The 54,641-nt window shown below is 55.7% G+C and carries 62 protein-coding genes and 1 riboswitch (1 of these 63 running past the window's edge); of the genes, 22 read left to right on the top strand and 40 right to left on the bottom strand.

Features of this window, described 5'->3' with window-relative positions:
- Window positions 1-59: riboswitch (yybP-ykoY riboswitch) on the top strand (it extends 125 nt beyond the left edge of the window).
- 11 nt (window positions 60-70) lie between these two features.
- Window positions 71-640: a manganese efflux pump MntP gene (mntP, locus tag FCL49_RS00310; RefSeq protein ID WP_085117194.1), complete on the top strand. Its 570-nt coding sequence runs from the start codon at window positions 71-73 to the stop codon at window positions 638-640.
- A 60-nt stretch (window positions 641-700) separates the two neighbouring features.
- Here the strand turns inward: mntP and rlmA are convergent, their stop codons facing one another.
- Window positions 701-1,522 (bottom strand): 23S rRNA (guanine(745)-N(1))-methyltransferase, encoded by an 822-nt coding sequence (rlmA, locus tag FCL49_RS00305; RefSeq protein ID WP_174351964.1) that lies wholly within the window; start codon window positions 1,520-1,522, stop codon window positions 701-703.
- Between the two features lie 144 nt (window positions 1,523-1,666).
- Between rlmA and pgeF the strand changes: the two genes are divergently transcribed.
- A complete protein-coding gene (gene pgeF, locus FCL49_RS00300) occupies window positions 1,667-2,383 on the top strand; it encodes a peptidoglycan editing factor PgeF (protein ID WP_174351963.1) in 717 nt (238 codons plus the stop codon).
- A gap of 52 nt (window positions 2,384-2,435) precedes the next feature.
- Here the strand turns inward: pgeF and cspE are convergent, their stop codons facing one another.
- The 3 genes from cspE to FCL49_RS00285 all read right to left on the bottom strand — a co-directional run bounded on the left by cspE (window position 2,436) and on the right by FCL49_RS00285 (window position 4,679).
- Entirely contained in the window at window positions 2,436-2,645 is a 210-nt protein-coding gene (gene cspE, locus FCL49_RS00295) for a transcription antiterminator/RNA stability regulator CspE (RefSeq protein WP_002221949.1), read from the bottom strand.
- 41 nt (window positions 2,646-2,686) lie between these two features.
- Complete coding sequence (locus FCL49_RS00290; protein ID WP_071593021.1) at window positions 2,687-2,803, bottom strand: DUF2627 domain-containing protein; 117 nt, start codon at window positions 2,801-2,803, stop codon at window positions 2,687-2,689.
- Between the two features lie 877 nt (window positions 2,804-3,680).
- A complete protein-coding gene (locus tag FCL49_RS00285) occupies window positions 3,681-4,679 on the bottom strand; it encodes an MBL fold metallo-hydrolase (protein ID WP_174351962.1) in 999 nt (332 codons plus the stop codon).
- A 220-nt stretch (window positions 4,680-4,899) separates the two neighbouring features.
- Between FCL49_RS00285 and FCL49_RS00280 the strand changes: the two genes are divergently transcribed.
- Entirely contained in the window at window positions 4,900-5,190 is a 291-nt protein-coding gene (locus FCL49_RS00280; protein ID WP_174351961.1) for a hypothetical protein, read from the top strand.
- Between the two features lie 40 nt (window positions 5,191-5,230).
- Here the strand turns inward: FCL49_RS00280 and FCL49_RS00275 are convergent, their stop codons facing one another.
- From FCL49_RS00275 to mgrB, 5 genes are all read right to left on the bottom strand, one after another.
- On the bottom strand, window positions 5,231-6,598 hold the full coding sequence (locus tag FCL49_RS00275; protein WP_174351960.1) for an amino acid permease: 1,368 nt from the start codon (window positions 6,596-6,598) through the stop codon (window positions 5,231-5,233).
- Between the two features lie 176 nt (window positions 6,599-6,774).
- Window positions 6,775-7,011, bottom strand: coding sequence for a DUF4060 family protein (locus FCL49_RS00270; RefSeq protein WP_012145549.1), 237 nt, complete (start codon window positions 7,009-7,011; stop codon window positions 6,775-6,777).
- A gap of 67 nt (window positions 7,012-7,078) precedes the next feature.
- Window positions 7,079-7,393, bottom strand: coding sequence for a phage protein NinX family protein (locus tag FCL49_RS00265; RefSeq protein ID WP_174351959.1), 315 nt, complete (start codon window positions 7,391-7,393; stop codon window positions 7,079-7,081).
- Between the two features lie 145 nt (window positions 7,394-7,538).
- A complete protein-coding gene (locus FCL49_RS00260; protein WP_174351958.1) occupies window positions 7,539-7,811 on the bottom strand; it encodes a YebO family protein in 273 nt (90 codons plus the stop codon).
- Window positions 7,812-7,910: 99 nt separating this feature from the next.
- The gene (gene mgrB / locus FCL49_RS00255; RefSeq protein ID WP_071593022.1) at window positions 7,911-8,069 is read right to left on the bottom strand and encodes a PhoP/PhoQ regulator MgrB; all 159 of its coding nucleotides are present in this window, start codon (window positions 8,067-8,069) and stop codon (window positions 7,911-7,913) included.
- Window positions 8,070-8,231: 162 nt separating this feature from the next.
- Between mgrB and FCL49_RS00250 the strand changes: the two genes are divergently transcribed.
- The gene (locus FCL49_RS00250; RefSeq protein WP_012145553.1) at window positions 8,232-8,465 is read left to right on the top strand and encodes a YobH family protein; all 234 of its coding nucleotides are present in this window, start codon (window positions 8,232-8,234) and stop codon (window positions 8,463-8,465) included.
- Window positions 8,466-8,504: 39 nt separating this feature from the next.
- Here the strand turns inward: FCL49_RS00250 and FCL49_RS00245 are convergent, their stop codons facing one another.
- Window positions 8,505-8,744 (bottom strand): DUF2766 family protein, encoded by a 240-nt coding sequence (locus tag FCL49_RS00245; protein WP_012145554.1) that lies wholly within the window; start codon window positions 8,742-8,744, stop codon window positions 8,505-8,507.
- Between the two features lie 201 nt (window positions 8,745-8,945).
- Between FCL49_RS00245 and FCL49_RS00240 the strand changes: the two genes are divergently transcribed.
- Complete coding sequence (locus FCL49_RS00240) at window positions 8,946-9,158, top strand: YccJ family protein (protein ID WP_012145555.1); 213 nt, start codon at window positions 8,946-8,948, stop codon at window positions 9,156-9,158.
- Between the two features lie 457 nt (window positions 9,159-9,615).
- On the top strand, window positions 9,616-10,002 hold the full coding sequence (locus tag FCL49_RS00235) for a helix-turn-helix domain-containing protein (protein WP_012145556.1): 387 nt from the start codon (window positions 9,616-9,618) through the stop codon (window positions 10,000-10,002).
- Window positions 10,003-10,031: 29 nt separating this feature from the next.
- On the opposite strand, the gene FCL49_RS00230 is transcribed toward FCL49_RS00235, so the two are convergent.
- The 5 genes from FCL49_RS00230 to lysM all read right to left on the bottom strand — a co-directional run bounded on the left by FCL49_RS00230 (window position 10,032) and on the right by lysM (window position 13,062).
- Window positions 10,032-10,385, bottom strand: coding sequence for a DUF1304 domain-containing protein (locus tag FCL49_RS00230; RefSeq protein WP_135316925.1), 354 nt, complete (start codon window positions 10,383-10,385; stop codon window positions 10,032-10,034).
- Window positions 10,386-10,812: 427 nt separating this feature from the next.
- Window positions 10,813-11,754 (bottom strand): pirin family protein, encoded by a 942-nt coding sequence (locus FCL49_RS00225; protein WP_174351957.1) that lies wholly within the window; start codon window positions 11,752-11,754, stop codon window positions 10,813-10,815.
- Between the two features lie 97 nt (window positions 11,755-11,851).
- Complete coding sequence (locus tag FCL49_RS00220) at window positions 11,852-12,016, bottom strand: hypothetical protein (protein ID WP_017893125.1); 165 nt, start codon at window positions 12,014-12,016, stop codon at window positions 11,852-11,854.
- 23 nt (window positions 12,017-12,039) lie between these two features.
- Window positions 12,040-12,180 (bottom strand): hypothetical protein, encoded by a 141-nt coding sequence (locus FCL49_RS00215; RefSeq protein WP_165366775.1) that lies wholly within the window; start codon window positions 12,178-12,180, stop codon window positions 12,040-12,042.
- Between the two features lie 435 nt (window positions 12,181-12,615).
- Window positions 12,616-13,062: a peptidoglycan-binding protein LysM gene (lysM, locus tag FCL49_RS00210; RefSeq protein ID WP_135316927.1), complete on the bottom strand. Its 447-nt coding sequence runs from the start codon at window positions 13,060-13,062 to the stop codon at window positions 12,616-12,618.
- Between the two features lie 226 nt (window positions 13,063-13,288).
- Here lysM and FCL49_RS00205 point away from each other — a divergent pair, with 226 nt between their 5' ends.
- Window positions 13,289-13,480 (top strand): YebW family protein, encoded by a 192-nt coding sequence (locus FCL49_RS00205; RefSeq protein WP_012145560.1) that lies wholly within the window; start codon window positions 13,289-13,291, stop codon window positions 13,478-13,480.
- A gap of 130 nt (window positions 13,481-13,610) precedes the next feature.
- Window positions 13,611-13,835: a biofilm development regulator YmgB/AriR family protein gene (locus FCL49_RS00200; RefSeq protein WP_174351956.1), complete on the top strand. Its 225-nt coding sequence runs from the start codon at window positions 13,611-13,613 to the stop codon at window positions 13,833-13,835.
- An 88-nt stretch (window positions 13,836-13,923) separates the two neighbouring features.
- On the opposite strand, the gene ompC is transcribed toward FCL49_RS00200, so the two are convergent.
- The 6 genes from ompC to FCL49_RS00170 form a co-directional block, all read right to left on the bottom strand.
- Complete coding sequence (ompC, locus tag FCL49_RS00195) at window positions 13,924-15,006, bottom strand: porin OmpC (RefSeq protein WP_302479850.1); 1,083 nt, start codon at window positions 15,004-15,006, stop codon at window positions 13,924-13,926.
- 634 nt (window positions 15,007-15,640) lie between these two features.
- Complete coding sequence (gene astE / locus FCL49_RS00190) at window positions 15,641-16,639, bottom strand: succinylglutamate desuccinylase (protein ID WP_174351955.1); 999 nt, start codon at window positions 16,637-16,639, stop codon at window positions 15,641-15,643.
- An 11-nt stretch (window positions 16,640-16,650) separates the two neighbouring features.
- Complete coding sequence (gene astB / locus FCL49_RS00185; RefSeq protein WP_174351954.1) at window positions 16,651-17,991, bottom strand: N-succinylarginine dihydrolase; 1,341 nt, start codon at window positions 17,989-17,991, stop codon at window positions 16,651-16,653.
- Window positions 17,992-18,074: 83 nt separating this feature from the next.
- Window positions 18,075-19,547 carry a succinylglutamate-semialdehyde dehydrogenase gene (astD, locus tag FCL49_RS00180; protein WP_174351953.1) on the bottom strand — a complete coding sequence of 491 codons (1,473 nt, stop codon included), beginning with the start codon at window positions 19,545-19,547 and terminating at the stop codon, window positions 18,075-18,077.
- Window positions 19,547-20,581: an arginine N-succinyltransferase gene (astA, locus tag FCL49_RS00175; protein WP_174351952.1), complete on the bottom strand. Its 1,035-nt coding sequence runs from the start codon at window positions 20,579-20,581 to the stop codon at window positions 19,547-19,549. The genes astD and astA overlap by 1 nt, the downstream gene beginning before the upstream one ends.
- A gap of 52 nt (window positions 20,582-20,633) precedes the next feature.
- Window positions 20,634-21,848 carry an aspartate aminotransferase family protein gene (locus tag FCL49_RS00170; RefSeq protein ID WP_129938242.1) on the bottom strand — a complete coding sequence of 405 codons (1,215 nt, stop codon included), beginning with the start codon at window positions 21,846-21,848 and terminating at the stop codon, window positions 20,634-20,636.
- Between the two features lie 692 nt (window positions 21,849-22,540).
- On the opposite strand from FCL49_RS00170, the gene FCL49_RS00165 reads away from it, so the two are divergent.
- From FCL49_RS00165 to FCL49_RS00140, 6 genes are all read left to right on the top strand, one after another.
- Window positions 22,541-23,863, top strand: a complete 1,323-nt coding sequence (locus FCL49_RS00165; protein WP_217434303.1) for an ABC transporter substrate-binding protein — start codon at window positions 22,541-22,543, stop codon at window positions 23,861-23,863.
- Window positions 23,864-23,996: 133 nt separating this feature from the next.
- Window positions 23,997-24,938 carry a carbohydrate ABC transporter permease gene (locus FCL49_RS00160; RefSeq protein ID WP_174351951.1) on the top strand — a complete coding sequence of 314 codons (942 nt, stop codon included), beginning with the start codon at window positions 23,997-23,999 and terminating at the stop codon, window positions 24,936-24,938.
- Window positions 24,928-25,761: a carbohydrate ABC transporter permease gene (locus tag FCL49_RS00155; protein WP_174351950.1), complete on the top strand. Its 834-nt coding sequence runs from the start codon at window positions 24,928-24,930 to the stop codon at window positions 25,759-25,761. Before FCL49_RS00160 ends, FCL49_RS00155 begins: the two co-directional genes overlap by 11 nt.
- A 3-nt stretch (window positions 25,762-25,764) precedes the next feature.
- Window positions 25,765-27,174 (top strand): leucyl aminopeptidase family protein, encoded by a 1,410-nt coding sequence (locus tag FCL49_RS00150; RefSeq protein WP_174351949.1) that lies wholly within the window; start codon window positions 25,765-25,767, stop codon window positions 27,172-27,174.
- Window positions 27,174-28,307 (top strand): ABC transporter ATP-binding protein, encoded by a 1,134-nt coding sequence (locus FCL49_RS00145; RefSeq protein WP_174351948.1) that lies wholly within the window; start codon window positions 27,174-27,176, stop codon window positions 28,305-28,307. Before FCL49_RS00150 ends, FCL49_RS00145 begins: the two co-directional genes overlap by 1 nt.
- Before the next feature lie 61 nt (window positions 28,308-28,368).
- Window positions 28,369-29,361, top strand: a complete 993-nt coding sequence (locus FCL49_RS00140; RefSeq protein WP_254611034.1) for a LacI family DNA-binding transcriptional regulator — start codon at window positions 28,369-28,371, stop codon at window positions 29,359-29,361.
- Window positions 29,362-29,370: 9 nt separating this feature from the next.
- Here the strand turns inward: FCL49_RS00140 and FCL49_RS00135 are convergent, their stop codons facing one another.
- Window positions 29,371-30,297: a N(4)-(beta-N-acetylglucosaminyl)-L-asparaginase gene (locus tag FCL49_RS00135; protein ID WP_174351947.1), complete on the bottom strand. Its 927-nt coding sequence runs from the start codon at window positions 30,295-30,297 to the stop codon at window positions 29,371-29,373.
- 242 nt (window positions 30,298-30,539) lie between these two features.
- On the opposite strand from FCL49_RS00135, the gene FCL49_RS00130 reads away from it, so the two are divergent.
- Window positions 30,540-31,514 carry an alpha/beta hydrolase gene (locus tag FCL49_RS00130; RefSeq protein ID WP_174351946.1) on the top strand — a complete coding sequence of 325 codons (975 nt, stop codon included), beginning with the start codon at window positions 30,540-30,542 and terminating at the stop codon, window positions 31,512-31,514.
- Window position 31,515: 1 nt separating this feature from the next.
- Here FCL49_RS00130 and FCL49_RS00125 read toward each other — a convergent pair whose 3' ends face one another.
- The 6 genes from FCL49_RS00125 to FCL49_RS00100 form a co-directional block, all read right to left on the bottom strand.
- Window positions 31,516-32,484, bottom strand: coding sequence for an ABC transporter ATP-binding protein (locus FCL49_RS00125; protein WP_174351945.1), 969 nt, complete (start codon window positions 32,482-32,484; stop codon window positions 31,516-31,518).
- Window positions 32,474-33,460, bottom strand: coding sequence for an ABC transporter ATP-binding protein (locus FCL49_RS00120; RefSeq protein WP_174351944.1), 987 nt, complete (start codon window positions 33,458-33,460; stop codon window positions 32,474-32,476). Before FCL49_RS00120 ends, FCL49_RS00125 begins: the two co-directional genes overlap by 11 nt.
- Window positions 33,457-34,407 carry an oligopeptide ABC transporter permease gene (gene opp4C / locus FCL49_RS00115; protein WP_174351943.1) on the bottom strand — a complete coding sequence of 317 codons (951 nt, stop codon included), beginning with the start codon at window positions 34,405-34,407 and terminating at the stop codon, window positions 33,457-33,459. The genes FCL49_RS00120 and opp4C overlap by 4 nt, the downstream gene beginning before the upstream one ends.
- Before the next feature lie 2 nt (window positions 34,408-34,409).
- Window positions 34,410-35,366 carry an ABC transporter permease gene (locus FCL49_RS00110; RefSeq protein WP_174351942.1) on the bottom strand — a complete coding sequence of 319 codons (957 nt, stop codon included), beginning with the start codon at window positions 35,364-35,366 and terminating at the stop codon, window positions 34,410-34,412.
- Window positions 35,367-35,414: 48 nt separating this feature from the next.
- Window positions 35,415-37,103, bottom strand: coding sequence for an ABC transporter substrate-binding protein (locus FCL49_RS00105; RefSeq protein ID WP_174351941.1), 1,689 nt, complete (start codon window positions 37,101-37,103; stop codon window positions 35,415-35,417).
- A gap of 153 nt (window positions 37,104-37,256) precedes the next feature.
- Window positions 37,257-38,675 carry a PLP-dependent aminotransferase family protein gene (locus FCL49_RS00100; RefSeq protein ID WP_174351940.1) on the bottom strand — a complete coding sequence of 473 codons (1,419 nt, stop codon included), beginning with the start codon at window positions 38,673-38,675 and terminating at the stop codon, window positions 37,257-37,259.
- A 144-nt stretch (window positions 38,676-38,819) separates the two neighbouring features.
- On the opposite strand from FCL49_RS00100, the gene FCL49_RS00095 reads away from it, so the two are divergent.
- Genes FCL49_RS00095 through FCL49_RS00085 form a run of 3 tightly spaced genes read left to right on the top strand, consistent with a single transcriptional unit; the run spans window position 38,820 to window position 41,394 of the window.
- Complete coding sequence (locus FCL49_RS00095) at window positions 38,820-40,220, top strand: cytochrome ubiquinol oxidase subunit I (RefSeq protein WP_174351939.1); 1,401 nt, start codon at window positions 38,820-38,822, stop codon at window positions 40,218-40,220.
- A 2-nt stretch (window positions 40,221-40,222) separates the two neighbouring features.
- Window positions 40,223-41,230 carry a cytochrome d ubiquinol oxidase subunit II gene (gene cydB, locus FCL49_RS00090; RefSeq protein ID WP_174351938.1) on the top strand — a complete coding sequence of 336 codons (1,008 nt, stop codon included), beginning with the start codon at window positions 40,223-40,225 and terminating at the stop codon, window positions 41,228-41,230.
- Window positions 41,231-41,244: 14 nt separating this feature from the next.
- On the top strand, window positions 41,245-41,394 hold the full coding sequence (locus FCL49_RS00085; protein ID WP_135316945.1) for a DUF2474 domain-containing protein: 150 nt from the start codon (window positions 41,245-41,247) through the stop codon (window positions 41,392-41,394).
- A 63-nt stretch (window positions 41,395-41,457) separates the two neighbouring features.
- Here the strand turns inward: FCL49_RS00085 and FCL49_RS00080 are convergent, their stop codons facing one another.
- The 12 genes from FCL49_RS00080 to FCL49_RS00025 form a co-directional block, all read right to left on the bottom strand.
- Window positions 41,458-42,030 carry a type II toxin-antitoxin system death-on-curing family toxin gene (locus FCL49_RS00080; RefSeq protein ID WP_174351937.1) on the bottom strand — a complete coding sequence of 191 codons (573 nt, stop codon included), beginning with the start codon at window positions 42,028-42,030 and terminating at the stop codon, window positions 41,458-41,460.
- Window positions 42,030-42,461, bottom strand: a complete 432-nt coding sequence (locus tag FCL49_RS00075; RefSeq protein ID WP_174351936.1) for a type II toxin-antitoxin system Phd/YefM family antitoxin — start codon at window positions 42,459-42,461, stop codon at window positions 42,030-42,032. The genes FCL49_RS00080 and FCL49_RS00075 overlap by 1 nt, the downstream gene beginning before the upstream one ends.
- Window positions 42,462-42,721: 260 nt before the next feature.
- On the bottom strand, window positions 42,722-43,807 hold the full coding sequence (locus tag FCL49_RS00070; RefSeq protein WP_174351935.1) for a fatty acid desaturase family protein: 1,086 nt from the start codon (window positions 43,805-43,807) through the stop codon (window positions 42,722-42,724).
- Window positions 43,804-44,886, bottom strand: a complete 1,083-nt coding sequence (locus FCL49_RS00065) for a fatty acid desaturase family protein (protein WP_174351934.1) — start codon at window positions 44,884-44,886, stop codon at window positions 43,804-43,806. The genes FCL49_RS00070 and FCL49_RS00065 overlap by 4 nt, the downstream gene beginning before the upstream one ends.
- Window positions 44,879-46,012, bottom strand: a complete 1,134-nt coding sequence (locus FCL49_RS00060; protein WP_174351933.1) for a sterol desaturase family protein — start codon at window positions 46,010-46,012, stop codon at window positions 44,879-44,881. The genes FCL49_RS00065 and FCL49_RS00060 overlap by 8 nt, the downstream gene beginning before the upstream one ends.
- Window positions 46,009-46,626 (bottom strand): phosphatase PAP2 family protein, encoded by a 618-nt coding sequence (locus FCL49_RS00055; RefSeq protein WP_217434392.1) that lies wholly within the window; start codon window positions 46,624-46,626, stop codon window positions 46,009-46,011. Before FCL49_RS00055 ends, FCL49_RS00060 begins: the two co-directional genes overlap by 4 nt.
- Window positions 46,626-47,909, bottom strand: coding sequence for a F390 synthetase-related protein (locus FCL49_RS00050; RefSeq protein WP_174351931.1), 1,284 nt, complete (start codon window positions 47,907-47,909; stop codon window positions 46,626-46,628). Before FCL49_RS00050 ends, FCL49_RS00055 begins: the two co-directional genes overlap by 1 nt.
- A complete protein-coding gene (locus FCL49_RS00045) occupies window positions 47,906-48,712 on the bottom strand; it encodes an MBL fold metallo-hydrolase (protein WP_174351930.1) in 807 nt (268 codons plus the stop codon). Before FCL49_RS00045 ends, FCL49_RS00050 begins: the two co-directional genes overlap by 4 nt.
- A complete protein-coding gene (locus FCL49_RS00040; RefSeq protein WP_174351929.1) occupies window positions 48,705-49,721 on the bottom strand; it encodes an NAD-dependent epimerase/dehydratase family protein in 1,017 nt (338 codons plus the stop codon). The genes FCL49_RS00045 and FCL49_RS00040 overlap by 8 nt, the downstream gene beginning before the upstream one ends.
- Window positions 49,718-50,725 (bottom strand): 3-oxoacyl-[acyl-carrier-protein] synthase III C-terminal domain-containing protein, encoded by a 1,008-nt coding sequence (locus tag FCL49_RS00035; RefSeq protein WP_174351928.1) that lies wholly within the window; start codon window positions 50,723-50,725, stop codon window positions 49,718-49,720. Before FCL49_RS00035 ends, FCL49_RS00040 begins: the two co-directional genes overlap by 4 nt.
- A 222-nt stretch (window positions 50,726-50,947) precedes the next feature.
- Window positions 50,948-51,214, bottom strand: a complete 267-nt coding sequence (locus tag FCL49_RS00030) for a hypothetical protein (RefSeq protein WP_174351927.1) — start codon at window positions 51,212-51,214, stop codon at window positions 50,948-50,950.
- The gene (locus FCL49_RS00025; protein WP_174351926.1) at window positions 51,211-51,435 is read right to left on the bottom strand and encodes a hypothetical protein; all 225 of its coding nucleotides are present in this window, start codon (window positions 51,433-51,435) and stop codon (window positions 51,211-51,213) included. Before FCL49_RS00025 ends, FCL49_RS00030 begins: the two co-directional genes overlap by 4 nt.
- A 308-nt stretch (window positions 51,436-51,743) precedes the next feature.
- Between FCL49_RS00025 and FCL49_RS00020 the strand changes: the two genes are divergently transcribed.
- The 4 genes from FCL49_RS00020 to FCL49_RS00005 all read left to right on the top strand — a co-directional run.
- Window positions 51,744-52,340: a tyrosine-type DNA invertase gene (locus tag FCL49_RS00020; RefSeq protein WP_174351925.1), complete on the top strand. Its 597-nt coding sequence runs from the start codon at window positions 51,744-51,746 to the stop codon at window positions 52,338-52,340.
- 421 nt (window positions 52,341-52,761) lie between these two features.
- On the top strand, window positions 52,762-53,310 hold the full coding sequence (locus FCL49_RS00015) for a fimbrial protein (protein ID WP_174351924.1): 549 nt from the start codon (window positions 52,762-52,764) through the stop codon (window positions 53,308-53,310).
- A gap of 46 nt (window positions 53,311-53,356) precedes the next feature.
- Entirely contained in the window at window positions 53,357-54,031 is a 675-nt protein-coding gene (locus FCL49_RS00010; RefSeq protein WP_174351923.1) for a fimbria/pilus periplasmic chaperone, read from the top strand.
- 61 nt (window positions 54,032-54,092) lie between these two features.
- On the top strand, window positions 54,093-54,641 hold a 549-nt coding region (locus FCL49_RS00005; RefSeq protein ID WP_217434304.1), incomplete at its 3' end, for a FimD/PapC N-terminal domain-containing protein.

Genomic DNA, 54,641 nt, shown 5'->3' with positions numbered 1-54,641 from the left:
CACGTAACTCCGTCGTATGGTTGGGGGTGGGTTACGTGTATATGGAGCCGCCCGGCCGAGGTTATTCAACATGAACTTGTCAGCTACACTCATTCTCGCTTTTGGCATGTCTATGGATGCGTTCGCCGCATCAATTGGCAAAGGTGCCAGCCTGCATCAGCCCCGTTTTCGTGAAGCGCTACGCACCGGACTTATCTTCGGCGTGGTAGAAGCCATTACGCCAATTATCGGTTGGGGCATCGGCTTGTTCGCCAGCCAATACATTATGGAATGGGATCACTGGGTCGCCTTCTCGCTGCTGTTTATCCTCGGTATGCGCATGATCGTCGAAGGCGTCAGGAACCGGCCTGACGAAGTGGAAAAAGTGAAGCGTCACGGTTTCTGGTTACTGGTCGCCACCGCCATCGCTACCAGCCTCGACGCCATGGCTATTGGTGTCGGCCTGGCCTTCCTGCAGGTGAATATCGTCCACACCGCCATGGCCATTGGCTGCGCTACCATGATTATGGCCACCCTGGGCATGATGATAGGCCGCTTTATCGGGCCATTGCTCGGCAAGCGCGCGGAGATCCTCGGCGGCGTGGTGTTGATCGGTATCGGCTTCAATATTCTGCTGGAGCATTTGGGCTATCTGGCCTGATAGCGCTCAACCCAAAGAAAAACCTGCCAATGGCAGGTTTTTTCGTTTCTGGACGGTCAATCAATCAGGCTGACGGCGGTACAGCGCTATAACAAAATCGGTTTCGCAGGCAAAGGCTTCACAACCACTCAAATGCTGCTGAACCTCAGGCGAGGCACGCCAGGCAAAAGGCGTCATCTGCAGCAGGTTGGCCGCCTGCTCACCCGGCAGCGTCATCGGGTACGCTAATGACTCAACTCGTTCGCAATCAAAACCGGCAAACTGCTCATCCTGTTCGACATGCAGTTGCACCTGCTGATACACCTGCTCTTTCAATTGGTACAGGTGACGTGGGCCAGGCGATACCGTTACCACCACACCACCGGGTTTCACTACCCGAGCCAGTTCTTCAGCTTTGCAAGGGGCGTAAATACGCAGTATGGCGTCCAGAGAAGCGTCGGCAAACGGCAGACGATGGCTCGACGCCACGCAGAATGAGACTGCCGGGTAACGCTTGGCCGCATAGCGGATCGCCACCTTGGCAACGTCCAGGCCATAAACGGTGATATTACGCTGCTGCGTCAACCGGGCGGCCACTTCCGCCGTGTAATAGCCTTCGCCACAGCCGATGTCCAGTAACGCCTGCGCATCGCTCGCCAACGCCTGATCCAACAGCTCAGCGACACGCTGCTGCAAGGGTTGATAGAAACCCGCATCCAGGAACGCACGCCGCGCCTGCATCATTTCCGCGCTGTCTCCGGGCTGCTTTGAGCGCTTGTGCTGTACCGGCAGCAGGTTGACATAGCCTTCTTTGGCGCAGTCAAACTGATGGTTAGCGTCGCAACGCCATTGCAGATGAGAAAAATGAAGCGGCTGATGACACAGAGGGCACTGATAAGACATGGCTTGGATTCCAGAGAGATACGGCGCGGCTAGTCTAAAGAAGCCTTCTGTACGATGCAAGGCAGATGCCGCAAGCCCCTAGCCAGCGAGGAAAAAAACTGGCTACACTGACGTTAACTTTTCTGACGCAGGTAAAGACGTGATATGACCGATTTTTCCCCACTGCTCAACGCCATCCCGGCCATTCAGCACGGTTTCGGCAACAAAAGTGCGCTGCTGCCAGGCCATCTGTTGGCCTATCGTTCTACCCTGCCGGAAAAAAAACAGGTGCATGGCACTCGCATTGTCGACGTGACACAGGCGACGCAACAGTGCGGCGAAGCCGATGGCTTCTATACCACTGAGCCCGGCATTCTGCTGAGTGTGTTAACGGCAGACTGCCTGCCGGTGATTTTCAGCCGCAACGACGGCTCAGCGATTGCTGCCGTCCATGCCGGTTGGCGTGGCCTGCTGGATGGCATACTGGAGCAATTGGCAGCGCGTATCCGCCGTGATGACTCAACGGCCAACTGGGTGGCTTCCATCGGCCCTGCCGCCGGCCCCTGCTGTTACGAGGTCAACGAGGAACTGGTCGCAAGGTTCAAGCAACAGTTACCCCTGCCCGCGGCCTTGATCAGCCCCCGCTATCGCCACCTGGATCTGGCCGCCATTGCCGAATCCAAACTGCGTGAACTGGGTTTTTCCGCCGTTGACCATGCCGGGAGCTGTACTATCTGTACCCCCAATACGGACCCGCAGCAGCCACAGCGATTTAAATACACCAGCTATCGTCGCAACAGCCACCGACGCGAGCAAGATCCTGCCCATCCGGGCATTACCGGGCGAAATCAGTACGCAGGGATTATCATTACCGGCGGATAGCAGAAACGAAAAAACCCGCACGAAGGCGGGTTTTTTGTACAGCTGACGCTGATTAGATTGCAGTAACGTTTACTGCAGATGGGCCTTTCTGGCCATCTTGGATTTCGAACTCAACGTTCTGGCCTTCAGCCAGGGTTTTGAAGCCGTTACCCTGAATTGCAGAGAAGTGTACGAACACGTCTTTGCTGCCGTCAGCTGGAGTGATGAAACCGAAACCTTTAGATTCGTTGAACCACTTAACTTGACCTTTGATCTTTGCCATCTTGAGTATTTCCTTTGGATTGTTTAAACCGCCCGGAGGCGTTACATAGACAAACTAGAGTCGTTACTGCTTGAGGCACTAAGATAAGGATCGGCAGAGAAGCGGTATTCAACGCTAACGTTTTTACTCAGAACTTCTTTACTGAAAATGCCACACATATACAGAACTGTACCTCGTTTTACCCAGATGCGTTATCACATACTCTGTATTCGATGGCAAGCCATTTTTAATCACTGGTGGAGCTGTCGCACATATTTGAAACGGTCGAGAGCAACATAAGCTTAAATAGACTAAAAGATGTTGAAGCCTTAGCTATTTTCTGCTTAACAGTGTCGCCCCGCTACACTCCGCACCCAGACTGAATTTTAACAATTCTTTCATCCGATTGACCAATGTATGTTGCAACATATAACGCCGGACAGGCGCTTAGAACGTTAAAAATTTTGAATCTTTATGGAATTTCTTATAAAACTTTTGAATATCGATGAACGGGTACATTTGATATCGGATGATCCGACCATTGGGTCGCCATCCGGACGGCCCAACGCTGGTAGCGCCTCACGTCTGCGACCTCACCCGCCGGTGACAACGAAATAATACCGAAGATCATTATTGCCCTCAGCGCGGGTGAGCACAATTTATGCAACAGCGATCTGGCGACAAAAATCAAATAGCGTGCCACTTTTGGGTGCATAAGCATGCAAAATCAGAATTTACGCACTATTGCCGTGCAGTGGCAGAGAAATACATTACTGACTACGGGGGTTAAATATCGGCAATAATCTTGAGAACTGTGGGAATCCATAGCTGAATTAAATCTTGAAATCCACATAGGTATTTACTCGGTCAATAACAATGCCCGGTGAACATATTTATTTTATCTTTTCCCGCGCCTTGTCCCTATTCATGCCAACAGGTTAGGTCAGGTACCGGATAAACTGGGCCCTGCACCAGCGAATGGCTACAACCCGCATTGGGACTGGCCTGCAGGCGGTGACGATAACCGTCCCCGCCACACAGGGCCAGGAATAACGCTTAAGAGTTAGCTTCAAGCGCAATGCGCTCGCCAATTTTGATGGGCCGGAACTGATGCTGCTCAATTCCCGCCGCACTCAGAGCCAGATTTAATTGCTGCGGCGGTTCATCCAATGACTCATCGGCCAATTCAAAAACGCCCCAATGGATCGGGATGACCCGCGGTGCATTTAATTGTTGATACAGCGTCACCGATTGCTGCGGATCCATATGCTGTTCCTGCATGAACCAACGTGGTGCATAGGCGCCAATCGGTAATGCCGCCACGTCAAACGGCCCTAAACGGGTTCCAATATCGGACAGGCGATCCGAATAGCCGCTGTCTCCGGAAAAATAGAAACGCAGCGCCGGGTGATGGATCACCCAGCCGCACCAGAGTGAACGATTGCGGTCCCACAGGGTGCGCATGCTCCAGTGACGTGCCGGCGTGCAATGGAAAGTCAAATCGCCCAATTTCAGGCTATCCCACCAGTCCAGCTCTTCTACCCGCTGCAGTCGGTAACGTCGGAACCAGTTTTTCAGCCCCAGGGGCACAATAAAGGTCGCGTGCGGAAAACGCCGTGCCAACTGCCGCACGGTGCGCCGATCGAGATGGTCATAGTGATTGTGTGAAATTAAAACCACGTCCACCGTCGGCAGCTGTTGCACCGTCAACGGCGGCGGCGTCTTGCGCTTCGGGCCATAGAAACTCAGTGGCGATGCACGTTCAGACAATACCGGATCGATCAGGATGTATCGACCATCCAGGCGCAGCAGCATTGAAGCGTGCCCCAGCCACCAAATGCTGTTATCGCTGCCGCCAAGGTCGGCGCGTTGCCACCAGCGCTGGGTAAACTGCTGATAGCCCATCTGTGGTGGTTTGGGCAATCCCTGCTGTTTACGCTCGTTCTGCCAGCGTTTCAAATCCCCATCCTGACGCTGCGAAGGCTCCGGGTTACGAAACCCCTGCGGGGTATGGTGCGTTTTGCCGGCATCATAGTAACGATTGGTTATCTTCAAATTGCTCTCCCGACCACTGCGGACACCCTACACGGGCAGGTGGATAAGATAACAAGATACTCGATCAGCGTGCTTTGTGAACCGTGCTCACCTTAGAGTGACCTTTTCGGGTTTTGTGTTGTCACAGTCCCTGTGAGAATGCCAGGGCCGACTAGAGCCTGTTAAGCATCTCTTAAGATCCTTGTGATTTACTTATAGGACATTCAGAAAAGGAGAAGTTATGAGCCGTTCTACATCACGCAAGTCACGTGTTCGACTGGGCCGTATCCGCAGCGCGATGCTGGCACAGATGCAGTATTGGAAAATGTATGCCGCGATGAAACTGCGCCGGGTACGCGTACCGGCACCGCTGGTGCTATTGTTTGGTGCGCTGGTGAGTTTCTTCATGCTGGGCGTGCTGATGCTAAGCGTGGTGGCTATCGATGTCATCACCACCCTGTTCCTGCTGTGCAGGAAGCTGTTGGGATTGGGCCGCGCCACCCCAGGCAATGCCTTTATGCCACGCAGCTAATGAATGCAACGGAGGCGCCAGATAGCGCCTCCGTTAAAAATTACCGCCGTACTTTAGCGCCTTTGCGGCGCGTCAGTAGAAAACCAACCCACAACAGCAAGATCCACACCGGCATCAGTAATACCGAGATACGGATCCCCTCGCTGAAATACATAATCACCAGAATCAGGCTCAGGAACACCAGGCACAGATAATTGCCGAAGGGGTACCAAAAGGCCTTGAAGACCGGGATCACGCCCTGGCGGTTTTTCGCCGCACGGAATCGCAGGTGTGCCAGACAAATCATCACCCAGTTAATCACCAGGGTGGACACCACCAACGCCATCAGCAACTCAAACGCCTTACCGGGCATGACGTAGTTGATCAGCACGCCGACCGAGGTCACCAGCGCCGACAGCGCGATCGACAACACCGGGACACCACGCTTGTTCACCCGGGTCAATGTCTTGGGAGCATTCCCCTGTGTCGCCAGGCCAAACAACATACGGCTATTGGCATAGACCCCGCTGTTGTACACCGACAGCGCCGCAGTCAGCACCACCACGTTCAGCAGGGTCGCCACCAGGTTGCTGTTCAGCGCATGGAAAATCATCACGAACGGGCTGCCGCCTTCCACCACTTTGTGCCAGGGATAGAGCGAAAGCAGCACCGTCAGCGAGCCGATATAAAAAATCAGGATGCGGTATACCACCTGATTGGTCGCCTTGGGAATACTGCGGCGCGGATCGGCCGCTTCGGCGGCGGTAATGCCCACCATCTCCAGCCCACCGAATGAGAACATGATGACCGCCATCGCCATCACCAGCCCTTCAATGCCGTGTGGCATAAAGCCGCCCTGCTCCCACAGGTTGTTGATACTGGCTTGCGGCCCCCCGTTGCCGCTGGCCAATAGCCAGGCACCGAAAACAATCATGCCGACAATCGCTACCACCTTGATAATGGCAAACCAGAACTCGGTTTCCCCGTACAGCCGCACATTAACCAGGTTGATCAGATTGATCAGGACAAAGAATACTGCGGCGGAAACCCAGGTCGGGATGTCCGGCCACCAATATTGAATATAGATCCCAACCGCGGTCAGTTCGGCCATGCCGACCAAAATGAACATCGCCCAGTAGTTCCAGCCGGAAAGAAAACCGGCGAAATCACCCCAGTATTTATAGGCGAAATGACTGAACGACCCGGCAACCGGCTCTTCAACCACCATTTCCCCCAACTGACGCATGATCAGAAAAGCGATAAAACCGCCGATGGCATAGCCCAGCAGCACCGAAGGGCCCGCCATTTTAATGGTCTGTGCAATGCCGAGAAACAGGCCGGTACCAATGGCGCCGCCCAGGGCGATAAGTTGTATATGTCTGTTTTTTAAGCCGCGTTTTAGCGGGGTATCCTGCTGCTGACCGCCCATCTTATCCTCATATGGCGTGGGATCCTGTCGCTTTTGCGCAAGATTTCGCCAATCAATAAATGTATCTGCGGGCGGCTTTTTAACACTTAACCCCGTGAGCATCAAGGAGTAGCGCCCCGGCAAGGATGGCCAGGGCGCTATTTTATACTGGGAATAAACCTAAAGAGAGGCGATTTTTAGCCGGACAGGCCGCACAACTTGGTCAGATTGCGCGCGCCTATCATCAGCGTTGCGACGTAGGACTGACGGCGCGTGACCACTTCGACCGCCACGCGATCGTTTTGATATTTTATCAGGTAGGTTGAAGGCCAGCCCTGTCGGCGCTGACCAAAGCTTTCGGCATGACGATCGATTGCCGCATGGGCAACCACCAGATGAGACAAGTTTTTATCACCTTTAATAATGCGCTTCATAAACAGGCTCCGCCAGAGACAAGTTCTGTTGTCATAAAAAGGGAAAGTCATCAGTAATTCTGGTGTTTCAACGTACCATTTCGTTAGTTTGCTGGCTCAGCAGGAAACAGATCATTGCCGCGCGCAGTGGGCTGCTGCAATCCGCCTGCCACTCGCCACGCTGGGTGCTCATGCGTGCCTGCCACTGCGAGCTATCGCTTTGGCTGTCGGCATTCAGACTGATTTTATTGGCGCAGATAATCGGCCAGGCATCGGAGGGGTTCTTGCAATAATCTTTACCTTTCACGCCGCCGTAAGGATACCACTTGTCCGGATTTTCTCCGGTGATCAGCGCAATGCTGCGGTTCACTTCGGCGTCGCTTTCTTCATACCATTTAATCATCGGCTTTATCCATCTTTCGTAGAGTTGGCGCTACATTACGACGTCAATACGACAGATTTATGACAATGGGATGGCTTTTCATATTATCTATACTTATGTTTTTCGGAGCAACGCGGGTGGCAACACCACCCGGCAGGAAATTTGATTAACGCTCGGGGATAAAACCTTTGAAATCCAGCGCCGGGCTGAGATCGTCATCGTCCGTCACGCTATCGCCGCGCGCGCTTTGCGCCAGGCTTTTCAATAATGCGGTTTGTTGACGCTGTTGCTCGGCAATTTCCTGCAGCAGGCGGATCTGCTCATTGGCTCGCACACTGGCGCGATTCACCAGGAACCAGATCCATAATCCCACCAGGACTGCCAACAAGGCGACAACCAGTGACACCAGACTATTTGGACCAAAACCTAAATCGTACATGGACAACCCTATCTACTGCTAAAAACAGGCGGACATCTTAGCACTCCGGGCACCGACACGAACATCTTGATAGAAAATTGTTACGCGCCGCTACGCAACTCACCAGGGAACGAAACGGGTAACGGAGCAAACTCCCAACGCAAATGTGCCCCCCGCATCGCAATAGCTATCCAGCGCCAACAGATAAAAGAACAGGCAGGCAGCAAGGAAGGCTATTATCACGAGGATTTTTTTCCGCAACAAATTTAGCAGCCTCATTGTTATCTTGATAATTTGTTCCGAATGTATCACAGCCAACTTAAACGAACTTTAACCTGTCGTTTAGAAACCAGCGCCAGAACCACTTTTCAGATTGTTACCATTGCGACCGGTTCTTCCGCATGGCTATATCGCAACGACGATAAATAACAAGGAGTCACAATGGGTAAGCTGATTAAATGGGCGGTTCTGCTGGCGGTAGTTTATGGCGCGTTTTTGTTCTCGGGATATGGCGTATTGGTCGGCAGCAATAAAAACGTCGGTGGGTTGGGATTGCAGTGTAAGTACATGACGGCACGCAACCTGGTGATAGCCCAGTATCTGCATGGTGACAACGGCCTGATTGGCGTTGCCGACTGCCCGCTGTTCAAGAAAGTCGAAACGGTGGTGGATTAATCACCACCGCTCAAACCGCCGCTCAGCGGCGGTTCCCCATCAGTTGCGGGTAAACTTCATTTCAATCAGCGCGATCGCTTTTTCAATCGCCCGCCGGGTCACGGGATCGGCACCGGCTGGGTGAGTGGTAAAATCGATGCTTTTCAACTGGCTGGCCATCTTGTCCCGCACCTCGGTAGGCGCGATGACATCGATAACATCCAGGATCTGTTTGATCACCAATTGGCAGGCAACCAGGTCGGAAGCCAATTCCTGATCGTTGTTCAGCATGTCGGACATAATACCTTTCCTTCTTGATTCAGACGCCGCACACAATAGCATGCCAACTGGCGCTTTGCTGCCCCCTGGCCGTTTGCCGCTGAATTTTCAGCGTTATTGCGCATTGGCCGTCAAAACACCCGGCTGAATTGACCTATACTTGAGGCTTGAGCGGCGCGCATTTCGGCGTATCCCTCAGCCACACCCCAACAGGAGAAAGTTATGGCAAACCACAATGTGAAATCCTGGGCTACCGTGCGTGAGACCTCGGTTGAGATCGCCGAGGCTATTTTTGAACTGGCGAAAAATGACGAGGTTTTGGCTCAAAAAATCTGGGAAGAAGGCAGTGACGAAGCGTTGCAAATGGCGTTTGCCAAAACCAGCGCCGACCAGCTGTACTGGGGCGAAGAAACCGTGGAGCGGAAAAACGTCTGATCGGCAAACGCTCACCAATAAAAAGCCCGGGTCACTGATTGCCCAGGCTTTTTCGGTAGTCTGTCAAACCCCTTTTGGGGTCATGTTCTGCCCTGATTTCACGGCTCTTCACCTCCCACACCTTCCGCATTATTCATTCTCATCACCGGTGTCACCATAAAAGCGGCTACACCTACAATTACAACCAGAGTAATAATCACTGTCATTAACATGCGATCACCCCATCAACGCTGAATTGTCACGGCTGACTCTGCTTAGGCTGTTATTTGTTGCGACCTGGCCCACTTCGGTATCAGCGGCAGCGGGCAATCCCAGATTAGCCGTTTTTCGTTTCGAATGACAAGCCACCTGACGATGGTTTTTCCGAATAATTTCACCCTGATGTCGGCGGCTTTTTTGTCCGGGGCGGCAAGTTGTGTATACTTCAACGCTATGTAGATCTCACACAGACGCACTGATGATACAAGAACACCACCTCTCATTAGTCTGCGCCCTCAGTAAATGGGTCGAAACTCACCTTGGAAGAGTGATCCATCTCGAAGAGTTGGCCGAGTACTCCGGTTACTCTCTGTGGCACATGCAGAAGTTATTCAAAGAAGCGACCGGGATTTCGCTGGGCAAGTACATCCGCGAACGCAGGCTGGCCGGCGCGGTTTACCAGTTGCGTAGCAGTGATGCCTCTATTTTCGACATCGCCCTCGATTTTGGTTTCGGCTCACAGTCACACTTCACTTATATGTTCAGAAAGCGCTTCGATATCACGCCTTATGATTTTCGTCAGGATTTAAGCGTGGATCTGCATATCGCCCCACCGCTGCACGTCATTCATCAAAAAACTGCCTGACCGATTTTCCCGCCATCGTTAACGGCGGGTTAATGCACCCACAGCACCACCACCAGGCCAATCAACGCGGGCAATGCCTGTACCCTGAGAATTTTACGGCTGGCCGTCAGCCCGCCAAACACGCCCGCCACCAGCACACAGCCGAGGAAAAACAGCTGCACTGCAGGTTCGTCTCGCCAGACGCCCCATGCCAGTCCTGCTGCCAGAAAGCCGTTATACAGCCCCTGATTGGCCGCCAACACCCGCGTTGCCGCAGCAAACTCGGCGGTAGTGGCGAACACTCGTCTGCCGGTGGGTTTCTGCCAAAGGAACATTTCAAGGATCAGGATGTACAGATGAATCGCGGCAATTAGCAGCACTATTATATTAGAAATAATTATCATTTTATTTTACAGGGTTAATCAGGTATCAGGTTTAACAAGTATAACCACACTCTGAATATTGCGAATATAAAGACATAAAAAAACCCGCCAGGGCGGGTTTATTGCATAATCATTCAGAGTTAGTTAAGCACAACAACCAGCATCGCTGCGATCGAGATCCAAAAAGCCGCCGTTGCAATAACAACATGGGATAATCTTGCACGATAGAGTACTTGGCTCATAATGACCTCACAGGCTTCTGACTAGCGGTGGACAACATCACTTCTTGAGATTTATCTTAATCCACTGCTCCGACCTTTTATTTGCGCCAGATCACTATTTACCAGATAAACTATATTTACGCCAAAACATGGAATTTCGATCACATTAATTTAACGTTAATAGAGCGAAATGAATAAAACCCTCCCGTTGTTATAGCCTGATGATATCAAACGTCGCTCCAGGGCAGGTGGGGCGCGGCCATGCGCGGGCCACAATAGCCCACAACATCGGGAAAACGTCTATTCCCCTGCTCCCAGTCATGCTGCGCACGGGCAATCTCAGCCTTGTTGTGCCCAACAAAATTCCACCAAATGAGAGTCTCTTCGCTTAATGGGACTCCGCCGATTAATAATCCCCGGCTTCCTTTGTTGGCATGTAACCCGATACGGTTAAGATTCTTACCTAAATAGGCAAACTCATCGGGTGAAAATTTTTCATCATTAAGCTCAAATGCACCAACAAGGGGCAAGAAACCTATTTCAAAATCCTCTCGCAAGGGTAACTGCAAATAGCCGTCGGCCTGCCATTCCAGATCAATGGCGATTAATGGTGAAAGAGTAAACACCGGAGATTGATATTGTTCAAACTCCCCTACCAACAAAGTTTGTTTTACCCCGTCACGAACCCAGCATGGCAAGTCAGGATAATGATCAAAACGCGGCGCCATATCGGCATGTCCGGCAGGCAACGCGATCCATAATTGCGCAGCATGCAAACGTCGCTGTTCACCCGTTGACTGCTCGGTATGCGTGATACCCTGCCCTGCGGTCATTAGATTGACCTGTCCGGGTCGTATAATCTGCTCACTGCCCAGGCTGTCACGGTGCAGTACTTCCCCTTCAATCATCCAGGTAAAGGTCTGCAGACCAATATGCGGGTGCGGGCCAACATCCATCCCCTGCGAAGAACCGCTGAAGACCGACGGACCGGCATGGTCGAGAAAACACCAGGCTCCCACCGTGCGCCGTTCACGGGTAGGCAGGGCACGATTAATCTCGATACCGCCAACTTCGGCGTTACGTACGGCAATACGTTGGATCTGACGGATACCGTCAACCACGGGACAATCACGGGAAGATGAAGAATGAGTTGGGCGGGAATTGCTCATGATAAAACGCCTCCAGAACGTCACACAGGTGAGTGAACAGCTGGATGCCAGCTTAGCATGAGCCGGCATCCAGAATGCAACCTGTGAGGCCCTGGCGCTAAGACGACTTGATATAGCAGCCCTTTATATCGACTTCATCGCGAGCATGCTTCAGATCGGAGAAGTAAGTCACACCAAAGAGTATTGATACCACTAACAACACGGAAACCAGCAAGCCGATAACGGCCAACAGCTTGGTTTCATCGTGGAGATTGTGCTCCATTTTATCCCCTGTATTGAAAGACGTCATGTCAGCCACAGCGTGACCGACAGCGTAAAGATGATCAGGGAGCAAGACGCTATCGCCAGCACAATGACAGCAAATTGCGCATCTCCCAAAGTTTCACGGTAGTTTTTATCTTGTGAGGTATTACGTTGTTGTTTCACAGAATCTATCTTAACTCATCACGCGTTAACGTTTTTGTGAGGGGTGATTGATAAAAAGCCCGCTATTGCGGGTTTATCAGATTCCGCGCTCAATGCCGCCCAGACCTCAAAAGTGGCACGACGCTATCAATTTTCCTGTCGAGGGTCAACATTGGCCCCGGACTGAGATAGCGAAGAACCTATCGCATTCCAAAATCTTATTACAACAAGAAAATAATTAGCCCAACTTATACAAAATAAAATAAAAAAGCCCGACCAAAGATCGGGCTCAGATTGCAGACAAAGTTCTTTGCCTTTAAAGCCCTATATGGAGGCTAATGAAAACAAAGAATTATGTCTTCTGGTTTATCCCAAACATCCGAAAACCACGTTTTTCGGGTGTTTGTCACCCGAATAAGCCCGACCAAAGATCGGGCTGGGAATCAATCTATGGCGTTACTGTGGAATACGCAGTACCTGCCCTGGATAGATTTTGTCCGGGCTGGACAACATTGGCTTGTTCGCTTCGAAAATCTTGTTGTACAGATTGGCGTTGCCATACACTTCTTTCGAAACCGCGCTCAGGGTGTCGCCCTTTTTCACGGTATAGAAGCGGCTCTCTGCCGCAGCCTGTTCAACCGATACCTTGTCTTCCACACCGCTGATGCCGGCCACATTACCCACGGCCACCAGGATCTTCTCTTTCAGTTCCTGACTGACTGCGTCACCGGTCACCACGGCTTTACCGTCAACCACCTGCACATCAACCTTATCGATACCCGGCAAACCGGTTTTATTGAGGTGATCCTTCAGCTTGGCGCTTTGGTCTTCGGCAGTGGCATTGCCGGTCACTGTGTCCCACAGTTTTTCGCCCGCTTCTTTGACGAAGTTAAACAAACCCATATTCACTCCTTTCGATGGTTACAATGTTGCATTGACTTAAGGCTTGTTAAGCTTAGCACTGCAAGAGGGATATTCAATTGGCCCTGAGGTATTAAGCGGTTAGAGTAATCCGAAAGTGCCCTCTTTGGCTGTCAATCTGTCCAGTTGCACAGACCCCAAGGTGAAACAATTGCCGACTTTACCTACAATAGGGTTATGGAAGGATAGGTAAAGGACGTGAGACGCGATGTACGCCTTGGTGATGTTTGTCTGTTATCTGGATGGTGGCTGCGCCGATATCGTGGTTGACGTACTGCGCGATGAACGCCAGTGCCTGATCAGCATGAAAGAACAGAATCTGCGCCATGCCGGCTGTTTTCCGTTTGAAGATTTTATCGACGGCTTCTGGTTGCCTGCCAACGAATATGCGCCGATGTAAAACTTTGGCCGTCTTTTCCGCTATTTTCATCTGAGGAATTTCTGAATTCGCCGGAAAAGCGCCACGCCGACAATGCTTTATGCCGCCAGTTTGCTAAATTGCTTCACCCGAACGATATGGAGATGGCGTGATGCCTGGATCTACCTCCTCAAACGAACATTATGAAGCCCTGTTACGCGACGTCAGCCTGGTAGTGGGCGGCGCGGTGATCCAACTGATCAATCTCAATAAAAAAATTTCCGGCAATAATATTTTGGCCCATTTGGTCAACGAGATTGAGCATGAGACCAATCAGCAGCGCTTTGCCACATTACGCTCGGCAATTGAAGTGATGGGGCAAGCCCCGAAAGGATAACCGCCCAGTAATAGAAAAGGCAGAGCTTGTGCTCTGCCTGTTTACCTTTTAGATCCCGACACAGGAAAGAAGGTAATAGTCTTGAAACTTAGAAGCGATAGGTCAGGTTCACTGCCACAATATCGTCGGTGCTCAGTTTCAACTTGTTATCGTCGTTCAACTGGTTGATTTTGTAGTCAACGTAGGTGTACATGTTTTTGTTGAAGTAGTAAGTCGCACCCACTTCCACGTATTTCACCAGATCGACATCACCAATCCCTTCGATATCCTTGCCTTTGGACTGCACGTAGGCCAGAGATGGACGCAGACCGTTCTCAAACTGGTACTGAGCCACCATTTCGAAGTTCTGCGTTTTGTTGGCGAAGCCAGACACGCCATTGCCGCTGATTGGCGTCATGTTACGTGTATCGGCATACATGGCTGCCAGGTAAACCTGGTTGGCGTCATACTTGATTGCCGTGGTCCAGGCTGTTGCGCTGTCGCCTTTGCCGTAAGCCAGTTCTTTTTGTGCACTGGTACGGTTGGAGTCAGAAAACGCCGCCGCTACGCCAATACCAGAACCACCGATGTCCTGGTAATCCAGGGACATACCGTAACCGTCACCGTTTTGTTTGGTCACGCCACGGCCATCACCGTCGTTTTTACCCTGGTACTGCAACGCAACACTCAGACCTTCAACCAGGCCGAAGAAATCACGGTTACGGTAAGTTGCCAGGCCGTTGGAACGTGCGGTCATGTAGTTGTCGGTGTAGCTATAGGAGTCACCGCCGAATTCAGGCAGCATGTCGGTATAGGATTCTGGGTCGTACACCACGCCGTAGTTACGGCCGTAATCGAATGAACCGTAGTCGGCGAATTTCAGCCCGGCAAAGCCAAGACGGGTTTTGGTGCCCGCAGTACCCTGCGCTTCGTCGTGGTTGGCCTGAACGTTGTATTCCCACTGGCCGTAACCGGTCAGTTGGTCATTGATTTGCGTTTCGCCTTTAAAACCGAAACGGACATAAGTCTTGTCGCCATCTTCGGATTTATCATCGCTGAAAACATGTTTGGCCGATACGCGACCATAAAGGTCGAGTTTATTGCCATCTTTATTATAGATTTCAGCCGCGTTGGCAAAGGAGGTGATTGCCCCGAGGGCAATAGCTAAGGCTAATACACTGCGTTTCATCATTTATTTTCCTAGATATTATAATTTTAATTCCTGCCCATCACGCCCAATTTATGATTTGGGCTGTGATCTTTATCATTTAGCGTTTTATGAGCGCCCCTAATAAAGGAGCCATGTGACATTAGCATCATGAATCCCAACTTCAAATAAAAAAGTTCATAAAACACCGTGGATAAAGCATGTTTATTTGTAAGTAAATATTATATTCACAGCGACAATCAACTCATTGATTATCATTGAAATTTGCCACATAAGTTATAACCAAATTGGTGCAGCGCACTAATTTGGTGCAATTTAGTTTCTTTTTGTATGCTTTCCATCCGATTCATAAATACCATGAAACTTAGCATGGTTATGAATAACGTTACTTATTTCACATTTTTATCTGAGTAAAGTCATTGAGCTGATTTAGGGTTGTCTCTCGGGTTTTAAGGCAAGCTTTTACCGATTCGAATAATTAATTCGATTCAAACGACCAAAAATCAAAATGGGAGAGAGGTAAAGATAAAAAAGAAAAAATAAATCGCAGAATATAAATCAGAGGGAATAAGAGAAATGAACAGCATGATATACCGCATTTATTTAAAGCTGCAGCCAACATCGCTGCAACCTTAAATACCACAAGAATAAAACCGCTTTATAGAACACCCGAACAATACAGCGTGCTACGTGGTGCCTCCACCAGCACCATACCGGCACGCAACCCAAGCGCAACCCCAGGATTAGGGAACAATATCCATTCGCTGGCATGCCCAACCCGGTACTCTTCTCCCGGTTGCTCACACAGCAGCATTCCCTGCTTCAACTCGGTAAAGTTGGCAGTATCATCACTGAGATGCAGCCTGAAGTCTTCACTACGCTTGATCAGCGAACGCTCAACGCGGAATAGCCGCAAAGCATCCCCCGCTCGTTGCGGCAAAGGCTCATCACTCACCGCCGTCTGCAAAGCACGGTTAATGGCGGCAAACTGCTGCAGGTCGTTACTGCCAAACGGCCGCGCCTTGCCCAGTTCCAGCGTGCAACTGGCGGCGCCGGCATGTTCGCTGGTGAAATGGCTGAAGGTACCGCCAGGCGCACTGTGGATCACCAATGCATCCAGATCGGCGGCGTCCAGCAAGGCCAGCATATCTGCACTGTAAGGTCGCGTCTGGAACGGCAGAATGCCAAAGCGTGGCAGGCGCGAATCGCGGATCGCCGTATGCAGATCATAATGGAAACGTGCAGCGCCCTCATCGGCGAAAAACTCCGCGACCACCTGCTCCAGCTGCTGTGCCCGCGCGGTTTCACCGCTATGGTCAAAATCGCGATAGCGGCCGCCAAACATCCGGTTCATATCACTGTGCAGATAACGCTTTCCGGCTCGCATCGCCGCCGGGTTACCCAGCACCACCAGCAGTCGAACCGCCAAGCGGCGATCGCCGTTGAGCAAGTCTTTGACCAACTGATTCAACAGCTCAATGGGGGCAGTTTCATTACCGTGGATACCCGCAGAAAGCACCACCGCCTGGCGGTAGCCTTGCTTGGGGGTGATTTCCAGCAGGCCTTCCGTCAACCAACGCCAGTGCAAATTCGCATTTTCGCCCTGTTGCTCAGCGGGAGCCTGCCCCGCCAGCGTCAGGGCCAACAAATCAAACATGGTGGCTCCGTCTATTGTTGGAAAGGATAAACCGAACCCAACCCGAGGATGGTTGTCAGGGAATCCAGCGCCTCACGCCCTTCACGCAGCAGTTGCGGATCGGCCAGGTCATTTTGCGTCAGGCGATCGCGGTAATAACGATCGACCCATTCATTGAGCGTGACGAACAGGCTATCGTTCATCATTACGCGCGGATTAACCGCCCGCAGCTCCTGCTCATTGAGCGCCACACGCAGCCGCAAACAGGCCGGTCCGCCGCCGTTACGCATACTCTCACGCAGATCGAACACCTTGATTTCATCAATAGGTCCGCCGCTGACCACCATCTCGCTCAGGTAACTCCAGACGCCGCTGTGCTGGCGCGACTCTTCGGGTACCACGATCATCATCTTGCCGTTTGGCTTGGTCAGGATCTGGCTGTTGAACAGATAGGTTGCCACCGCATCCGCCACGGAAACCCGCGTCGTCGGCACCTCAATCGCCACCAGTTCGCTGTCCAGCGTCGCCATCTTGCGGCGCACTTCATCCAGCGCCTGTTGCTGCCGATAAAAAGCCTGCTGATGATGGAACAGCACGTTCTGGTTGCTGACGGCAATCACGTCGTTATGGAACACGCCCTGATCGATCACCTCCGGATTCTGCTGCACAAACACCGTGTGCTGCTCGTCCAACTGGTGCAGACGGGCAATCGCCTCCCCGGCTTCACGCGTCTGGCGCGCCGGATAACGCGTTGGGGCAATTTCGCCGCCAAACTCCTGACGACCGTAAACAAACATCTGCACGCTGCGTTTAGCGTAGTCGCCGCCCAGCCGGTTGTGGTTAGCCGCACCTTCGTCGCCAAACAGCGCCACCTGCGGCAAGGCCTCATGGTGGGCGAAATGGCGGGGGTCGTTAAACATCGCTCGCAGTACACCAGAGGTGGTTTCAGCCTCAATCGCACGATGGAATTTATTGTTCAGATTGGCGGCAGTGAAATGCACCTTGCCATCAGCGCTATCCGCGGATGGTGACACCGTGGCCGCATTGGCGGTCCACATGCAAGAAGCCGAACTGAGCGCGGACAGCAAACGTGGGGATTGCTGCATCGCCTGCGCCAACACGCTTTCATCGCTGCCGCTGAAACCCAGTTTACGTAACATCGGCACATGCGGGCGTTCCTGCGGCGGTAAAACCCCCTGCTGGAAACCGAGATCGGCCAACGCCTTCATCTTCAGCAGGCCTTGCTTGGCCGCCAGCTTCGGGTTCGACACGCTATTTTGGTGTTGGGTCGAAGCCTCATTACCAAATGACAATCCGGCGTAGTGATGCGTCAGGCCCACCAGACCATCGAAATTGACTTCATATCCTGACATGCTGTTCTCCTGATATTGCAGGGGCGCTGCATGCTGCGCCCCTACAGTAACAACGCTGCGGCTTGAAAAGCGGCGGGTAAAACTTAATTAAATGACAGCCCCGGCGACAGACTGGTCGGTAACGTCAAACTTTCGCTTTCCAGCGACGCCATTGGCCAGGCGCAATAATCTGCCGCGTAGTAGGCGCTTGGTCGATGGTTGCCAGAGGCCCCCACGCCGCCGAACGGTGCCGCACTGGAGGCGCCAGTCAGCGGTTTGTTCCAGTTGACGATACCGGCGCGCGCTTCCAGCAACAGGTGATCAAAGCGCTCACGCTGCGGCGATACCAGGCCGACAGACAGGCCATAGCGCGTCTGGTTGGCGATACGCACCGCTTCATCAAAGTCGTTATAGCGAATGATGGTCGTCAGTGGGCCAAAGTACTCTTCGTCCGGCACGTCACGCACGCCGGTCACGTCAATAATGCCGGGGCTGAGCAACGCGCTGCCGCTTTCCAGGCGCTGCATGGTCAGCAAGGCTTTGCCGCCCAGTGACAGCAGGTGATGCTGTGCCGCCAGCATTTTTTCCGCCGCCGCTGAAGAGATCACCCCGCCCATAAACGGCTGAGGTTCAGCGTCCCAGCGCCCAATACGCAACGCACTCGCCACCTGCACCAAACGCTCAATAAAGGCATCGCCCTCACTGCCACGTTTCACCAGAATGCGGCGTGAACAGGTGCAGCGTTGACCGGCGGAAATAAACGCCGACTGGATCGCCAGGTTGACCGCCGCATCGCAGTCTTCAATCTGGTCAACAATCAGCGCGTTGTTGCCGCCCATTTCCAATGCCAGAATTTTTTCAGGCTGCCCCGCCAACTGACGATGCAGGTGATAACCGGTGCCGGCGCTGCCGGTAAACAGCAGACCGTCGATATCGGTACTGGCGGCCAGCGCCTCGCCGGTTTCACGTCCGCCCTGCACCATATTGATCACCCCGGCAGGTAAACCGGCCAGTTGCCACAGCTTCAGGGTTTCCTCGGCAGTCTGCGGCGTCAGTTCGCTCGGTTTGAATACCACCGTGTTACCCGCCAGCAGGGCCGGTACGATGTGGCCATTAGGTAAATGGCCGGGGAAGTTATAAGGCCCAAACACCGCCAGCACGCCGTGTGGCCGGTGGCGCAGCACCGAAGCGCCATCCGCCATCGCGGTCTGGCTAACGCCGGTACGTGCCTGATAAGCCTGCAGGGAAATCGCCACTTTGCCGATCATCGCCTGGACTTCGGTCAGCGTTTCCCAGCGCGGCTTGCTGGTTTCACGGCTGATGGTGGCCGCCAAATGCGACTTGTGCTCTTCCAACAGCGCGGCAAAACGTTTCACCAGTTGTTCGCGTTGTTCAAACGGAGTGCGCGCCCAGGCAGGAAACGCAGCACGAGCCGCTTCGCAAGCGGCGGCCACATCGCTGCCGTCGGCGGCGTTAGCCTGCCACAGCGGCTGATTGTCGACCGGATCGGTTTTGCTGAACTCAGCGCCACGGCCCGGCTGCCAGGCGCCATTAATAAACAGTGCAGGATGTGACATTACGCTTTCTCCTGTGCAATAAGGGGGATAACCCGCACCGGGCTGCCTTGCTCAACGCCCAGCGCCGCAGCGGTGGCCGCATTGAGGTGCAGACGGTCGTCATACAATTCGGCATTGACCAGCAGTGCGCGGTAATTCTGATAATGATCGTTGGCCACCAGATGAACCGGCGCATCGACGCGCATCGGCGTTTCATCCAGCACCACTTTCACCAGGCGGCTTTGCTTGACCGCGCGGATATGGTCGATTTCCGCTTCCAGCGTCGGGCCACCGTCGAAGATATCGACATAGCCTTGGTAACGCAGGCCTTCCGACTCCAGTACCCGGCGTGCCGGTACCGTCTGCGGGTGCACTTCACCAATCACTTTTTGCGCGTCTTCGGCCAGGAAATCGACATACAGCGGGTGCTTTGGCATCAGCTCGGCGATAAACGCCTTCTGACCGGTGCCGCTCAGGTAGTCCGCCTTGGCGAACTCGATGGAAAAGAAATGATTGCCCACGCTCTCCCAGAATGGGGAACGGCCCTCTTCATCGGAGAAGCCACGCATTTCGGCAATCAGGCGCTCAGAGAAATGCTCACGGAAAGCGGCGATAAACAGGAAACGCACCTTCGACAGCAGCTTGCCGTTTTCGCCGTGACGGTAGTCCGGATCGAGGAACAGCGTGCACAGTTCGGAATGGCCGGTGTGATCGTTGCTGAGGAACAGCGTCGGCACCGATTTATACACATTCAACTGCTTGGAGGCATGCACCTGAGTGCCAACGCGGAAGCTATACCAGGGTTCGGTCAGGCCAACGGCCACTTCAATGGCGCAAACCCCGACCGCCTGTTGGCGATCCGTGTCTTCCAGCACAAACAGATAACACTGCTCACCACGCGGAAGTTCGCCTTGCCAGGTTTTTAACGCCCGCTCAATGCGTGCCAGCAAGGTATCTTCGTCTTGCGGCAGGGAAGTGAGACCGATACCGGACTTACCGGCGAGCGTCAGTAAATCAGCCAAATCGCGACGCTCTATAGGGCGAATAATCATCATAATGCGAACCTCTTCTTAAACAGGCTGCGCCGGTGAAGGCGCAGCCCCGGTATTAGCTGCAAATTCGCGCCACGGCTCGCGCGAATCGCGCCAGCCCCTCTTTCACATCCTGCTCAGGAATAATCAGCGAAGGAGTGAAACGCACCACATCCGGGCCGGCGATCAAGGCAATCACGCCTTCTTCGTTGGCCAGTTGGGTGATCTGTTTCGCTTTGCCGGCATAATCCTGGGTCAACTGGCAGCCAATCAACAGGCCGCCACCGCGGATTTCAGAGAAAATCGGGTATTGCTGGTTAATCTTGTTCAGGCCATCAAGGAACCACTGGTGGCGTTGTTTAACCCCTTCCAGCACTTCCGGCGTGTTGATGATTGAGAACACCGCCCCCGCTACCGCCGTCGCCAGCGGGTTGCCGCCGTAGGTGGTGCCGTGGGTACCGACGCCCAGGGTTTTAGCCAGTTCGTCCGTGGTCAGCATCGCGCCGATAGGGAAACCGCAGCCCAGCGCTTTCGCCGTAGTCAGCACGTCAGGCACCACGCCGTATTGCGTATAGGCGTACAACTCGCCGGTACGGCCCATGCCGGTTTGCACTTCATCGAAAATCAGCACCGCATCGTGACGATCGCACAGCTCGCGCAGCCCCTGCAGGAAGGCTGGATCGGCCGGCAACACACCGCCTTCGCCCTGAATCGGCTCGACGATCACCGCGCAGGTGTGGTCGTTAATCACTTCGGCGGCGGCCGCCAGATCGTTAAACGGCGTGTGGGTGATGCCGCCCGGCAATGGAGCAAAGTCTTTGGAGTATTTCGGCTGGCCACCGGCAGAGACGGTAAACAGCGTGCGGCCGTGGAAGGCGTTGTTAAATGCCACAATCTGATTCTTGCTGCTGTTGCCCTGGTCCAGCGCACGTTTACGCGCCAGCTTCAGTGCCGCTTCGTTGGCTTCCGCCCCGGAGTTACAGAAAAACACCTTGTCGGCAAAGGTGGCGTCAATCAGCTGTTTGGCCAAACGCAGTACCGGCTCGTTGGTGTAGCCATTGCCCAGATGCCATAGTTTTCCCGCCTGCTCCACCAGCGCCGCCGTCACCACCGGATGAGCATGGCCCAACGCGTTGACCGCGATGCCGCCGGCAAAATCGATGTAAGACTTACCCTGTTGATCCCAGACCTGCGAACCTTCTCCCCGTACCAGAATAAAATCAGCGGGGGCGTAAACCGGGACCATCCAGTCATCGAAAGACTGGCGGGTAACTGCGATTGGCTGTTCCATAATGACCTCATAACTTCAGCAAAGACTGAATTTTGACTGTAAGGGCCGCTCCAGCCCGCATGTCCCGCAACAAAACAACAAAAACTGCGCCGTGAGTTCAACTTTTCGACCGGTGATAACTCTGCCTTTCACCGTCTATTCAGAAACAAATCTGTTACATCAAACGCGTTTTTCGCTATTTATGCCGGGTATCGGGTCCTGGAACGGGGAATAAATGTTAACGAGCAGTTAAAATACATGCCGTTTGATAAAGAGTGTAGAGCAGCTATCGTGCCAAACTGGGATTTTTGGCGAATTTTGCGTTTTTTTACGCTAAAACAACGGCTTACAATGCATACTTATTCAATAAATATGCATTGGTAATGAATAATTGAAAAAATAAGGCTAAAAATCATCGTTGGCCGCGAAATCCTATTCAATTACAAAAAACTTCAATAATTCTGATCGCGCTCGCAAAAATAATTTGGCCCGATCTGCGCCCGATCACACTTTCGCCCCACTTCGGTGCACAGAACGCACCAAACACGGGCAAACCCGCATCAGTTCAGGCTCGGCGTGCTCCTGTGTGAACCAACATCGGGCGTATCTGCGAGTAACTCCCGCGCCAGATCTCATATTTGTTAACTTAGCGAACAAATTGTTGACAGTCCGGGGGCGCGATAATAGGTTAATTTCAATGGAACACGTGTTCCATGATGAAAAAACACACACCACATCGACTGCACAGCATCGGGGTTATCATGGCTCATTTCTGCTTGCGTACTAACCATAGGATCACCGGGGCCGCACTGGCCGTGCTGCTGGCCCTGCCCGTTTCCGCCAGCGCCAACACCCGTATTACCTTCGCCAACTATTTGCCGAATGATTACATCAACAAGGTGATTAAAGACTTTGAGGCGGCACATCCGGACATCCAGGTGCAGTCGATCAAATGCGGCTTCGCCGACTGCCATCAAAAGCTGACCACCGCGCTGGCCGTCGGCCAGGGTGCCGCCGATATTTTCAGCGTCAGCACCATCAAGCTGGGCAGTTTTGCCAACTCAGGCGGGCTGAACAACCTGAGCGCTCCGCCGTTTAGCATCGATAGCCAGGGCTGGCAGTTTGATCCTTCGATGATCAGCCTGGCGAAGGGCAACGATGGCAACATCTATGGTGTGCCTTACGACACCGGCCCGGTGATCATGATCTACCGGAACGACATGGTGCAGAAGGCTGGCGTGAAGATTGAAGACATCACCAAAAGCTGGGACAGCTTTATCGCCTTTGGTGAAAAACTGAAAAAAGAGCAAGGCGCTTATCTGCTCCCGGCAGCCACCAGTTTGATCAACCCGCTGGTGGTGGGCATGAACAGTGAACCGGGCAAGCCGGTGTACACCAAAGACGGCAAACCCAATCTTGATTCGCCACAAATCAAGCAGCTGATGACGGTGATTAAAACGCTGTATGACAAAGGGCTGGCCGCCTCGCTCGACGGCTCAACCAACTCGCAGGAATACATCAAACTGTACCGCCAGGGGAAACTGTTCGCCGATATCGACGGCCCCTGGGACGAAGGCCGCATCGAGCAGGAACTGGATCCGGACGGTGCCAAAGCCGGGCTATGGCGGGTGACCGGCGTGCCGGGCAATATCAAGGTCAATGCCGGTGGCACCACGCTGGTGATCCCGAAGCAGAGCAAAAACACCCAGGCGGCCTGGCAGTTCATTCAGTACTTTATGCAGCGTGACGTAGTGATCGACGCGGCGAAAACCGCCGGTACCTTACCTGCCCGCCTCGACGTGTATAACGCGCCCTACTTTGACACCCCGAGCAGCATTCTCGGCGGTCAACACTCGATGCGCTACTACGCCAGTCTGGTGCCGGATTTGAAACCGGTCGCCTCATCGCCGGAAGACAACATCGCCAACGAAATTCTTAACGAAGCGGCGAAGAAAATTCTGGTGCAGCATCAGGACATCGACAGCACCCTGCGCGATGCCAACAAGCTGCTCGAGCGGCGGATGCGCTCATTATAATCCCCTCTCCCATGGGAGAGGATTAGGGTGAGGGGGAAACGCGATTAACCTTCCCCCTCTCCTCAAGAAAGAGGCGATATTCAGTCAGGCCTTTCGGCCACCCATGTTTTATTTCCGTCGGTTCGGGGAGTCTATGCGTAAGCGATTTTTCAAAGGGCTGCTGCACGATCACCGCACCGCCTACCTGCTGCTGCTGCCATTTATGCTGCTGTTCGCGGTGTTCAACGCCTTCCCGATCTTCTTCTCGGCGTTTCTGTCATTTCAGTCGTGGAACCCGGTCAAAGGCCTCAGCTCGATGAAGTTTGTCGGGCTGGACAACTTTTACTATGCCTTCACCGACGATGCCTTCTGGGTGTCGCTGGTCAACACCATCAAAATTACGCTGGTGTCCGGTCTGTGTCAGCACCTGTTCGCCATCACCCTGGCCTACTCATTGCTGCACATCATCGTGCGCGGCAGACGCTTTTTGAAGGCGGCGATCTTCCTGCCCTACATCACCTCTTCCGTCGCCGTCAGCCTGATTGTGTTCAACCTGTTCTCCCCGGTCGGCATGGTTAACGAACTGCTCAGCGGGTTAGCCACCCGACTGCACCTCGGCGCGCTGGCCGCTGCCTTGCCGATCAACTTCTTTGATAGCGACTGGATCCGTTTCACTATCGCCAATCAGGTGACCTGGAAGTTTACCGGCATCAATACGGTGATCTACATGACCGGCCTGGCGTCGATCTCACCGGACCTGTACGAAGCAATAGAACTGGACGGCGCCGGCCGCTGGCAAAAATTTCGCTATATCGCCCTGCCGCTGTTGGCGCCCTTTATCTTCTTCGCCACCTTGATGACGCTGATCGGCAATATGCAATTGTTCAATGAACCGATGATCCTCACGCAAGGCACCGGCGGGGTCGACAACAGCGGCCTGACGGTATCGATGTACGTTTACAAAACCGGTTGGTCCTATCTGGACATGGGTACCGCTTCGGCGATCTCCTGGATCCTGTTCCTGTTGATTGCCGTGGTCAGCGCCCTGGTGTTCTGGGGCTTTGGCAAGCGGGGAGGATTGAACAATGAACGCTAACGGCCGCCGTTTTGACACCGGCAAGCTGGTGATTTACCTGCTGGTCTCACTGTTTGCTTCGCTGTCATTATTCCCGTTCTATTGGTCGGCCTTGCTGGCGACGCAGGACACCCGCAGCATCATGGGCATGTCGCTGCGCTTTGGCAGCCATCTGCTGGAAAACTACCAGGGGCTGGAACAGCAGGTACCTTTCACCCGCGCGCTGCTCAATACCCTGTATGTCACCGCCATGGCGACGCTGACCAGCGTGCTGGTGTCCGCCGCCGCGGGCTACGCCTTCAGCGTTTATCAGTTCAAGGGCAAAAAGGTGCTGTTCACCACCCTGATGCTGACCATGATGGTGCCCAGCGTGGTCAACCTGGTGCCTTATTTCTTCGTGATCAAAAGCGTCGGCCTGCTGGATCAGTTCGCCGCCGTCTGGCTCCCCGCCGGGGTCAACATCTTCGGCATTTTCCTGGTGCGCCAGTACGTCAGCTCCTCGCTGCCCAGTGAAATTCTCGACAGTGCGCGCATGGATGGCCTGAACGAACTGCAAATATTCCTGCGTATCGGCCTGCCGTTGATGCGCCCGGCGCTGCTGACGGTGGCGATCGTAGTGGTGGTCGATACCTGGAACAACTTTATGCTGCCGCTGGTGGCGTTGCAGTCGCCGGACAAACAAATTCTTCAGTTGGTGTTGCGCAGCCTGAGCGGTGCCACTGCCACGCCGTGGAACCTGGTGATGACCGGCAGTTTCCTGGCGATCGTGCCGCTGCTGATCGCCTTTATTTTCTCGTCCAAACAAATGATGGAAAGCCTCACCCGTGGGGCGGTCAAAGGGTAACTTATGCAATCAATCGATATTTACCGCGTTAACGGCGCGAACGAGCGTCAACAAGTGATCCTGTTTGCCTCCGCAGAAGACCCACTGCCTGCCACCTTGCAAAATGCCGGGCTGCAGCGGGCAACCGTCGGCACGCTTTATCCACTGGGTGACGGCCGTTTTGCGCTCAATATTGGCACGCCGCTGACCCCTGCCGCGCTACAGGATGCCGGGGCGGTGATCGCCGCCGGACAAAAAGACTACGGGCTGCAACAGCTCCGCCTGACGCTGGCCCCAGAGCTGCCGGCAGATGCCGAGAATTGGCGCTGGTTACTGTTCGGCCTGCGGCTGGGCGCTTATCATTATCAGCATCACGCCAACGCCCGGCTTGCCGACCCGACCCTGCCGCTAAGCAGCCAGGACGCGGCCACTCAGGCTCTGTGCGACTGGGCTAATCTGCATGCCGAGGGCGTGATCATTGGCCGCGAGCTGATGAACAAACCGGCCAATATTCTCTACCCGGAAAGCTTTGTAAAAGCGGTAGCACAGTTGCCCTTCCGTCATCTGCGTCAGGAGGTCTTGGGGGATGAACAAATGGCGGCGTTGGGCTTTGGCGGCCTGCTCGGGGTCGGCCAGGGCAGCGCCCGCGCGTCGCAGTTGCTGATCCTCGATCACCACCCGGCCAACGCCCGCCACACGCTGGCGCTGGTCGGCAAAGGCGTCACCTTCGACAGCGGCGGTATCAGCATCAAAGGTGCGGCACGCATGAGCACCATGAAGTTCGATATGGGCGGTGCCGCCGCGGTGGTGGGTGCAATGCGCATTATCGACGCATTGCAATTGCCAATCCGCGTCATTGGCCTGTGCGGGCTGGTGGAAAACATGCCCTCCTCCCGCGCCCAGCGCCCTGGTGACGTTGTCACTATGCACAACGGCAAATCGGTGGAGATCATTTCCACCGACGCCGAAGGTCGCATGGTGCTGGCGGACGTGATCAGCTATGCCCAGCAACGCTTCCAACCGGATTATCTGCTGGACATTGCCACCCTGACCGGCGGCGCCGGCGTGGCTTTGGGCAAGGAATATGCCGCCATGATGGGCAACGACCCGACGTTTCTGGCGCAGGTCACCCAGGCGGGCCAGGTCAGCGCAGAACCGGTGTGGCCGATGCCGCACGGCGGCTGGTATCGCGGCGTGCTGAAGTCTGAATTTGCCGACTACCGCCACGGCGGTGAAGATCCGCACGGCAGCCCGTGCGTGGCGGCCACCTTTATCAGCGAGTTCGTACAACCGGGTCAACGCTGGGCGCATCTGGACATCGCCGCCATGTCGACCGATATGCCGCACCGCAAGCTGTACGCCAACGGCGCGTCCTCATTCGGCGTGCTGCTGCTGGCACGGCTGAGTTCCCTGCTTGCCGAAACGGAGCACTGATGGCTTACGTAGAATTGCTCGATATCAACAAACGTTATGACAACGGCTATCAGGCCGCAAGCAACGTGAATCTGCAGGTGGAAAAAGGCGAATTTGTGGTGCTGCTCGGCCCATCGGGCTGCGGCAAGTCCACCACCCTGCGGATGATCGCCGGGCTGGAAACCCTGTCCTCCGGCGAATTGCGCATCGACGGCGAACGCATGAACGAAGTGCTGCCCAAATACCGTGATATCGCCATGGTGTTCCAGAGCTATGCGCTGTATCCGCACATGACGGTGTACGACAACATGGCGCTGTCGCTGAAAATCAAAGGCATGGCCAAAGCGGAGATCGCCGGCCAGATTGCCGCCGTCGCCGAAATGCTGCACCTGAGCGAATTTCTACAGGTTAAACCCGGTCAGCTTTCCGGTGGCCAACGCCAGAGGGTGGCGCTTGGCCGGGCGATCGTCCGGCGGCCGAAGGTGTTCCTGTTCGATGAACCGCTGTCCAATCTCGATGCCAAACTGCGCAACCGCATGCGTCAGGAGCTGTCGGCGCTGCACAAGGCGATTGGTGCCACCATTATCTACGTCACCCACGATCAGGTGGAAGCAATGACCATGGCGGACAAAGTGGTGATCATGAACCAGGGCAAAGTCCAGCAAATCGGCACGCCGCTGGATCTCTACCACCGTCCGGTCAATCGTTTTGTCGCCGAGTTTATCGGCTCACCGCAAATGAATCTGTTTGAAGTGCAGGTACAGGTTCAGGGGGATCAGATTGTGCTGCAAGGCGATTCGGGCCTGGTGCTGCCGCTGGCCGCCGCCGATTTCCCGGCGTTGACTCAGCAACAGGGCGCCTGGCTGACGCTGGGCTGTCGTCCGGAAGCCTGCCGAATCAGTGAACCGCTGGCAGAACCGCATCTGACCGGGACGCTGGTATACAGCGAAAATCTGGGGGCGGAGAGCAATCTGTTCGTGCAGGGTGATAACGGCGCGCAGTACATCGTGAAACAGCATTCTCAGTTGCAGCAGTCACAAGGGCAACCGCTGGCGGTGACGCTGGATACCAGCGCGCTGCACTTTTTTGACTCACAAACCGGCGAACGGCTGGCACCGCAGGGGGAAACAGTGTTACCGACCGGCATTCTGTGAGACCCTATGCCCGCTGCGCGACCCTACCGCAGCGCCCTGTTTTCCGTTGAGTATGCGCACCATGCCGATTAAAAAAGTCACCTCTCACGATGTCGCCCGCGTGGCCGGCGTTTCACGCACCGTGGTTTCCCGCGCCTTTTCCAATCAGGGCCGGGTATCGCAGAAAAACCGTGAGCTGGTGATGCGCGTCGCCAGCCAACTGGGCTATGCCCCGGATGCCATCGCCCAGAGCCTGCACACCGGCAAAACCGGCTTTGTCGCAGTGGTGGTAAACCACTTTCATGACCTGTCCGACCTGGAGTTTTTCGACCGTTTGGTGGAACAGTTGCAAAACAGCAACCGGCAGGCGGTGATGATCCGGCTGGAAGGCATCGAAGATCCGGCCGGTTACCTAAAACAAACCATTTCCTATCACGTAGATTCTGCCGTGGTATTCGCCGACCATATCAGCGCCCGCGCCGCCAGGGATCTGTTTCGCGTCGCCACGCCGATTATGCTCAACGGCCTGGCGGCCGATGCCCTGTGCGATGCGCTCAACGCCGATGAGGCCCCCAGCCTGCAACAATTGGCGGCGCTGATGGCGCAAAAGGGTCAACAACGGGTGGCAGTCCTTGGCGGACGCAGCAGCGCCAAAGGGGAACAGCTGCGTCAACAGACCTTTTTAGCCCAGGCGGCGCAGCAGCAATTGCAGATCGTGGCCCAGCTCAGCGGGGATTACAGCTATCTGAGCGGTTTCAAACTGGCGCCGCAGCTGCTGGCGGCACAGCCGGCTCCGCAGGCGATCTTCTGCACCGCAGACTCCATGGCGATGGGGGTGATGGATTATATTCGTTTGCATACGTCGTTGCGCATCCCGCAGGACGTCGCGGTCTACGGCTTCGACGATATCCCGATGGCCGCCTGGCCGAGCTACCAACTGACCTCGGTACGGCGGGATATCAGTGCGATGATCGCCGCCATTGTGCAACTGATCGAACTACGCAGCAGCAGCCCGCAGGCCGCGCCGCAGCAGGTGACCATTCCCACCGAACTGGTGGTCCGCGCCTCCTGCTAACCCTATCTTTCAGCGGGTAGTAATCATCTCGGCATCGCGTAATTCCGGTGCCTCCATGCCGGTTTGCCACAGCCAGTATTGGATCGGGCCGGGGCAATTAAGGCTGACCACCTTGTGGTTGCCCTGTTTATCGACGGCATGGATGGTCACCCCTTCGGTATAACCGTCCTTCAGGTAGTTCAAATCCTCTATCGCTTCATACACTGCCTGATCCAGCGTCATGCCCATCTTCATGTACAACACCACGGCGCGGCTGGTACCGCAGCGGATGGTCATTTCCCCGGTGTGAGTGCAGGCACAGGCTCCATAGCGGCTGTCGGCATAGGAGCCGCTGCCGATGATCGGGCTGTCTCCCAATCTTCCCGGGTATTTCCACGCCCAGCCCGAGGTCGAGGTAGCGGCACTGAGGGTCCCTCCACCATCCTGCGCTAAAAATACCGTGGTATCGCGCACTCGCTCCGGATCGGTGGCGTTGTTCGACAGCCCGGCCAACGGAATATTCGGCCAGTCACGGCGCTGTTCGGCACTCATCGCCTGCTCCAGCTTTTCCCACCAGACGCGTTTGGAGTCGGCAATCAGATTGTCACCGGCCAGTGCGCCAATTTCGGCAGCAAAACGTGCCGCCCCGGCACCGACCAGGATCTCGTGGTTAAGGTCTTCCATTACCCGGTACGCCACCTCCACCGGATGCAAATAGCCTTGCAATGCCCCTACTGCGCCGGTGCGCAAGCTGTCACCGTCCATCACCGAAGCATCCAGCTCCATCTCACCCAACACGTTGGGCCAGCCGCCATAGCCCACGGTGCGCACGCTCGGATCCAACTCCACCAGCTTGATGCCGTCAACGATAGCCCGCAGGCCGTTGTGCCCCTGCTGCAGCCGTTCGGCCGACAGACCGATGCCCGGATGTCCTTCAGAGTTTGCAATCACAATCATAGGGTTCTGTTTCCCGCACGGCGTTTAGCGCCCAAAAGAGGCACCGGGTTATCCGGTGATCGACGCCAATGGAACACGTGTGCCATTGGTGTTTAAAAAGTATCTTCACCCCGTAGAAAAGTCAAACTCAGGCGGCCGAAAGCGTGGCTTGGCACGCCTTTTCTCAACGTGCTGTCGGGCCAGCAAACGTGCATCATTCAACTACACTGTGATCTCGACCGAAAAACGCTTGAGGAGCCATGATGTCCAAGAAAACTGTAGATCCCACCCAACCCGCCGCTCAGCACGATATCCGTACCTTTCTGGATGCGTTGAATGCCGGTGACGGCAAGCCGATGGAACAGATGAAACCGAAAGAGGCGCGCAAAGTGCTGGAGGGCGCGCAGCGTAGCGTCGAAGTGCCGCTGCACGAGGTCGAAATCAGCGAGAAAACCATTCATGTCGAGGGGCAGGATATCCTGCTGCACATTGTGCGACCGGCCAAGGTCAAGGAAGCACTGCCGGTATTTATGTTCTTCCACGGCGGCGGCTGGGTGCTGGGCGACTTCCCTACCCATGAGCGGCTGGTGCGTGATTTGGTTTACAGCTCAGGGGCGGCAGCGGTGTTCGTCAACTATACCCCGTCACCGGAGGCCCATTACCCGACCGCCATCAATCAGGCCTATGCCGCCACCGAATGGGTGGCCGAATACGGCGAGAAAATCAACGTTGACGGTTCGCGGCTCGCGGTGGTCGGCAACAGCGTCGGCGGTAATATGGCGGCGGTGGTCAGCCTGATGGCCAAAGAGAAAGGCACCCCGGCGCTGCGCACGCAGATCCTGTTGTGGCCGGTAACGCACGCCAGCTTTGATACCGACTCTTATCACCAGTTCGCCGAAGGCCACTTCCTGACCCGCAACATGATGAAGTGGTTCTGGGACAACTACACTACCGATAAAGCGCAGCGTAAGGAGATTTACGCTTCGCCGCTCAATGCCACGCTGGAACAGCTTAAAGGCCTGCCGCCGGCACTGGTGCAGACCGCCGAACTGGACGTACTACGTGACGAGGGCGAGGCCTACGCCCGGCTGCTGAATGCCGCCGGGGTAGAGGTCACTTCCACCCGCTACAATGGACTGATCCACGATTACGGTCTGCTAAACCCTATCGCCCATGTGCCGGCGGTACATTCCGCCATCCATCAGGCCGGACGAGCGCTGAAGCATTATCTGGCCTAGGTTACTCGGCATAATGGCAGGCCACCCGATGCCCTGCGGCCACCGTACGTAATGCCGGGGCCTGTTCCCGGCACTGTGCGGTGGCCTGCGGACAACGGGTGTGAAAGCGACAGCCGTGCGGCGGTTGCGCCGGGTTAGGCAGCTCACCCCGCGCCATCGCCAGCGGCTGGCGCTGCGGATCCAGACTGGGCACCGCCGCCAGCAACGCCTGGGTATAGGGATGGCGCGGTTGAGCAAACAGGCTGTCGCGGTCTGCACTCTCGACAATCTGGCCGAGATACATCACCGCCACGTCCTGACACAGGTGTTCCACCACCCCGAGATCGTGCGAAATAAACAGGAAGGTCACTCCCTGCTGCTCCTGAAGATCGGAAAACAGGTTGATGATCTGCGCCTGGATTGAGACGTCGAGCGCCGAAATCGGCTCATCGGCGACGATAAATTCCGGTTGCAAGATCAGCGCGCGGGCAATACCGATGCGCTGTCGCTGGCCACCAGAAAACTCATGCGGAAAGCGTCCGTAATGCTGCGCTGACAGCCCGCAGATCTCCATGGTGTCGATCACCCGATCGCGCAGCTCGTTTTTCTGCGCCAGCCCATGTTGCAACAGGGCTTCACCAATCGCATCGCCTATGCGCATCCTGGGGTTCAGCGAACTGTAAGGGTCCTGAAACACCAACTGCATCTTCGGGCGCATCTCACGCAGCCGTCGTGGGCTGAGCGCATCCAGCGCCTGCCCCTTGAACAGCACCTCACCGGCGGTTTTGTCATGCAGCCCCAGCAGCGTGCGCCCCACGGTGGTTTTCCCACTGCCGGACTCGCCCACCAGGCCGAAAATCGTGCCTTTTCGAATACCGAAACTGACGTCATCCACCGCCTGCAGCTGCCCGCTAGTGCGGCCGAACAGGCCTTCACGCAGCGGAAAATGCTTCTTCAAACCTTTGACTTCCACTAACCACTCAGCCGACATCAACACGCCCTCCCGCATTCAGAAAACAGGCAGACTGACGCTGCAATGGGCCATACATGGGTGGAATGCCGTCGCGACAGCGCGCACTGGCCTGAGCGCAACGATCGGCAAAGGCGCAATGCTCGGGCAGTTTAGCCAAATCAGGGACCTGACCGGGGATCGAATACAACCTGCGCCGCCGCTGCCCGGCCACCGGCCGCGAAGCCATCAGCCCCTGAGTATAGGGGTGCAGCGGGTTAGCCAGCACTTCACGCGTTGCCCCCTGTTCGACTATCCGTCCGGCGTACATCACCACCAACCGGTCGGCCATCTGGGCAATCACGCCAAGGTCGTGGGTGATCAGCATCATCGCCATATTATTTTTGCGGGTCTGTTCACGCAGCAGTGCCAGGATCTGCGCCTGTACGGTGACATCCAGCGCAGTGGTCGGCTCATCGGCTATCAACAGTGCCGGACGGCAGCTGATGGCCATGCCAATCATAATGCGCTGCAACATGCCGCCGGAAAGCTGGTGCGGGTAGCTGGTCATCAACTGCTCCGCACGCGCCAGCCCGACCTCGGTAATCAGCGCCGTCGCCTCGCGCCAGGCCGCCTTCGGCGAAGTGCCGCGATGACGGATCAGCGGTTCCACCAGCTGTTCGCCAATGGTCAGCACCGGGTTCAGGGCGCTCATCGGCTCCTGAAAAATCATCGCCAACCGGTTACCGCGCAGATCGGCCATCTGCTGCGGCCGCAGCTTCAATAAATCTTGCCCGTCGAAATGGATTTCGCCGCCGTCAATTTGCGCCAGCGGCTGCGGCAACAGCCCCATCAATGCCATGGCGGTGACGCTTTTACCACAGCCGGATTCGCCGACCACCCCCAGCGTCTGCCCGGCATGCAGTTCAAAACTCAGTTGCTGCACCGCCTGCACCCGGCCCTGTTCGCCATTGAAGGCCACCGACAGTTGATTAAAAGCCAGCAGGGGTCGGCTCATGGTCTTGCTCCGTTCATTTTCGGATCGAGCGCGTCCCGCAGGCCGTCACCCAGAATATTAATCGCTACTACGGTGATAAAAATCGCCAGACCCGGTGGCATCCATAACCAGGGGCGACGTTGAAAATCGATCAGACTGTTGGCGGCATCCATCATGTTGCCCCACGACGGCGTCGGCGGTACCACGCCCAGCCCCAGGTAGCTGAGTGCCGACTCACTGAGAATGGCGTTGGCAACGCCCATGGTCGCCACTACCACCAGGATGGGAATGGTGTTCGGCAACAGATGGCCAAACAAACGCCGCCGGGTGGACAGCCCGAGCACTTCGGTCGCCAGCATAAAATCGCGTTCGCGCAGCGAAAGGATCTGACCGCGCACCAGCCGCGCCAGTGAGGGCCAGCCCAGCAGGCTGAGCATGATCATCACCATGTAGATACGGTAGTCCGGCGAGACGTCCAGCTCGGACAGCATCGCGCCCATAATGATCAGCAGTGGCAGGCTGGGGATGGTCATCAGCAGATCGGCAAAGCGCATAATCAGCTTGTCCACCATACCGCCCAGATAGCCGGACAGCGCCCCCAGCAGGTAACCGAGCGTGACGGACAACAGCATCGACACCAGGCCGATGGTCAGCGAGATACGCCCCGCCAGCAGCAGGCGGGTATAAATATCGCGACCGAGAAAATCGGTGCCGAGCCAGTGTGCCGCATTGGGCGCCTGGTTGATGTTCAGCGCATCACCGGCATCGTCCTGCCAGGGCGACAGTATCGGCCCGAAGAGGCACAGCACCGCCAGTATCAGCAGCAACAGCAGCGAGGCCATCGCCAGCCGGTGACGCCGCAGCCGCTGCCAGGCCTGAGCGGTCGGGGGTGGCGACAGTTGCGCCAGCGCCGGAAGTTGCGCCTGCCGCCAGCGGCGACGGCGTCCAAAAAACAGCGTTGCCAACATCTTCACCTCAAACGAATTCGTGGGTCGGCATAGGCGTACAAAATGTCCGCCAGCAGATTGCCCAAAATGGTCAGCACCGCCAGAAACAGCGTGAAGCCCATCAGCACCGGATAGTCACGGGCGGCCAGCGAGTCGATGTGGATGTGCCCCGCCCCTGGCCAGTTGAAGATTTTTTCGGTGATCAGCGCGCCGGAAAACAGCGCCGGTAATTCAAACCCCAGCAGCGTGATGATCGGCAGCAAGGCATTACGCAGCGCGTGTTTGACGATCACCGTTTTCTCCTTCAGGCCTTTGGCGCGAGCGGTGCGGATGTAGTCCATACGGATCACATCCAGCATGCTGGCACGGAAATAGCGCGTCAGAGTACCGGCCTGCAGCATCACCAGCGCCAGCACCGGCAACAGCAGGTGCGCCGCCACTTCCGCCACCCAGGCCAGCCCGGTCGTTTCGCTACCGGTGCGCAACATGCCGCCCGCGGGCAGCCAGTGCAGATCGACGGCGAACCATTTGATCAGCAGCAGACAAAGGAAAAAGGTCGGAAATGACATGGCGCCGAACACCGCTACGGTGACCAAATGGTCGAACAGCGAATAGGGTTTCATCGCCGACGCCACGCCCACCGCCAGCGCGATGCCCCAGTACAACACCAGGGCGACCGAAGCCAGCAGGAACGAGTTCCAGATGTACTGGTTCAACAAGGTGCTGACCGGGATTTGGTACTGCAGCGAAAAGCCGAGATTGCCTTGCAGTAACTGACCGAGCCAGTGCCAGTAGCGGATCAACAGCGGCTGGTCCAGCCCGTACAGCGCGCGTAATTCGGCGGCGCGTTGTGGCGTCAGGTTAATGTTGCCGTCAATAAAATCGCCGGGCGTCAGCGCGAAGATAAAGAAAATCAGCAGTGATGCCAGCAGCAGCATAGGCAGGGTTTGCAGCAGGCGGCGCAGGATAAAATTTCTCATGGTGTTTTCCATTACCGCCGCGCGGAGGAACGCGGCGGTACCTTGCCGTTACTGAGCCAGTTTGACGTCCGGCAGGCTGCCGGTCAGGCCATTGTAGACATCCGGTTTAAAGCCGGTGACGCGGGCGCTGCTGGCACTGAGGATCTTGCGGTTACCCAGCAGGATCACCGGTGGGTCTTCCGCCAGCACCTGATACAGCTGGTGATACAGAGGCTTGCGCTGCCCGATATCCAGCGTGGCGTTAGCCTGAGCAATCAGCTTGTCTGCCTGCGGGTTGTGATAGCCGGTTTCACTCATCTGACTGATGAAATCACGCACCCCGTCATGCGGGTCATTCAACCCGCTGGTGCTGAGCGACGCCAGGTCGTAATTCCCGGCCTTGCGCTGTGCCAGCAACGCATTGAAATCCAACACCTGCGGCTTCAGCAGCACGCCTATCTGCCGATAGTTGTCTTTGGCGATCGGCACCAGCGCATCGTTAAGCAGCTTTTTGGTCACCAGCAGCGTCAGCTCCAGCTTCTTGCCGTCTTTCTGGCGAATGTCGTCTGCACCCGGTTTCCACCCGGCCTGATCGAGCAATTGTTTCGCTTTATTGACGTCGTAGGCGTAAGGATTGATGCCTTGCGGATCATAGGCCCAGGAAACGGGAGAGATGGGCTGGTTGGCCACCGTACCGTATCCCTGATACACCACGGTGATCAGCTTTTGACGATCCAGGCCGTAGATCAGGGCCTGACGAACACGCGCGTCCTGCAACGCCGGACGCTTAAGGTTGAAATCCACCCGGCTGTAGTCGCTGGAGCTGTACAGGTTAATATTGGCAAAGCCCAACAGCTTCAACTGCTCAATATCATCGGGCTTGGCGGTAAAGGCGTCGTAGTCGGTTTCACCGGTCTGGAACAGCTGGAAGTTGGTGGCCGGGTTGGTCACGCGGTAAATAAAGCGCGCCACCGCCGGCTGGCCGAGATAGAAGTTCGGGTTGGCGTGGAAGCGGATCTCCTGCCCCGGAATATATTTGTCGTAAATATAAGGGCCGTTGCCCAACGGCTTGCCATTCAGCGCGCGCACACTTTCCAGCTTGCCGCGTTGATAATCCTTGGCGTAATAGGCTTTCGACAACACCGGCCCGCCGATCAATTGCAGCGTGGTCGCACCCGGCTGGGTGGTGGTGATCTCAATGGTGCGATCGTCAATCACCTTCAGCCCGCTGACGCTGGGGGCGGTGCCGTTTTTGTATTCCGCGCCGCCCTGAATATGCGCCGGGGTAATGTCGGTTTCACCGTCATAGGCCGGGTCATGCAGCAGCGTCAGCGTAAAAGCGATGTCTTCGGCTTTGATCGGCGAACCGTCGCTGTAGAGCAGATTGGGCCGCAGTTTGATGGTATACACCCGGTTATCCGGGCTGACCTGCCAGGATTCAGCCAATCGCGCCACCGGTTTACCTGCACTGTCCAGGCCAATGAGCCGGGTAAAAATCACGTCGGTGACGTTCTCATCCCAGCCGTTGGTGAACAGATAAGGGTTAAAGTTGCCCTGTGGTTCAAGTATACCGGCCACCACGGTGTCTTTACGCAGCTTGGCGGCGCTGGGTACCAGGCTGGCATCGGTGGCCGGAGTGATCCCTTCCGTCAGCGTTTCCGCCTGCGCACCCAATGAAATGCCTATCGCACTGGCCAGCGCCAAGGGCACCAGTCGTTTTTGCAACAGTTTGTTTATATTATTTTTTATTTTGCTCACCCACTGCCCCTTGTCTACCCGTTGATAAAATGTGACAAAATTTATCGAAGAGTAATGGGCGGCCGGAGGGCTGTCTAACAACGAAACCGGCATTCCTTTGCCGGAAAAAGCATTATGAATTTTTCTATTGCGATACCAATCGACCCAGGGTGCTTAGCCTGCGGGTTCGAGCTGCCGGATAAGTTTGGCTAAGGTTTTGATTGCCGCCTCGTGCTTGTCGCTCCAGTCAAAAGAGGCGTTCAGGCGGAAGCAATGGTTGAAGTGGTTGCCGGTGGTGAACATGCGGCCCGGCGCGATACTCACCCCCAATGCCAGTGCACGCTGGTAGAGCTCCATCGACGACAGCGCCGGATCCAGCTCCAGCCACAGGAAGTAGCCACCGTCCGGCTGGCTGACTTTGACGGTCGGCGGAAAATGATGTGCGATTGCCTGGTGCATCATGCTTTGGCGCTGCGCCAGCAAGCGGCGCAGACGCCGCAGATGGGTGTCGTAGCCGCCGTGCAGCAGATAATCGGCAATCGCCAACTGGGTCGGCACGCTGGTCGAGACGGTACTCATCAGTTGCAGCCGTTGGATCTGCTGCGCGTATCGCCCCGCCGCCACCCAACCGACGCGGAAACCCGGTGCCAGACATTTGGAGAATGACGAACAATGCAGGACTTGCCCGTCGCTGTCCCACGCCTTGGCCGGCTGCGGCCGCTCGGCGCTGAAATACAACTCGCCGTAAACGTCATCCTCAATCAGGGAAATCTGCCGCTCACGCAGTAAACTCACCAGCCGCTGCTTGTTGTCGTCCGACAGGCTGGCCCCCAGCGGGTTCTGGAAGTGAGTCATCAGCCAGCAGGCCTTGATCGGGTACTGCTCCAGCGCCTGCTCGAGCGCATCCAGATCTATGCCGTCCTGCGGGTGAGTGGCAATTGCCACCGCCTTCAGACGCAGCCGCTCCAGTGCCTGCAACGCACCATAGAACGCCGGCGATTCGATCGCCACGTAGTCCCCCGGCTGGGTCACCGCCTGCAGACTGAGGCTTAATGACTCCATCGCCCCGGCGGTAATCACGATTTCGTCCGGCGCCACCTGCATACCGCTCAGCGCATACCGCTGGGCGATGTGGCGGCGCAGTGCTTCATTGCCGGGCGGCAGATTGGCCAGGGAGCTGTGCGGCGTAAACTTGCGCGCCACACTGCTCAGCGCCCGCGCCAGCTTGGGTTGAGCAAATAAGGTAGCGTCGGGAAACGCCGAACCAAAGGGCACAATCTCCGGATCCTGGCACGCCTGCAGCACATCAAAAATAAAGGTGTTGATATCGACCTGCTCACTCAGCAACAGCTTTGCGCCGTGTGCCGGCTGCGGCAATGGCTGTGGACGCGCCGCCACGTAATAACCGGATTGCGGCCGTGCGACGATCCAGCCCTGGCTCTCCAGCAATTGATACGACTGCACCACCGTCATCAGGCTCAGTCCGGCACGTTTACCGCTCTCACGCAGCGACGGCAGCTTGTCGCCCGCCCGCCATACCCGGTTCTGGATCTGTTCACGAATCTGTTGTGCAAGCTGCTCGTATCTGGTCATAAGCCCTAACTGTTATATGAAAAAGTGAAATAACTGTCACTATTATAGTCACTGTACTCCGTGCTTAACTTGACGCCAAGCTTTCGATAGAAAAATTACCGCTATACTGAAGAGGCCATTTTATGTACAACCCAAGGAGGCGCCATGCTGGGTCTTGATGCACTGGAACTTGCCAGAATACAGTTCGCCTTCACCGTTTCTTTCCATATCATTTTCCCTGCAATTACCATCGGCCTGGCCAGTTATCTGGCGGTGCTGGAAGGATTGTGGCTGAAAACACGGAATGAAACCTACCGCGATCTCTATCATTTCTGGTCAAAAATTTTCGCCGTCAACTTCGGCATGGGCGTGGTGTCCGGCCTGGTGATGGCCTATCAGTTCGGCACCAACTGGAGCTTTTTCTCCGAGTTTGCCGGCAGTATCACCGGCCCGTTACTGACCTACGAAGTACTGACCGCCTTCTTCCTGGAGGCCGGTTTCCTCGGGGTGATGCTGTTCGGCTGGAACCGTGTCGGCCCTGGCCTGCACTTCTTCGCTACCTGCATGGTAGCGCTGGGAACGCTGATTTCCACCTTCTGGATCCTGGCGTCCAACAGCTGGATGCAGACCCCGCAGGGCCACGAAATCATCAACGGCCAGGTGGTGCCGGTCGACTGGCTGAAAGTGATTTTCAACCCGTCATTCCCGTACCGGCTGTTGCACATGTCGACCGCTGCCTTCCTGTCCTCGGCGTTCTTTGTCAGTGCCTCCGCCGCCTGGCATTTGCTGCGCGGGCGCGACACTCCGGCGATGCGCAAAATGCTGTCGATGGCAATGTGGATGGCGCTGATTGTCGCGCCGATACAGGCGATGATCGGCGATGCGCACGGCCTGAATACGCTGAAATATCAGCCGGCAAAAATCGCGGCTATCGAAGGCCACTGGGAAAACCCGCCGGGTGAAGCCACCCCGTTGATCCTGTTCGGCTGGCCGGATATGCAACGTGAGGAAACCCGCTTCAAGCTGGAGGTACCTTACCTGGGCAGCCTGATCCTGACCCACAGCCTGACCGAGCAGGTACCGGCACTGAAATCCTTCCCACCGGAGGACCGGCCGAATTCCACCGTGGTGTTCTGGTCGTTCCGCATTATGGTGGCACTGGGCATGCTGATGATCCTCGCCGGGGTCTGGAGCCTGTGGCTGCGCTGGCGCGGTGGGCTGTATCAGTCACGGCCGTTCCTCTACTTCATTTTGTGGATGGGGCCTTCCGGTTTGCTGGCACTGCTGGCGGGTTGGTTCACTACCGAGATTGGGCGTCAGCCGTGGGTGGTGTATGGCCTGCTGCGCACCAAGGATGCGGTCTCCGCACACGGTGACCTGCACATGAGCATCAGCCTGCTGGCGTTTATCATCGTCTACTGTTCGGTGTTCGGCGTGGGCTACTCCTACATGATGCGGCTGATCCGCAAAGGGCCGCAGCAGCATGAAGGGCATGAAGATGACACCGAAGGCCGACCGGCACGTCCGCTGTCTGCGGTGAAAGAAACTCTGGATGACAGGAGCTGAGCATGGGCATTGATCTTCCGCTGATTTGGTTTGTGATCATCGTGTTCAGCACCATGATGTACGTGGTAATGGACGGCTTTGATTTGGGTATCGGCATCCTGTTCCCCTGGGTTAAGGACAGCGGTGACCGTGATGTGATGATGAACACCGTCGCCCCGGTGTGGGACGGCAATGAAACCTGGCTGGTACTGGGGGGTGCGGCGCTGTTTGGCGCTTTCCCATTGGCTTACGCGGTGATCCTAGACGCGCTGGCCATTCCGCTGACCCTGATGTTGTTTGGCCTGATCTTCCGCGGCGTGGCCTTTGAGTTCCGCTTTAAGGCCACGGCAGAAAAACGCCACATTTGGGACAAGGCGTTTATCTGGGGCTCCATCTTCGCCACCTTCAGCCAGGGTGTGGTGGTAGGTGCCATCATCAACGGTTTCCCGGTCAACGGCCGCACCTATGCCGGTGGCGCTCTCGACTGGCTGACCCCGTTCGCGCTGTTTTGCGGGCTGGGGCTGGTGGTGACCTATGCGTTGCTCGGCTGCACCTGGCTGGTGATGAAAACCGCCGGTGACCTGCAGGCCCGCATGTACCGGCTGGCAACGCCGCTGCTGGTTATCCTGCTGCTGGTGCTGGCGGTGGTCAGCATCTGGACACCGATTGCCCACCCGGAGATCGCCACCCGCTGGTTCTCACTGCCGAATCTGTTTGTGCTGCTGCCGGTGCCGATCCTGGTGCTGCTCAGCGCCTGGGGCATTCAACATGGGGTGAAAAATGCGGCGCACTACTCGCCCTTCTTGCTCACCCTGCTGCTGGTGTTCCTCGGCCTCAGTGGTCTGGGCATCAGTATCTGGCCGCTGTTGATCCCACCGTCCATCACCCTGTGGCAAGCCGCTGCACCACCGCAAAGCCTGGGCTTTATGCTGGTGGGCGCGCTGTTTATCATTCCGATTATTTTGGTTTACACCTTCTGGAGCTACTACGTGTTCCGCGGCAAGGTCAGCCATGAACAGGGTTATCACTGATGAGGGAAGAAACTATGCAGGATAAAACCGCACCTGTGCCGGCGCCCTGGTGGAAACGCATCGGCTGGCTGGTGGTGATCTGGAGCGCCAGCGTGCTGGGGCTGTTCGCGGTCGCTTCGATGTTCCGCCTGTTGATGAATGCAGCGGGCATGAGATCGCATTAAAAATATACGCCCAAATGCCACCTGAGCTGGGTGGCTATTTGGGTGACAACATTAAGAGGAGTTTTAAACCGGGTTACGGTAACCAGCAACAATTTGGTTTGCCATTTCATCAAGTTCAGCATCATTCATCAGGCGGTTTGCCGCAGCTATAAACTCTGCCGTTTCAGTATCATCGGCAGTGATGGTAAATACCGTTAAGTTATACAAAAAACGTTCTCTTTCATCTTCAGGCAAATCATCAACGCCGCCAAAAATGGACTTATAATAATAATCGCCAAGAAGACGCAGTAAAAACGCCACCTGATTAACATCCACTTTATCTTCAGTAACCATTACCGTTAACTTGACGAGAAAAAATGACTCTCTTAACGGTTGCCCGTTCACCAGCAGAAATGTCGCGCATGATATAAAAGCGGTTTGTTTGTTAGCATCAGCAAATGCATGAGATTTTGTTATAGAAATTAAATATACGGCAGCCAGTTCAAAAACATCATCACATGAGTGATAGTGATGATGATTGATAACCCGGCCCAGGGCACCTTCTAACTTATCAATATCTACTACGGCCCCCTGAGGTAAGGTTACGCGCTGAATATCAATCACCTCTTGAGTAGAAAGAAAGATAAGCGCTTCCATTACTTACCCTCCAAATCCTTTATAGTTTTGGCATGCCGCTTTCTCACTTCGGCGACAGCATCTTTGATAGACATTTGCTTGACAGGATTTGATTTTCCTGCCGACTCAGCTTGTTCTTGCAGTGCATCAATAGTGGTTTTATCAAGCATTCCCTGAAGCTTAATCATTCTTGCTAGCGCATCGACCTCTGTCGATGTAATGGAAGGTGTAACCTGATTGGCATTTATAGCTGACACGGTATTTCGCACCATAGCCTTTAATACTTTGCTATCCAATGTGTTTATTTTTGAAGTTGATGATTCTTGGTTGTCTTGCCCCAGCATTACGGACTCCTTTCCTCGTTGAATAACAATAAAAGTCTCACCACCGCGAATTTCATCTAATACTTTAGATAAATCGGCACGGAGTCGGGCATATGTGATTTCTTTCATAGCAACCTCTATCCACTGCGTGTCTATGTGCTTATGGCAGAGATTAACATTTCGAAAAGCGATTATCACGTACAGAACAGGGTCTCAGAAAATTGCTAAAGATTCATTAGATAAATAAATCGGAAAATAACATTTAGCTCGCCTCCTATTACTCTTTTTCCGTGGGATAGAGTCTACGTGAAGCCGGCGAATCGTTCAATTAGTGAACTGCGGGGCGCTTCGCAAATTCAACAAGTTGCAAATATTATACCCATCAATAACTAAACCGGTTTGCGCCCCATTGCAGTGAGAAAGCGCTGTTGCAGACGCAGCAACTCCCCCAGTTCCAACACCCGATAATCGATACCATAACGTGGTGCCACTTCGGCAATGATACGGCTTAATGCCGGGTAATGCCGGTGACTCCAGTGCGGGAACAGATGGTGGGTCAGGTGCAGATTCGCGCCGCCCAACCAATAGCCCAGCCAGCGCGGCCGCGTGAACCAGTCAAAGGTAGTGGCAAACACATGGTGATACCAGCCGTGCGCCAATGGCCCCTGCTCCGGTGCCTGATAAAATTGCGCCTTGGCCCAGTGGGTGCCGATAATCAACATCACAAACAGCAGTGACGACAGCATCTGGCTGAGCAGATAAACCAGCAGGATCTGCCCCATGCCGATCGCCGGGGGCAACAGATAGCATGGGATCGCCAGCGCCAGTATCAGGTGCGCCGCTTTACCTGCCAGAAAAATACTCCACCCGCGCACGCCCTGTTGCGCCATCCTCGCCCTGACCCGGGTTCGCCCTGCCCGATCCAACCAATCGAACAGCCAGATGTAATACGGAAAGGTCATCGCCGCCACCAGCGGCCAGTAAAAGCGCTGCGCGCGCATAAAGGGCCGCCAACGCTGGAACGGCGTCTGCCGCAGTACGCCATTGGCATCGATATCGGGATCGTAATGCTCGATGTTGTTGTGTGCGTGGTGAAAAATCACGTGCCGTACCCGCCAGCAGTCGGGATCCAGGCCGAGCGGGATACTCACCAGGCAATTCAGCCAGCGGTTGGCCCAGGGCTGCCGGAAAAACGCGTTGTGCGACGCGTCGTGTACCACGTTGACCGTGAGGAACATGCCGATGAAAATAAAGCCGAAGTAGCAGGCAAAAAAGCCCCAGAGGCTCTGCTGCTGCAGGCTAAACCCATAATAAAGCGCGCACAGCGCCAGCAGGAAAAGCACTTTCGCCAGCATGCCGCCGTCGGCAAAACGATGGTCGTGATGCTCGGCCAGATAACCCTGCGCGGCCTGCATCAGCGCTCGATGCAACCCGCTGTCATCCGGCTTGAAGGCCAACGGACGCAATGGCTTCATGGCTGCCCCATCCGACGCAAAAAATGCTGTTGTTGCGCCAGCAGTTCGCGGTAACCAATGCAGCGGTATTCCATGCCGTGCTCAACCGCCAACTGCGCCACTATGGCGGCCAGCGCCGGATAATGGCGATGATTCCAGCCGGGAAACAGATGATGGGTCAGGTGATAATTCAGTCCACCGGTCAGGTGCTGCAAGCCGCGCGGCGAAGTCTGCCAGTCACAGGCGGTAGCGAAATTATGGCGATACCAGCCATGTGGCATGCTGTCGCCCTCCGGAGCCGGATAAAATTCGGCCTGCGCCCAATGGGTACCCAGCAGCAGAAACACCACCAACAACGAGGCGCACATCTGGCTGAGCGCATAGGCCAGCAGCACCCACGGCCAGTCGATACCGCTCTGCTGGCACAGCACCAACGGCAGAGCCAGTACCAGCACCAAATGGCCAATCTTGCACAGGATAAACACCGCCCAGCCGCTACGGCCCGGTAAAATATTCTTTTCATGCAACGGGGTTTTACCCAAACGATCCGACCAGTCAAATATCCAGGCGATATAGGGCAAGGAGAGTGCGGCAATCAACGGCCAGTACAGGTGCTGATAACGCATATGCTTGCGCCAGCGCTGGAACGGTGTCTGGCGGAAGAAACCATTCTCTTCGGTATCCAGATCGTAGTGTTCAACGTTGGCGTAAACATGGTGATATTCCACATGGCGCACCCGCCAATAATCCGGATCCACCCCCAACGGCAGCGTCACCAGCCGCCCTGCCAGTCGGCTGGCCCAGGGGGCACGTAGAAAAGCATTATGCGAAGCATCGTGGTTCACATTCACGTTGAGCAACATGCCCATCATCACGAACAAGAAATAACAGGCCAAAAATGCCCAAACCTGCTGCTGCATCAGACTCAGCGCATAAAAGCCCACGCACAGCGCCAACAACAGCGCCGCCTTTGCCAACCGCCAACCGTCGGCATAGCGATGGTCACCGGCCAGATAGGCATGAGCCGCCCGTTTAAGCGCACGATGGAACGCCTGTTCACCGTCGGCGGGAAACTTCAATGGGACCAGTGTATCAGCCATGGGGTTCCTCCAGCTGCGCCGGAGCGCTTGCCCGGCCCCAGCCCAGCGCCACGCAAACACCGTGCAATGTGAGCAGGGCCATCGCGAGATGCCAATAAAGCTGCGACCAGCCCAGATAACCGATAAACAGCAGCGGGAGACTCAGCGTAATCATCAACCAGGCAGTCATCGCCCAACGATGCCCTTCGGTCATGCCGCCCAGCGCCATCGAACCGAGCGCCAACAACACCAGCAGCGCCATCTGCGGCCAGCTGATATCGCTGTAGCCATAGCCGTACTGGTCAACATAGCCAATCACCAGCGCAAACAGCAGCATCGCGCCGCTGAACACACTAAGCGCCGAGTAGCGGAAACGACCGCTGCTCGCCTTCGGCCGCCAGCGCAGGCGAAAATAGCGCAGAAACGGCAGATTGCTGGCCCAAAACGGATTGGCGGACGGCTTATCGCCGCTGACGCCATACACAAACGGCGTTTGCGGCAGGCTCGGGCAAAAAGTACCGAACAGCTTGTCCCAGAAAATAAAGCTGCCGCCGAAGTTCTGGTTCGAATAGGCCATATCTTTAACGTGATGCACCCGATGGTGCGCCGGCGTAACAAGAATATGCTCCAGCCAGCCGAGTTTGGGGGTCAGCGCATTATGGTTAAACAATTGGATGCTGTAGTGCAGAATCGAGACCGTGACAAACACCGACAGCGGCACGCCCAACAGCGCCAGCAGAAGAAAAAACGGGATCGAGGTCAGCGACGAATACCAGGAGTTGCGCACTCCCAGCGACAGATTGAAATGCTCCCCCTGATGATGCACCACATGTACCGCCCACAGCACGCGCAGGTAATGATGCAAGCGATGCAACCAGTAAAAGCCGAAGTCCCACGCCAGCAGGGCAAACAGCCACATCAGCACCGGTGGCCAACTGCCGAGCAAATCCAGACTGAAGTGCGCCGCCACATAGCCGTAGCAGGTGATCTCCAGCCCGCGGAACAACCACAGCATGATATGGCCGGAGTTCAGATTGAACACCAGATCGTGCCAGTTGACCTGCTGACGCTGTGCATACTGCAGCACCAGCGCCTCACCAATGACGACAAACAGCATGAACACGATGGGCATCGCCAGTTCGCTCATCCTATCTCTCCTGTGACGGTGTCACGCCGCCAATTTTCTATGCACTGCGCCAGCCAGCCTGCCAAAAACGCCAGCAATGCCCCACTGGCCAGATCGACCAGCAGATGGCGACGCAGCTGCAAAATGGAAAAGGCAATCGCCAGCGCCCACAGCATCAACAGCGCGGTTCTCACTTTACGCTGTCGGTCGCTCAGTGCCCACACCGCCAGCACCGTCAGCGCCATATGTAACGACGGCAGGCAGTTTTGCAACGAATCCACCTGGGTCAGCGCCGCCAGCAGTTTTGAACTCACACCGCCCCCGCTGTCTTGCGGATAAGCCATAGTGGTCGGCCACAGCAGGTAGACCGCCCCGGCCCCCAAAGCAGCCAGTTGCATCGCGGCACGCAACCATCGAACCCGCGGGATCGGTGCCAGCAAGTAGCCCAGCGGAATAATGATAAAGAAAGACAGGTACAGCCAAATGGCCGTCGGACTGAACGGGATCCAACGGTCAATCACCGAAGGCGGGAGCAGCGTACCCGCGCCCTGCAGGCGGTCGGTAAAGCTATAGACTACCCCGACAAATCCCCAGCCCAACAGCATTTGCCACAGCCGGTACGGCAGCGTTTTCATCATGCGGCCACCTGCCGGATAATCCGCCTTCTCTTGCGATCAAACTGCGGCATCACCGCCTGCGTACTCAGTTGCCACTCCAGCCCAGCGCTGTCGATGCCGTGGCGTTCAAACAAGGCAGCCAGTTGCCGCTGGCAGTTCGCCAGGTCTGCTTCGCTACAGTCGGCAATCAGTTGCAACTGCCGCTCGCCAGACTGGATTAAACGGTAATCGCTGGTCAGCGGCAGTGCATTGGCAATAGCCCGGCTGCACAAATCGGCAAACACCAGCTGTGGCCGGCCAAGGGCATCCGGCAACATCAGTTGGTCGTCACGCCGCCCTTCGATACGGGCAATCGCCATTGACCACTGCCCACAGGGGCAAGGCTCGGTCTGCCTGACCAGCACGTCGTCCAGCCGATAGCGAACGATCGGTTGGGTACTGCGGGTGAAGTCGGTGATCAACGGTGTAAAACGCTGCTCATCAATCCATTGGGGTTCGATGTGCAAAAACTCTTCGTTCAGGTGCAGGGTGCCGTGCGCGCAGGTGGCGGCCAGGAAGCCTTCGGTGGCCTGATAGACCTCACCCACCGCCGGGAACACCTGCGCCAGCAGCCGCCGGTCTTGTTCCTCCAGCACCTCGGCCACCGAAATCACCTTTTTGACCTCGAGCCGAATTTTTTTGGCCAGCACCGCCAGGGCCAATGCACGCAGCACCTGCGCCGGTGCGACGATAATCGTCGGTGCCTGTTGCTCCAGCCGCGAGAGCTGTTCGGCAAAGGGGGCAAAGAGATCGTAAAACTCCAGACTCAACCAGCGGTTGTTGACGCTGTGATACAAATTATTGTCCGCCCGCAGAAACAGCGCCACGCGCTCACCGGCAAACAGCCCGTCCGGCAGCATCTTCGCCAACATGCCACCGGCCCAAAGGCTTTGTTCATGCGGGCTGACGACGAAGATGCCGCGCTGGCCGGATGTGCCCGACGACAGGCCCACGCTGTATTTACCGATTTTCGGGCTGAAATCCCGCTGTTGCTCGCTGCGCCGCGCGCAGGCCAGCAGTTGTTCACGTTGCAGCCCGGCAGTATTCATTTGGTCAAACTGCGCCATCATCAGCGCCTTGTCCATCAGCGGCCATTCGGCCATCGCTTGCTGTTTGAAACGGCTGAAATAAGGACTCTTTGCCAGCACACGGCGTGCAAAACGCCTAAGCCGTTTGGCCTGATATGCCTCCAGCGCCTGACGGTCGGCAAAGGTTAGGCGCCGGGTGCGAAAGTAATACCACAGCGTCATCAGCGGGTTCATAAATCCCCCTCATGACAGAGTAAAATATTCGCGTTGCCGCTCGCCCAGAGCTGATTCAGGCGCTCCAGCGTACGGTAATAGGCGTTGGCATCGTCCATCACCAGGTTGGCCAGGCGCGAAGGCCCGCGCAATTGCTGATAACTCAGCGGCGACCAGGCCGCGTCGCTGGCCAGCAGCGTCCAGCCCTGGTCGGTGAGAATAAAGGCGCCAATATGCCCTTCCGCATGCCCCGGTAAATCAACCAGCAGGATCTGCCCTTCACTGCCCGGCAGCGCATAGCCGCGTTCAAAAGGAGCCAGCAGCGCAGGCAGACTGACCTGTGGGAAACCCTCGATAAACTGCAGGCCACTCTCGAAATCTTCTGGGATCAGGCCGGGGATAAAGGCGCGTTTTAACGCCGCGAAGCCGCGTAAAGTCCGGGTTTGCCGCCAGCCTTCGCCAGAGCAGATAAAATCGAGGTGTTTGAAATCTCGCAGCCCGGCAATATGGTCGGCGTGAAAGTGCGAGATAATCAGCGCCTGAATATCATTAGCGGCGTAACCGGCAGCCAGCAACTGCTGACTCAGCGACTCACGCGGGTCGAAATACACCGGCGTCATTTGGCGGTAGATGCGGAAAATGCCGGACTGCGTCTGCTGCTGGAAATAGTGCGCATAGCCGGTATCCCACAGCCAGCGGCGCTCTCCCACCTCCAGCAAATAGGCACGAGCCGGGAATTTACACACCCGAAAACCGGCCCCGCGCAGCGCCATACAGCCGATATGGGTACAGTACCCCACTTCAAAAACAGTGACCTTAGCCATGGGGCTGCTCTCCTTGCCGTTTAAGCCAGTCTCCGGTAATGCGGATCCCCTCTTCCATCGAATAACGTGGCCGATAGCCTAACTGTTCCACGGCCAGGGTTTGGCTCAGCGTCATATCAAAATGCACCGCCGCCACGCTATAGCGCGTCAGCAAGGGTTCTTTGCCGGTAAAACGGGCCAACAACTCCAGCCCGCCCGCCAGCGCGTACAGCAAGGAATAAGGCACCGCCTGCAGCCGGTAACGCAGCCCCAACTGTTGGCGCAGCAGCGAATCCAGCATATCCGCCAGCCGCTGCGGTTGGTGATTGGTGATGTTGTAGGCCGCGCCGGATGGCAAGCGTGGTTGGCGACTGGCCAGATCCATCGCATGCACCACGTTAAGTACAAAGGTCAGATCCAATATCGCTTTGCCACCGCCAGGCAACCGCAGCACGCCGCGGTCGCGATCCAGCTGTTGCAGCAGCCGCGGCACAATCACCCTGTCGTGCGGGCCGAACAGCCCTCGGGGCCGCAGAATAATAAAGGCAGTTTGCGGGTAACGCGGCACCAGTGCTTGCAGCCGCTGCTCGGCAGCATATTTGCTGGCGGCGTAATGGTTGGCGAAACGCCGGGCGCGATAGCCTTCGTCGATATTCTGGTGCGGCCGAAAATCGAAATAGATTGCCGGTGTGGAGATGTGAACAAAACGCCGGACGCCACAGTCCCCTGCCGCCTGTGCCAGTTTTTCGGTCGCAACCTCGTTGGCCTGACAGAACTCTGCCTGACTGCCCCAGGGGGATGATTTTGCCGCGCAGTGCCAGATCCAATCACAACCGGCCATCAGTTGACGACACTGCTCCGCCGTGGCCTGCGTCAAATCCAGCGGGCTGAATTCGGCCCCCAGCTCACGCAGTTCCTGCCCGGCGCGGCTATCACGCCCGGTGGCATGAACCTGATGACCCGCCTCCAGCAACCACTGCGTAGCATTACGCCCCAGTCCGCTGGTGGCCCCGGTGACCAGAACCTTCATGGCAGCAGCACCATGCCGGCCAGCGACAGCCCGGCGGCGGTGCCGATCAGCATCACCGGTTTACCCGGGTTAAAGCGACCGCTGGTAACCGCAGCGTGTAGCGCAGTGGGGATAGACGCCGCCACCTGATTACCGTGATAACGATAGATATCCACCAGTACCTCAGAGGAAACGTGCAGCCGCTTGCGCATATGTTCGAGCGACAGGTGGCTCGCCTGATGCGGTACCACCGTGGCGATCTGCCCTAACGTCAGGCCACTGGCGGCCAGCAGACGGGCAAGATAATCTTCGATCAGCGCCGACGCCTGGCGAAACAGCTGCTTGCCCTGCATATGGAACAGGAAATCGCTGTTATTCATGCCGGCGCGCGGGTTGCGCCGCGTGCCCCCGGCACGGATCTCGCACAGCTCGCTGCCTTCAGGATAGGTTTCCACCAGGCTGGCCAGAATACCGCTACTGCCGTCGCCACGCTCGACGATGGCGCAGGCCGCACCGTCGCCAAAAATCAGCGAGGACTCTTCATGCTGCCAGTCAATACCGCGTGAAGCCAAATCGGCGGAGACAATAGCAATGCGCCGGTAGGTACCGGCATTCAGCAGCCCGGCGGCCACCTGCATGGCGGAAATAAAGCTGACGCAGCTGCTGTTGATATCGAACCCTGCAGTGCCCGGTGCCAGACCGGCCACTTTAAGAATGTGCGCCGCGGTGCAAGGCAGGGCCTGCACTGAAATCGCGGACGCGGAAATCAGCAGATCTATCGATTGCGTATCGATGCGGCTACGGGTAAAGGCATCCTGCAATGCAGCGACGGCCAGTTCAGCCTGGCTGGCATCATCGGTGGCGTGAAATCGGTAGCGGATACCGGAGCGTTTCTCGACGTAGCCTGTCGGCTTGCACAGCAGGCTATCCAGCGCGGAGGAGTCGACTCGGTTGGGTGGCAATGCTGCCCCCGTGGCGATGACTTTCAACGGCAGCAACGTGGGTGAACAAGATTGTATTGTCATTATTGTTGTTAACTAACCTGTATATCCATAAAGCGATCTCCCGGCGCAGTCCTGTGACAGCACCGAGTCATCCCCGGTTTTAAATCCCAAAGTGCCCACATACCTGGGCTATTGATTGTTGTTATGCACTGCAAATAGCCGGCGGCCGCCGACAAATAATGGTAACAATACTGAGATATCAAGTTTACGGCAAGGAAGCAAAAAGGGGCAAATCGGCGGGAATTATCTGGCGTGGCTATTAGGGAAGTAAAAGGAGATCACCAATGTGACCAACGGCAGGGCGCCAATCTTCAACAGTTCGAACACCTGCCTGATGGATTCATTTTGATCCCAATACGCGTGGGCAACAAAAACGCCCACGCTGATAACGAAGATGCCGCACAACACCTGACGCGCTAGCCGCAATCGCTCCATTTCGTCAAACACCAATGCCGGATCCAAATACAATGTTTCCGCATCCACCTTTGCACTCTGATTTTGGATACTCATGGGAAAACCCCCACCACCTGACCTACCGCCTCCAACACCTCACCGTTCTCGCGCACGATGCCAAGAGAGGAACCGTCTTGTTTCACCCACTGCTTATCAGCAATGCTGATTAGCGCAAAAGCCAAGCGGATCACATCCGTTTTTTTCATTCCATGCCGCTGTGCAATCTCGTTCAGATTGTCATCAATTTCATTTGATAACCGAATTGGCAAACTACGCATACCCCACCTCCTGTGGCTGTCAGTTAGTGGGGAAAAGCTTACTTCACCAGCAATGATTGTTCAATTAGTGAACTGCGTAACGCTTCGCAAATTCAGCAGCTTGCGTGAAATAAATGCCTTATCGAACTGGCAAATTTGAAAAACCAGCCTATTGCTGTCAGGTATTAAAGGAGATCGGATTTTCCTGCCCACAGACTGCCGCTCTTTTACGCCAAACCTGCACTATACTCGCTGTGCATCGTCAATCATTGACGGACGACGCCAATGGTCGGCCTGTTGCCGGCCATTGTCTTTTTTGAGGATAAGCAATGCAAAAATCCCACGCTCACCGCAAGCACCTGACGCGCAACGAGGTCAACCGTTTGCTGCAACAGGCCGCTGCCGGTCGCGCCCCCGAACGCGACTGTTGCCTGATCTGGATGGGCTTTATCCACGGCTGTCGCGTCAGCGAACTCAACGGTCTGCGCCTGGCCGATCTGGATATGGAAAGCGGCTGTGTTTACATGAACCGGCTAAAAAATGGACTTTCCACCATTCATCCACTGGAAGCGACCGAAAAGCAGCTGCTGACCCGCTGGCTGGAAAAGCGCCAGTCGTGCCGCAATCTGGAAGATGAAGAGTGGCTGTTTTTATCGCAAAAGGGCTATCGGCTATCGCGCCAGCGCATCTACCGTATGTTACAGGCCTACGGTAAACAGGCCGGGCTAGCGGTAGCGGCACACCCGCATATGCTGCGCCATGCCTGTGGCTATGCATTGGCCGATAACGGAGCCGATACGCGGGTGATTCAGGACTATTTGGGGCATCGCAATATTCAACACACCGTGCTGTATACCGCCGCCAATTCAGGCCGGTTTAAACATCTGTGGAAGGAGGAAAAGACAGACGAAAATGTTACTTTTTGAGTCAAACTGACACATAACTTAAGAATGTCCTGAAATAAAGTCAACCACTGCGTGAAAGTTATTTTTCTTAACTAAATAACTATTTAAATATCAGTAAATTGAAAGATCCATCATATTCCGTCGCTTTGCGCCCAGCGGGAGTCCGCCATCGGAAAAACCTGGCTTTGTTGCCTTCTTCGCTCTAAATAAAAAAATAAATCCAGTTATTAACACTGTTAATACACCATCCATGGTGTTTTACGCTATTAAAACCTTCCAATCACCCAGTGAACAACACTACTCACTTAATGTGACATTATGACTCAAAATGTTGCCTTTTATCTAAAGGGACACACAAGGGTTGAATTTAAAAAAGGACAACCCTATCAATGGGTTAATGGAGACTTGTGCGTAGATTCGCACTAACTAAGGAACTGTTACCATGAAACACACTCTGCTCGCGGCCGCTCTGGCCACCACCGCTGCATTCTCCTTCTCTTCCGCCTTCGCTGCCGATGGTACCGTCAATTTTACCGGCTCTGTCACCGACACGGCTTGCGTCGTCGATATGGGTGGTTCTAATGCACTGTCAGTGCCAATGGGCAAGATCAGTAAAACCTCGTTCGGTGCCTCCGGCTCCCTCGCAGGCGCAACCAAATTCACCCTAAAACTGAAAACCTGCCCAACAGCCACCACCGCCACTGTCAAGTTCGACGGCATCGCCGCAGGTGGCGATGACAAAATTCTGGCATTAACCGGCGGTGCCGGTGCAGCAACCGGTCTCGGTATCCAAATCAGCGACAAGAGCGGCAATGTGCTGCCGCTGGCTACCAACTCCGTAAGCTATACCCTGGCGAAAGGGGATGCTTCAGTCCCTGCCAACGATGTCACCAACGATCTCGACTTCACCGCCCGTTATATCTCCACCGCTGCAACCGTATCAGCCGGTTCAGCCAATGCCACCGCCACATTTAGCATCAACTACAACTGATCCCCCTGCCCGGACGGCATTTGCCGTCCTTTTTTGGAGACCCCTCATGAGATACGGGCTTGCTGCCCTATGTGGCAGTGTAATGATGATAAGCCAGTTGGCGCAGGCCGGCGTAGTGGTCGGTGCCACCCGGCTGGTTTATGACGGTGACAAAAAAGAGTCATCACTGAGTGTCAATAATCCGGATGCCCTGCCGTACCTGATTCAGTCCTGGGTAGAACAGCAGGAAGGCGGCAGTGAAAAGGCTCCTTTCATCCTGACCCCACCGCTGTTTCGTCTGGATGCCGGGCGCCAGAACGTACTGCGTGTAGTACGGGTCGGCGGCAGCCTGCCGGAAGACCGTGAGTCGCTGTTCTGGCTGAACGTCAAATCCATTCCCTCAGCGGAACGGCGCGACAACACGCTGCAGATTGCGATCAAAACCCGCATCAAACTGATCTATCGCCCCGCCAGCCTGAAGGGCCTGCCTGAAAATGTCGCCGGGCAACTGGCCTGGCACCGCATAGGGACGAAGCTGGAAGTCACCAACCCCACCCCCTTCTACATGAACTTTCAAAACGTGACGGTAAATGGCCATGAGGTGAAGGATGCCACCTTCGTGGCCCCTCACGGCAGCACCAGTTTTAGTTTACCCACGGGCGCAGGCAATGCTGTGACCTGGCGACTGATTAACGACTTCGGCGGCCCCGGTGCACTACAGCGAGGCACTTTGCAAGGGTAGCCAGGCTACCCGTTGCTTTTGCCGGTCAAGGCTTGCCGGCCCACAACAAGGAAGTGATGTAATGAAACAACATCTGCGGATGGGCATTTCCCCCACCCGGCTGGCGCTGCTGATTGCCTTGCAACTGCTGGCCCAGAGTGTGCAGGCGCGGGACTATTTTAACCCGGCACTGCTGGAGACGGGCAATCCATCACAATCTGGTGCAGATCTGGCGGTGTTTGAGGAGAACGGAAACCAGCTTCCCGGTGATTACCGGGTCGATGTGCTGATTAACGACCAGCAGGTCGATACCCGTATGGTCACCTTTACCGCCGGGGCCGACGGTCAGGGCCTGCAGCCCTGCATCAGCGTCGCCGAACTCGCCGACTACGGCGTGCGCGTCGCTCAGTTCCCTGCCCTCGGGGCTCCCGATGCCGCCTGCGCTAATTTTTCAGCCATTCCCCAGGCCTCTACCCGCCTGCTGTTCGACCGCCAGCAGCTGGCACTCAGCATTCCCCAGGCCGCGCTGGCCCGTCAGCCCCGCGGCTATGTGCCTTCCACCCAATGGGACGAAGGCATCACCGCCCTGCTGCTCAACTACAGCCTCAGCGGCGCCAACAACACCGCACGC

The organism is Serratia proteamaculans, from assembly GCF_013337185.1.
GTDB lineage: Bacteria > Pseudomonadota > Gammaproteobacteria > Enterobacterales > Enterobacteriaceae > Serratia > Serratia proteamaculans_D.
Note: the sequence above shows the minus strand (reverse complement) of the source record. Positions and strands in the feature narration are given on the sequence as shown.

Excerpts from the sequence above, each read along its gene's own strand:
- mntP (WP_085117194.1), top strand. The coding sequence starts at position 71 with ATGAACTTGTCAGCTACACTCATTCTCGCTTTTGGCATGTCTATGGAT.
- rlmA (WP_174351964.1), bottom strand. The coding sequence starts at position 1,522 with ATGTCTTATCAGTGCCCTCTGTGTCATCAGCCGCTTCATTTTTCTCAT.
- pgeF (WP_174351963.1), top strand. The coding sequence starts at position 1,667 with ATGACCGATTTTTCCCCACTGCTCAACGCCATCCCGGCCATTCAGCAC.
- cspE (WP_002221949.1), bottom strand. The coding sequence starts at position 2,645 with ATGGCAAAGATCAAAGGTCAAGTTAAGTGGTTCAACGAATCTAAAGGT.
- FCL49_RS00290 (WP_071593021.1), bottom strand. The coding sequence starts at position 2,803 with ATGTGTGGCATTTTCAGTAAAGAAGTTCTGAGTAAAAACGTTAGCGTT.
- FCL49_RS00280 (WP_174351961.1), top strand. The coding sequence starts at position 4,900 with ATGAGCCGTTCTACATCACGCAAGTCACGTGTTCGACTGGGCCGTATC.
- FCL49_RS00275 (WP_174351960.1), bottom strand. The coding sequence starts at position 6,598 with ATGGGCGGTCAGCAGCAGGATACCCCGCTAAAACGCGGCTTAAAAAAC.
- FCL49_RS00270 (WP_012145549.1), bottom strand. The coding sequence starts at position 7,011 with ATGAAGCGCATTATTAAAGGTGATAAAAACTTGTCTCATCTGGTGGTT.
- FCL49_RS00265 (WP_174351959.1), bottom strand. The coding sequence starts at position 7,393 with ATGATTAAATGGTATGAAGAAAGCGACGCCGAAGTGAACCGCAGCATT.
- FCL49_RS00260 (WP_174351958.1), bottom strand. The coding sequence starts at position 7,811 with ATGTACGATTTAGGTTTTGGTCCAAATAGTCTGGTGTCACTGGTTGTC.
- mgrB (WP_071593022.1), bottom strand. The coding sequence starts at position 8,069 with ATGAGGCTGCTAAATTTGTTGCGGAAAAAAATCCTCGTGATAATAGCC.
- FCL49_RS00250 (WP_012145553.1), top strand. The coding sequence starts at position 8,232 with ATGGGTAAGCTGATTAAATGGGCGGTTCTGCTGGCGGTAGTTTATGGC.
- FCL49_RS00245 (WP_012145554.1), bottom strand. The coding sequence starts at position 8,744 with ATGTCCGACATGCTGAACAACGATCAGGAATTGGCTTCCGACCTGGTT.
- FCL49_RS00240 (WP_012145555.1), top strand. The coding sequence starts at position 8,946 with ATGGCAAACCACAATGTGAAATCCTGGGCTACCGTGCGTGAGACCTCG.
- FCL49_RS00235 (WP_012145556.1), top strand. The coding sequence starts at position 9,616 with ATGATACAAGAACACCACCTCTCATTAGTCTGCGCCCTCAGTAAATGG.
- FCL49_RS00230 (WP_135316925.1), bottom strand. The coding sequence starts at position 10,385 with ATGATAATTATTTCTAATATAATAGTGCTGCTAATTGCCGCGATTCAT.
- FCL49_RS00225 (WP_174351957.1), bottom strand. The coding sequence starts at position 11,754 with ATGAGCAATTCCCGCCCAACTCATTCTTCATCTTCCCGTGATTGTCCC.
- FCL49_RS00220 (WP_017893125.1), bottom strand. The coding sequence starts at position 12,016 with ATGGAGCACAATCTCCACGATGAAACCAAGCTGTTGGCCGTTATCGGC.
- lysM (WP_135316927.1), bottom strand. The coding sequence starts at position 13,062 with ATGGGTTTGTTTAACTTCGTCAAAGAAGCGGGCGAAAAACTGTGGGAC.
- FCL49_RS00205 (WP_012145560.1), top strand. The coding sequence starts at position 13,289 with ATGTACGCCTTGGTGATGTTTGTCTGTTATCTGGATGGTGGCTGCGCC.
- FCL49_RS00200 (WP_174351956.1), top strand. The coding sequence starts at position 13,611 with ATGCCTGGATCTACCTCCTCAAACGAACATTATGAAGCCCTGTTACGC.
- ompC (WP_302479850.1), bottom strand. The coding sequence starts at position 15,006 with ATGATGAAACGCAGTGTATTAGCCTTAGCTATTGCCCTCGGGGCAATC.
- astE (WP_174351955.1), bottom strand. The coding sequence starts at position 16,639 with ATGTTTGATTTGTTGGCCCTGACGCTGGCGGGGCAGGCTCCCGCTGAG.
- astB (WP_174351954.1), bottom strand. The coding sequence starts at position 17,991 with ATGTCAGGATATGAAGTCAATTTCGATGGTCTGGTGGGCCTGACGCAT.
- astD (WP_174351953.1), bottom strand. The coding sequence starts at position 19,547 with ATGTCACATCCTGCACTGTTTATTAATGGCGCCTGGCAGCCGGGCCGT.
- astA (WP_174351952.1), bottom strand. The coding sequence starts at position 20,581 with ATGATGATTATTCGCCCTATAGAGCGTCGCGATTTGGCTGATTTACTG.
- FCL49_RS00170 (WP_129938242.1), bottom strand. The coding sequence starts at position 21,848 with ATGGAACAGCCAATCGCAGTTACCCGCCAGTCTTTCGATGACTGGATG.
- FCL49_RS00165 (WP_217434303.1), top strand. The coding sequence starts at position 22,541 with ATGATGAAAAAACACACACCACATCGACTGCACAGCATCGGGGTTATC.
- FCL49_RS00160 (WP_174351951.1), top strand. The coding sequence starts at position 23,997 with ATGCGTAAGCGATTTTTCAAAGGGCTGCTGCACGATCACCGCACCGCC.
- FCL49_RS00155 (WP_174351950.1), top strand. The coding sequence starts at position 24,928 with ATGAACGCTAACGGCCGCCGTTTTGACACCGGCAAGCTGGTGATTTAC.
- FCL49_RS00150 (WP_174351949.1), top strand. The coding sequence starts at position 25,765 with ATGCAATCAATCGATATTTACCGCGTTAACGGCGCGAACGAGCGTCAA.
- FCL49_RS00145 (WP_174351948.1), top strand. The coding sequence starts at position 27,174 with ATGGCTTACGTAGAATTGCTCGATATCAACAAACGTTATGACAACGGC.
- FCL49_RS00140 (WP_254611034.1), top strand. The coding sequence starts at position 28,369 with ATGCCGATTAAAAAAGTCACCTCTCACGATGTCGCCCGCGTGGCCGGC.
- FCL49_RS00135 (WP_174351947.1), bottom strand. The coding sequence starts at position 30,297 with ATGATTGTGATTGCAAACTCTGAAGGACATCCGGGCATCGGTCTGTCG.
- FCL49_RS00130 (WP_174351946.1), top strand. The coding sequence starts at position 30,540 with ATGTCCAAGAAAACTGTAGATCCCACCCAACCCGCCGCTCAGCACGAT.
- FCL49_RS00125 (WP_174351945.1), bottom strand. The coding sequence starts at position 32,484 with ATGTCGGCTGAGTGGTTAGTGGAAGTCAAAGGTTTGAAGAAGCATTTT.
- FCL49_RS00120 (WP_174351944.1), bottom strand. The coding sequence starts at position 33,460 with ATGAGCCGACCCCTGCTGGCTTTTAATCAACTGTCGGTGGCCTTCAAT.
- opp4C (WP_174351943.1), bottom strand. The coding sequence starts at position 34,407 with ATGTTGGCAACGCTGTTTTTTGGACGCCGTCGCCGCTGGCGGCAGGCG.
- FCL49_RS00110 (WP_174351942.1), bottom strand. The coding sequence starts at position 35,366 with ATGAGAAATTTTATCCTGCGCCGCCTGCTGCAAACCCTGCCTATGCTG.
- FCL49_RS00100 (WP_174351940.1), bottom strand. The coding sequence starts at position 38,675 with ATGACCAGATACGAGCAGCTTGCACAACAGATTCGTGAACAGATCCAG.
- FCL49_RS00095 (WP_174351939.1), top strand. The coding sequence starts at position 38,820 with ATGCTGGGTCTTGATGCACTGGAACTTGCCAGAATACAGTTCGCCTTC.
- cydB (WP_174351938.1), top strand. The coding sequence starts at position 40,223 with ATGGGCATTGATCTTCCGCTGATTTGGTTTGTGATCATCGTGTTCAGC.
- FCL49_RS00085 (WP_135316945.1), top strand. The coding sequence starts at position 41,245 with ATGCAGGATAAAACCGCACCTGTGCCGGCGCCCTGGTGGAAACGCATC.
- FCL49_RS00080 (WP_174351937.1), bottom strand. The coding sequence starts at position 42,030 with ATGGAAGCGCTTATCTTTCTTTCTACTCAAGAGGTGATTGATATTCAG.
- FCL49_RS00075 (WP_174351936.1), bottom strand. The coding sequence starts at position 42,461 with ATGAAAGAAATCACATATGCCCGACTCCGTGCCGATTTATCTAAAGTA.
- FCL49_RS00070 (WP_174351935.1), bottom strand. The coding sequence starts at position 43,807 with ATGAAGCCATTGCGTCCGTTGGCCTTCAAGCCGGATGACAGCGGGTTG.
- FCL49_RS00065 (WP_174351934.1), bottom strand. The coding sequence starts at position 44,886 with ATGGCTGATACACTGGTCCCATTGAAGTTTCCCGCCGACGGTGAACAG.
- FCL49_RS00060 (WP_174351933.1), bottom strand. The coding sequence starts at position 46,012 with ATGAGCGAACTGGCGATGCCCATCGTGTTCATGCTGTTTGTCGTCATT.
- FCL49_RS00055 (WP_217434392.1), bottom strand. The coding sequence starts at position 46,626 with ATGAAAACGCTGCCGTACCGGCTGTGGCAAATGCTGTTGGGCTGGGGA.
- FCL49_RS00050 (WP_174351931.1), bottom strand. The coding sequence starts at position 47,909 with ATGAACCCGCTGATGACGCTGTGGTATTACTTTCGCACCCGGCGCCTA.
- FCL49_RS00045 (WP_174351930.1), bottom strand. The coding sequence starts at position 48,712 with ATGGCTAAGGTCACTGTTTTTGAAGTGGGGTACTGTACCCATATCGGC.
- FCL49_RS00040 (WP_174351929.1), bottom strand. The coding sequence starts at position 49,721 with ATGAAGGTTCTGGTCACCGGGGCCACCAGCGGACTGGGGCGTAATGCT.
- FCL49_RS00035 (WP_174351928.1), bottom strand. The coding sequence starts at position 50,725 with ATGACAATACAATCTTGTTCACCCACGTTGCTGCCGTTGAAAGTCATC.
- FCL49_RS00030 (WP_174351927.1), bottom strand. The coding sequence starts at position 51,214 with ATGAGTATCCAAAATCAGAGTGCAAAGGTGGATGCGGAAACATTGTAT.
- FCL49_RS00025 (WP_174351926.1), bottom strand. The coding sequence starts at position 51,435 with ATGCGTAGTTTGCCAATTCGGTTATCAAATGAAATTGATGACAATCTG.
- FCL49_RS00020 (WP_174351925.1), top strand. The coding sequence starts at position 51,744 with ATGCAAAAATCCCACGCTCACCGCAAGCACCTGACGCGCAACGAGGTC.
- FCL49_RS00015 (WP_174351924.1), top strand. The coding sequence starts at position 52,762 with ATGAAACACACTCTGCTCGCGGCCGCTCTGGCCACCACCGCTGCATTC.
- FCL49_RS00010 (WP_174351923.1), top strand. The coding sequence starts at position 53,357 with ATGAGATACGGGCTTGCTGCCCTATGTGGCAGTGTAATGATGATAAGC.